The sequence below is a fragment of the Pseudonocardia adelaidensis genome (assembly GCF_039543345.1).
Classification (GTDB): domain Bacteria; phylum Actinomycetota; class Actinomycetes; order Mycobacteriales; family Pseudonocardiaceae; genus Pseudonocardia; species Pseudonocardia adelaidensis.
The window spans coordinates 56,465-113,396 of record NZ_BAABJO010000022.1; the positions used below are offsets into that span (position 1 = coordinate 56,465).

Here is a 56,932-nt window from a genome sequence, read left to right on the forward strand (position 1 = left end):
GGGCGCTGTTCGACGACGCCACCCAGAGCGCGCTGCTGGGTGAGATCAGCCGCGTGATCGGTGACCGCGGTGCGTTCACCACCTTCGCCTACCTGCACGGGATGACCCTCGGGGCGGCTCGCCGCTTCCGGCGCCGATTGCGCGGCACGTTCGACGAGGTGCTGGTGAGCGCCACGGTGTGGCGCAACCTGCCGCCTGCGTTCGTCTACGTGTGCCGCCGCCCCCGCCACGAGGGATGACCGGCGGGCCGGATCGCGTTCCCGCGCGGGAGGTGCTGCGGCTCGCCGCGCCCGCGCTCCCGGTGCTCGCCGCCGAACCGCTGTACCTGCTCGTCGACACGGCGGTGGTGGGGCGGCTCGGTGCGGTCGCGTTGGCCGGGCTTGCGGTGGCCGGGGTGGTGTTCGCCCAGGTCACGAGCCAGATGAACTTCCTGTCGTACGGCACCACGTCCCGGGCGGCCCGTCTGCACGGTGCCGGCCGCCGGGGTGCCGCCGTCGGGGAGGGCGTGCAGGCCACGTGGCTCGCGCTCGCCGTCGGGGTCCTGGTGATCGGGGTCGGCCAGCTGGTGGCCCGCCCGGTCGCCGAGGCCCTGGGCGACGGCGGCGCGATCGCGGATGCCGCCACCACGTGGCTGCGCGTGGCGCTGTGGGGGGCACCGATGGTCCTGGTGACGCTCGCCGGCAACGGCTGGATGCGCGGCGTGCAGGACACCGCCCGGCCGCTGCGCTACGTGCTCGCGGGCAACGGGCTCTCGGCCGTGCTCTGCCCGGTGCTCGTGCACTGGGTGGGGCTGGGGCTGGTCGGGTCCGCCGTCGCCAACGTCGCCGGGCAGGCGGTGGGCGCCACGCTGTTCCTGGTGGCCCTGGTGCGCGCGGCGCGGGCGAACGTGGTGGCCCTGCGGCCCGCGCCGGCCGTGCTGCGCGCGCAGCTGGCGCTCGGCCGTGACCTGCTGGCCCGCAGCCTCGCCTTCCAGGCGAGCTTCCTGTCCGCGGCCGCCGTCGCCACCCGGTTCGGTGCGGCCACCGCCGCCGCTCACCAGATCGTGCTGCAGCTGTGGTTCTTCCAGGCGCTCGTGCTCGACGCGGTGGCGATCGCCGCCCAGGCGCTGGTCGGCGCCGCGCTCGGCTCGCCCGATCGGGGGGCCCAGCGGGCCAAGGCGCTCGCCGGCCAGGTCACCCGCTACGGGCTGGTGCTGGGCATCGCCTTCGGGGTGCTGTTCGCGGCCCTCTCCGGCGTGCTGCCGCCGGTGTTCACACCCGACGCCGCCGTGCTCGCGGCGGTGCCGGTGGCCTGGTGGTTCTTCACCGCGATGCAGCCGATCGCGGGCGTGGTGTTCGCCCTCGACGGGGTGCTGCTCGGCGCGGGCGACGCGGCGTTCCTGCGGACGTCCACGATCGCGGCGGCCGTGTTCGGGTTCCTCCCGTTGACGTGGGCGTCGCTGGCGTTCGGCTGGGGCCTCGCCGGCATCTGGTCCGGGCTGGCGGCGATGATGCTCATCCGCTTCGCGACGGTCGCGCTGCGGGCACGCAGCGGTCACTGGGTCGTGACGGGTGCCGTTCGCTCCTGAGTGTCGCTAGGCCCGAAAGGGTCACGTGCGGTAGACAAGGCACCGCAAAAAGTCATCCCTGCGGGCCACGGATCGGGTGCACGTGAAGAGAATCGTCGGACTCCTCGTGATCGCGCTGCTCGTCTTCTGGGTGTTCATCGACCCGGACAGTGCGGCCGACACAGTGCAGGACATCGGCTCGCTCCTCCGAGAGGGCGCCGAATCGATGATCACATTCTTCACATCGCTCGTGTGACCGAGGCGGTCGTCGGACCGGGGCAGGAGCCTGCCGCAGCACCTCCTCGACGGGAGGCCCGCGGTCACGGCGCAGCCCCCAGCGCCGACCGGTCCTGCGGCTCCCACACCGGCTCCGGCGTCTCCCGGGCCTCACGTCGCCCGCGAACAGCACGAAGCGGTCGAAGCCACGGGTGAACCAGCGGTCGTGCGTGACCACCAGAACGGTGCCCTCGAACGCGGCGAGCGCCTGCTCGAGGGCCTCGGCCGAGGCGAGGTCGAGGTTGTCGGTCGGCTCGTCGAGCAGCAGCACGTCGTCCGGGCCGCGCAGCAGGAGCTCGAGGGCGAACTGCTGTCATCTCACTGACGGATCTCCGCCTGCTTCGCGACGGCGTTGATCCGTCAGACATGCATGGTGCTCGCCGCCCGACGGGTCGGTCGCGCACCTCGTGCCACGGCAGGCCCAGCGCGGCGACGGCGGCCGTGTCGAACTCCACCTCGGCGCCGTACCGGCCGGCCTCACCCCAGGCTGCGAGCTCCTCGGCGTAGCGCAGCTGCGATCGTTCGTGCTCGTCGAGGGCGCGTTCGGCGGCCCGCAGCCGCTCGCCCACGGCACGGACGGCGTGCGACAGCGCCAGGTCCGCGAGGGTGCGCTCGTCGTTGATCGAGCCGATGAACTGGTGCATCACCCCGAGCCCGCCGCTGTGCGCGATGCTCCCGGACGCCGCCCGACGCGGAAGGAGACGTCGGAGAAGAGCGTGCGCCCGTCGGGCAGCCGGTGCTCGGCGGCCATCGCCTCGAGGTGTCCCACCGGGACATGGTGCGGGCCCCGCCCCCGGGTCGATCGGATATCAGAACGGGAGCGGGCTGCGCAGGACGCCTTCCCCGATGAACGTCGCCATCGCGTCGAGCCGCCGCTCGGAGGCCTTGCACACCTCCGGGGCGGCGCCGGCCTTCCACACCCGCGTCGCCTCGTCCCACGCGAGGTCGCGGGTGAACGTGACGACGAGGTCCGCGAGCCAGTTGGCGCCGACGTCCCACGGCGCGCCGTCCGGACCGTGGGACAGGAGCGAGTCCAGCTCCTCGCGCAGCCCGTCCATCTCCGTCTCGAACACGTCGTTGACGAGGCGGTAGTCGTGGTACTGCGCGCTGCCGTGCCCGCCGCCGTCCGGCTCCACGTGGCGCCATGTCGCGATGAGCGCGTGCGCGAGGTCGTAGTTGATGTGGGCGTTGACGCCGAGCACGGCGAAGTTCACGGGTGGGACGTTCGGGTCGCTCCGGTTGTCGAACAGCACCCGCCACACCCCCGGGGCGGTGTGGATGTCGGCGGCGTAGCGCCGCAGCGCCTGGAAGAACCGCTCGGCGAACTCGAGGTCGAGGCGCACGAGGAACTCCGACGACGAGAACTCGCCGTTGTCGGCCATGTCGCCGACCCGTTGCGTGATGACGTGGTAGAGCTTGGTGAAGGACGCGATGCCGTCGTTCTCGCCGAGCAGCGACGTGCTCGCCGCGTAGTCGCGGATCTCCGCGAGCCGCTTGATCACCTCCGGGATCGACGCCGGCGGCGCGTCCCCGGCCAGCTCGGCCAGGCGTTGGGTGCTTCCCGTCGTTCCCGGCTGCCCCGCGATCGCTGGACCCTCGTCGGTCGTGCCCATCGGCAACTCCTCTCCGTTCCTCGCCACCCGACGAGGAGCATCCGCAGGCCGCCCTGATACGTCGTCTCGGATCATGCTCGCGACCGGTCCGCCGAGCGTGCCGGGGCGGTGGCCTGGTCACCCGGATACGGGGGGCAGTAGCGTGACAGGACGTGACCGAGCGATGGCCAGTGCGCCCCTTGGTCGGCCGGGACGAGGACCTCGGCGAGCTGCTGGCCGTGCTGGAGTCGGTGCGGCGGGGCCGGATGGCCACGATCTTCCTCAGCGGTGACGCCGGCGTCGGCAAGACGCGGCTCGTGCAGGAGCTCGTCGTACGGGCCGAGGCCGCGGGCGCCACCGTGCTGGTGGGTGCGGCCACCGACATCGCGGAGAGCCCGCCGTTCTGGCCGGTCGCCTCCGCCCTGCGCGGCCTGCTGCGCTCGCCGCGGGGCGACGAGGTGCGGCGGCTGCTCGCGCCGTGGTCGGACCAGCTGGACGAGCTGCTCGCGCTGCGGTCCGCGGTGCCGGTCCCGCTCGCCCGGGTGCAGACCCTCGAGCTCCTGCACCGCGTGGTGCTCCGGCTCGCGCTCGATTCGGTGCTGGTGCTCGTCGTCGAGGACGTGCAGTGGGCGGACCGCTCCACCCTCGACCTGATCGCCTACCTGATCGCGAACCTCGCCGACGAGCGGCTGCTGCTCGTCGGGACGCACCGGACCGAGCCCGGTGCGGAGCCCTCGACCGCCGCCCGCACCGTGATCCGTGAGCTCGCGCGGCACCGGCAGGTGCGCACCGTCGAGGTGCGGCCGCTGCGCCGCGAGGCGGTGGCCGAGCTGGTGGCCGCCGCGGAGCCCGGACGGCCCGATCTCGTCGAGCTGGTGTGGATGCGGTCCGCGGGCAACGCGTTCATCGCCGAGGAGACGCTGCGGGCCGCCGTCGACGGCGACCCCACCGGCCTGCCGACGACGCTGCGCGAGCTCGTGCTCTCCCGCGTCGAGCGGCTGTCCGCGCCCGCGCTGCGGACGGTGCGCGCCGTGGCGCTCGCCGACGGGCCCTTGCCGCACCGCCTCCTCGACGCCGTGCTGGACGGCGGGCCGTGGCTGCTCGACGCGCTCCGTGAGAGCGTCGACGCCGGGGTGGTGGTCGTCGACGACGCGGCCGACGGCTACCGGCTGCGCCACGGGCTGATGACCGACGTGGTGGTCGGCGAGCTCCTGCCCGGGGAGCGGATGGACCTGCACCGCCGCTACGCCACCGCCCTCGAGCCCCGCGAGCTGCCGGGGGTCGACGCCCGCCTGGCGCACCACTGGTACGGGGCGGGCGACCGGGACCGGGCAGCTTCCGCCGCGGTGGCGGCCGCGGAGGCGGCCGCCCGGGTGCGCGGCTACGCGGAGGCGCACCGGCACTGGCTGCGCGCCGCCCTGCTCGCCGGCGAGGTGGCCGCGCCGCCCGTCCCGCGCACCACCTGCCTGGAGCGCGCGGCCGAGGCCGCCCACCTGGCCGGGGACGCCGACCAGGCGGTCGCGCTGCTGGCGGAACGGCTCGACCTCCTCGAACCGCCGGACGACCCCCACGACCTCGAGGCCGCCCTGCTGCACGCGCGCACCGGCCAGTACCTCGTGGCCGCGGGGCGGGGCGCGGAGGCCGCCGAGGCCTTCGGCCGCGCGACCGACGCGCTCCCGGCGGAAGGGGCCGAGCGGGAGCGGGCCGACGTGCTCGGCGGCCACGCGTCGGCGCTGTGGACGGCGGGCGACTACGCCGCGGCGCACGAGACCGCGGGGCGGGCACTGGCGCTCGCCCGCCGGATCGGCCTCGCGGTGCAGGAGGCGCGGGCGCTCGCGACGCTCGGCTTCGGGCTCGCCTACCTGCAGGATCCGGTGGCCGGTGAGGCCGCGTTGCGGGAGTCGATCGCGGTGGCCGAGCGGGCCGGGGAGCCGCTGGAGATCGTGCGGGCCCACCGCAGCCTCGCCGAGCTGCTGTCCGGTCCGCTGAACGAGCTGGATCGGGGCATCGCGATCGCCCGGGCCGGCGCCGCCCGCGCGCGGGAGCTGGGGCTCGCCCGCAGCGCGGGGGCGGGGATGCTCGCCGTCGCCGCCAACGGGCTCTTCCGCATCGGGCGCTGGGACGAGGCGGACGAGACGATCGCCGAGGCCTGGGAGCTCGCCCCGGCCGGCGCGGAGGCGCTCGAGCTGCGGCTGGCCCGGGCCCGGCTGCACACCGGGCGCGGCCGGTTCGACCAGGCCGAGGACGACCTCGAGGCCGTGGCCGCGCTCTCGGCCGGCACGGTCGGCCCCCGCTACCGGCTGCCGCTGCTCACGCTGTGGGCCGGGCTCGCGATGTGGAAGGAGCGCCCCGACCGCGCGCTCGACCACGTCGCGGCCGGGCTCGACGTCGTCGAGCGGGGCTCGGACGACGTCTGGCTGGTGGCCCCGCTCGTCTGGCACGGCGCGCGCGCCCGCGCCGAGTGCACCCGGCTGGGGGTGCGCCGGCCCGACGACGGTACGGACGGGCGGCTGCGCCGGCACGCGGCCGAGCTGGCGCGCGTCGCGGCGTCGTCCGTGCCGGCGGTCCGCGACGTCGTGCTCGGGTTCGTGGAGATGTCCGCCGCCGAGGACGGGCGCGCCGCCGGGCGTTCCGACCCGCAGGCGTGGGAACGCGTCGCGGAGATCTGGCGGGAACAGGAGCAGCCATACCCGTCGGCCTACGCGCACCTGCGGCGCGCGGAGGCGCTGCTCGCCACCCGGGCGAACTCGGCAGCGGCCACCGACTCGCTGCGCCGCGCCGGGCAGATCGCCCGCGAGCTCGGCGCCGTCCCCTTCCTCGCCGAGATCGCCGACCTGGCCGACCGGGCGAGGGTGCGGATCGACGAGCCGGAGCCCGCTCCCGGGCCGGCCCGACCGGCCGTGCGCGACGACGAGCTCGCCGGCCTCACCGCCCGGGAGCTCGAGGTGCTCACCGAGCTGGCCCGCGGCCACACCAACCGCGGGATCGCGCAGCGGCTGTTCATCAGCGAGAAGACGGTCGGGGTCCACATCAGCCGGATCTACGCGAAGCTCGATGTGCACAGCCGGGTGCAGGCCAGCGCGGTGTTCCTGCGCGCGCGGCCGCACGCGGCCCGCCCGCAGCCCTCGTAGGCGACGGGGTCCGGCGGCGAGGTGCCGTCAGGCGCTCACCATCAGGCCCGTGTCGAACGAGCGGCGGACGCGGTCGATCAGGCGGGCCCGGCTCGGGCCGAGGCTCCCGATCGGGATCCCGGTGTCGCGCGCCACGTCCGCGTAGGGGCGCGGCTCCTCGGCGAAGAGCTCCATCATGATCGTGCGACCGCGCGGCGGGAGCGTCGCGACGATCGTCCAGAGCCGGGACACGGTGTCGGCGTCCACCACCTGGTCCTCCACCGTGCGGTCCGGGTCCGGCACCGCGTCCAGCTCGTCGGTGACCACGGCCCGGCTCTCCCGCAGGATCCGCAGGCACTCCCGGGAGGCGGTGGTGGCGAGCCAGCCGCCGAGGCGCTCCGGGTCGCGCACCGCGTGCCGGTGCTCCACCAGCCGCAGCCAGGTGCGCTGCTCCGCGTCGTGCGCGTCGGCGTCCTGCAGCCGGTAGGACCGGACGACGGCGCTCACGAGACCGCGGTAGCGCTGCACGATCTCGGTCCAGGCCCGCTCGTCGCCGCCGCCCGCCGAGTGCAGCAGCTGGTCGTTGCCGGCCTCGGTGGTCGTGGACGGTGGGGTGATCGGCGGGGCCATCGGAACTCCTCGCAGGGGCGTTGTGACGTGCCGCACCAGCTTCGGGGGAGCGCGGGGCCCTGTCGTCAGGTCAACGCCTTACCCCGGGAGAAGTCCACGCCCTATATCCCGCGCTCGCGTATCTACGCGAGCGCGGGATGGCTCTCCCCGTCGCCGGCTCCCACGCCGGGGGACCGGAGGCCGTCCGCGAAAGGGCCTCGACGAGGAGGAACGGTGTTGGTGGCGATCGAGTCGGGGGCGGTCGGGACGGGGGATCCGGATCGCCCGGGCGGCGTCGTCGATGCCGTGGTGCGGCTGCAGGAAGGCGCCGACGCCGGTGTGCACGGCCACGGGGCCGGTCCCGTGGGCAGGCTCCTGACGGCCGTCGCCGAGCCGGACGACGCGGCACCGCAGCCGGAGGCCGAGTTCCGGACGGCACTCGTGGCCGAGCTGGCGCGGCGCTACCTGCGTGCCGTCCGGGCACACGCGAAGGGGAGCGGGGCGCCGCGGGTGTGGCAGGTCCTGCTGAGCCGGTGGGAGGCGGGCCGCCCGGACGGCGGTGCGGGCGACCCGACGCGCACCGCGCTCGCGGGAGCCCACGCGCTCGTCTGCTTCGATCTGCCGCCGGCCGTGGTGAGCGCGTGCACGCTGCTCGGCCGCAGCCCCGGCCCGGTCGAGCAGGCGGTGGTGCAGGCGGTCACCGCCCGGATCGCGCGGCTCGCCAACGAGGCGGCCGCCATCGACACCCGCTCCGACGACGACGCCAGCGGCCTCGCGCTGCTGCTGTCGCGCAGCGAGTGCTGGCGCCAGGCCGAGCACCTGTGGACCCTGCGGGGCCGCCCGTCGGAGGCGGAGAAGGAACGTGCGGCGCTCGACTGGCGCGCCGCTCTGGTGGCCCGGGCACTGTTGGGGAGCGGCTGACCCGGGCGGGCGGGGGGTCGTGAGTGGATACGAGTGCGCCGGCACTCGTATCCACTCACGGGGAGTTGCGCGGGGCGGCCCATGCGGCCCAGAGCGCGGCGTAGCTGCCGCCGGCCGCGACCAGGTCGTCGTGCGGGCCGGACTCGACGATCCGGCCCTTGTCCAGCACCACCACCCGGTCGGCCGTGGCGGCCTGGGTGAGGCGGTGGGCGATGACCACGGCCGTGCGCCCGGCGAGGGCGGCCGCGGCGGCGCGTTCCAGGGTGCGGGCGCCCGCGCTCCCCGCCTCGGCGGTGGCCTCGTCGAGCACGGCGACGGCGGGGTCGGCGAGCACGAGCCGGGCCAGCGCGAGCTGCTGCGCGCGGGTTGCCGACAGCTCGTCGCCGCCGTCACCCACCACGTCGGTGAGCCGCATCGGCGCCTCCACGGTGCGCAGCGCAGCGGCGAGCTCGGCGTCGGTGGCGTCCGGGCGGGCCATGCGCAGGTTGTCGGCCACGGTGCCGGCGAACACGTGCACCTCCTGCGTGACGAGCGCGACGTGCCTGCGCACGTCGGCGATCTCGGCGAGCGGTACGTCGCCGATCTCGACCGTGCCGTCCGTGGGCGGGTGCACGCCGGCGAGGACGGCGCCGAGGGTGGTCTTGCCGGCACCGCTCGCGCCGACCACGGCCACCCGCTCCCCGGGCGCCACCTCGAGGTCGACGCCGTGCAGCACCTCGGGGCCGCCGTCGTAGGCGTGCCGGATCCCGGCGAGCCGCACGCCTGCGTGGCGCGGGGTGCGCGGCTCCTCCGGGGCCGGTGCGGCCGGCATGTCGGCCACCCCGACGAGCCGGGCCAGCGCCGCGCCGGCCGACTGCGCCTCGTCGAGCTGGTAGAGCATGATCCCGATCGGGTCGAACAGCCGCAGGAAGTACAGCGCCGCGGCGGTGGCGGCGCCGACCGTGATCGCGTCCGCCCGCACCAGCAGGAAACCGGTGCCGAGGATCGCGAGCACGCCGACCAGCTCGGCCCCGTTCATCGCGAGCCCGAACCGCCGCTCGGCGTCGGATGCGCGCATCGCCGCGTCGACGGCCGCCCGCGAGTGCCCCTCGATGCGGGCGAGCTGGGGCCCGCGGCGGCGGTATGCGCGCACGGTGGCCGCACCGCCGACGCCGGCCAGGAGCGACTGCGTGCGCTCGCCCTCGGCCCGCCGCTCCGCTGCGTAGAGCGGCCCCGACACGCGCACGTACCAGCGCGAGACCAGCACCCAGATCGGCAGCGGCGCGAGCCCGGCGAGCGCGAGGCGCCAGTCGAGCACGGTGAGCCCGACGAGCGTCAGGCCGACGTCGAGCAGCGAGATCACCACGGTGGGGACCGCCCGGCGGACGCCCTCGGAGATCACCGCGATGTCCCCGCCGACCCGCTGCAGCAGGTCGCCGGTGCCGGCGCGCTCGACGTCGGCCAGCGGCACGTCGAGCGCCCGGCGCACGACGCGTTCGCGCAACGTGGCGAGCACCTGCTCGCCGAGGCGGGCCACCAGCAGGGAACCGAGCGCCGAGAACGCCGCGCGCGCCACCAGGGCGGCGAGGATGCCCAGTGCGATGCCGTCGACCAGCGCCGCCGGGCCGCGGGCGATCACGGCGTCGACGATCCGGCCGAGCAGCGGCGGCACCACGAGCATCGCCGCCGAGGCGGCGACGAGCGTGACCACGGTGCCGGTCAGCAGCGCGCGGTGGGGGCGGACGAGCTCGCCGAGCGCGGCCCGGGTGCGGGCGAGCGTCGCGATGGGGAGCACGTTCACGCGAGCACCGCCTGCCGGTAGCGCGCGTCGGCCACGAGCTCGGCGTGCGTCCCGGACGCGACGACGGCACCGCCGTCGACCAGCAGCACGCGGTGGCAGCGCGCCAGCAGCGCCGGGCTGGAGGCCACCACCACGGTGGTGCGCCCGGCCCGCAGCGTGAACACGCCGTTGGCGATCCGGTGCTCGGTGGCGGCGTCGACCGCGGTGGTGGGATCGTGCAGCACGAGCACGGGCGGGTGCCCGGCGAGGGCCCTGGCCAGCCCGATGCGCTGGCGCTGCCCGCCCGAGAGCGTCCGCCCCCGCTCGCCCACCTCGCTGTCGAGCCCGTGCGGCAGCGTCTCCACCACCTCGTCGACGGCCGCGGCGGCCAGCGGTGCGGGGTCGCGTCCGGTGTTGTCGGCGACGGTGCCCTCGAACAGGGTGGCCTCGTGGCGGGCGACGAGCACGGCCCCGCGGGCCTCGTCGAGCCCGACCTCCCGCGGGTCGGCGCCGTCCAGCTGCACCGGCGCGTCGGCGTCGCGGGCGAGTGCGTCGAGCAGTGCCGCCGCGTCGGCCGCCTGCAGCGCGACCACGCCGACGTGCTCGCCCGCGGCGACGTCGACGGTGAGGCCGTCCGGCAGCCGCACACGGAGCGCGCCGACCGGCCGCGCGGGGAGCGTGCCCGTGCCCTCCGTGACGGCGGGCGGCGCGGCCAGCACGCCGGCCAGGCGGCGGGCCGAGCCGCGGGCGCCCGCGAGCACCGCGCCCAGCTCGGTGAGCCGTTCGAGGGGCCCGATCAGGAACTGCGCCAGCCCGACCCCGGCCACGAGCTCGCCGATGCTGATCGCGCCGTCCAGCGCGAGCCTGCCACCGATCCAGGCGACGACCACGAGGAACAGCCCGGTGATCACGTTGGTGGCCCCGACGTAGCCGCCGTTCAGGTCGGCAGCGGCCAGCCGGGCGCGCAGCGCGGCGCGGCTCGCCGTGCGGTAGGACTCGGCCGCGGCCGCCTCGGCGCCGATCCCCTTGATCACCCGCAGGCCCGTGATCACGTCGGTGGCGACGGCCGTGGCCGCGGCGAGCGACGACTGCTCGGCCTCCGCCCGCCCGACGAGGGGACGGGCCAGCAGGCGCGAGGCGAGCAGCACCAGCGGCACCCCGCCGAGCACCACGAGCCCGAGCACGACCGACGCGTCGAGCAGCACGACGGCGCCGCCCGCCAGCGCGGCCAGCGCGGCCGTGCCGCTGCCGATGACCTCGCACACCTGGCCCGCGCGGTCGGCGTCGGCCCCGGCCGTGCTCACGAGCTCGCCGGGTCGACCCGGGGTGCCACCCGCCGGGTGCAGCACCCGCGCTGCCACGTCCAGCCGCAGGCGGTGGGCCGCCATCCGCACGGTGCGCGCGCCGAGGTAGTAGCCGAAGAACGCGCTGGACGCCAGCACGGCGAAGACCGCGACGACCACGGCGAGCCAGCGCAGCAGGGCGGCGGAGTCACGACCCGCGACGGCGAGGTCGATCACCCAGCCGACGGCGACCGGCACCGCGGCCTCGGCGAGCTGGTGCAGTGCCACCAGGAACGCGGCGAGTCCCAGCTCACGCGGGCGGGCGCCGGCCCCGCGGCGCAGCACTCCGCCGGCCGTGACCGGCACCATGGGGAGGCCCCCTTACCTAGTGCCCCCCGCTGGAAGTCCGCCGAATAGTTCGGCGGCCCAGCCCCACGCTGCGCGCACCGGCCGACGTCCCGAGTACGCCCGGTACGAGGGCCGCCGCCCGGCACACGCAGCGAGAACCTGGATCCACCGACTCACCCGACGGACTTCCGGCGGGGGACACCTGGTGCCCCGGCAAGGAAGGTTCGGCACGCAACTCGGCGGCCACCGATTCACGCGCCAACCTCCCTCGCCGGGGCACCGGTCCGGGGCGACGGTATCCGGTGGTGCGGCCGGCGGGCGCGGGGATTGCGAGAATCACGCGGTGGACGCCCCCGCCCCCGGTCTCGTGATCGTCGACAAGCCAGCAGGGCTGACGTCGCACGACGTCGTCGCCCGCCTGCGCCGGATCCTGCACACCCGCAAGGTCGGCCACGCCGGCACGCTCGACCCGATGGCCACCGGGGTGCTCGTGTGCGGGGTCGGTCGCGGTACCAAGCTGCTCGGCCACCTCGCGCTCGACACGAAGGCCTACACCGCCACGATCCGGTTGGGCGTCACGACCCACACCGACGACGCCGAGGGCGACGTCCTCGCCACCGCCGACGCGGACGGCGTCACCGACGCCGGCATCGCGGCCGGCATGGCGGCGCTGACCGGCGCGATCGAGCAGGTGCCCAGCTCGGTCAGCGCGATCAAGGTCAACGGGCAGCGCGCCTATGCGCGGGTTCGGGCCGGGGAGGAGGTCGTGCTGGTCGCCCGGCCGGTCACGGTCTCGGAGTTCACGCTGCTCGCCCGCCGCGGCGCCGACCTCGACGTCGCCGTCGAGTGCTCCTCGGGCACCTACGTCCGTGCGCTCGCCCGCGACCTGGGTGCCGCGCTCGGCGTCGGCGGGCACCTGACGGCGTTGCGGCGCACCCGCGTCGGGCCGTTCACCCTCGAGCACGCGAGCACCCTCGAGGCACTGGAGGCCGACGCCTCCGCCGTCGTCGCGCTGGACGCGGCGGTCGCGCTGGCCTTTCCCCGCCGCGACCTGGACGCCGCCCAGGCCGCCGACATCTCCCACGGCCGCCCCCTCCCGGCGACGGGGGAGCCGGGCACGTACGGCGTCTTCGCCCCCGACGGCCGAGCGCTGGCGCTGGTGACGGACCGGGGCGCGCAGGCCCGGCCATTGGTGGTCCTGGCCCCGGCGTAGGCCCCCTGGGAGTGTCAGCAAAGCCACTTCCACGACACGTGGCGTCATGAAAGTGGCTTTGCTGACGCGGGCGGAGCCGGCCTCGAACGAGCCAGCCGCCGATACCCTGCACCGCGTGCCCGCCGTCCCGGGGAAGGCCGTGCTGCAGAAGGCGCGCGACATCCTCGACTGCTTCGACTCGCACACGAAGGAGCTGGGGGTCAACGAGCTGGCCCGGCGCAGCGGGCTGCCCCGCACCACCGCGCGGCGGCTCGCGCAGGAGCTGGTGGCGTGCGAGCTGCTGGACCGCTCCGGCGGCCGGTACCGGCTCGGGGCGTGGCTCGCCGAGCTCGGGGCGCGCGTGCCGGCGCACCGCTCGCTCCGCGTCGCGGCCGCCCCCTACCTCGAGGAGCTCACCCACCTCACCCACGAGACGGCGGTGCTCGCACTGCCCGGGCACGGCGAGATCCTCTTCGGCGAGATCTACGTCGGCAGCCGCGGCCGCGGGCAGGTGGTCACGCTCGTCGACGGGCGGGTGCCGCTGCACTGCGCCGCGTCCGGGAAGGTGGTGCTCGCGTTCGGCCCGCCGGAGCTGCTCGCGCACACGCTGGAGGGCGGGCTCGCCCCGCACACCCGCCGCACGATCACCGAACCGGAGCGGCTGGCCGCCGAGCTGGCGCGGGTGCGGGAGCAGGGGTACGCGGTCGACCGGCAGGAGCTCGTCGAGGGCTACGGCGCCGTGGCCGCCCCGGTGCGGGCGGCGGACGAGGTGATCGCCGCCCTGAGCGTGATCGCGCCGATCAGCCGGCTGGACGTCGTCGCGTTCGCGGCGGCCGTGCGGAGGACGGCGGGGGAGCTGTCGCGGCGGGTGGGGCCCGGTTGAGGGGTCCACTGAGCGGACCCCGGCCGTTCCGCCAGGCCCCGGCGGGAGTCAGGATGCCCGGCCAGGAGGCCGCCATGACGTCAACGTCGACATCGACCCAGCCCCGCACCCCGATCCGGCGCGCAGTGCTCGCGTCCCTCGTCGGGAACGCGCTGGAGTGGTACGACTTCTTCCTCTACGGCACCGCCGCCGCGCTGGTGTTCAACCACCTGTTCTTCCCGACGGTCGACCCCCTCGCCGGCACGATCGCGGCGTTCGGCACGTACGCGCTCGGGTTCGCGGCCCGGCCGATCGGCGGATTGATCTTCGGGCACTTCGGGGACCGGATCGGGCGGCGGGCGATGCTCGTCGCGACGCTCACGCTGATGGGTGCGGCGACGTTCCTCATCGGGCTGCTGCCCACGTACGAGCAGATCGGGGTCGCCGCACCGGCGCTGCTCACGGTGCTGCGGGTGGTGCAGGGCATCGCCGTGGGCGGCGAGTGGGGCGGCGGCGTGCTGCTGATCAGCGAGAACGCCGACCCGCGGCGCCGCGGGATGCTCTCGGCGCTGTCGCAGACCGGGGTCGGCGTGGGGTTCGTGCTCAGCGCGCTCGTGTTCGCGGTGATGGCGGCCGTGACCACCGACGAGCAGTTCCTCGCCTGGGGCTGGCGGGTGCCGTTCCTCGTCGGCGTGCTGCTCATGGCCGCGGGCCTGGTGATCCGGATGAAGGTCCTCGAGACCGCGGCGTTCTCCGAGACGCGCGAGCGCCACCGGGTGCCGGCGCTGGAGGCCCTGCGGCGGCACCCGCGCGCGGTGCTCGTGTCGTTCGGGGCGCGGATCGCCGAGAACGGCGGTTCGTACATCTTCCTGACGTTCGTGCTGGCGTACGCGAGCAAGATCGGGATCGCCGGCGAGGTGGCCCTCACCGCGGTGGTGCTCGGCATGGCCGTCGAGGCGCTCGCGATGCCGGCGTGGGGCGCGCTCTCGGACCGGATCGGGCGCAGGCCGGTGTACACGTTCGGCGCCGTCGCGATGGCGCTGTGGGCGTGGCCGTTCTTCCTGCTGCTCGACACCCGCGAGACGCCGCTCGTCCTGCTGGCCGTCGTCGTCGCCAACGCCGTCTGCCACGGCGCGATGATCGGCACGCAGCCCGCGTTCTTCAGCGAGCTGTTCGGCAGCGGGGTGCGCTACAGCGGCGTGGCGCTCGGGCACGAGATGGCGTCGGTGCTCGCGGGCGGGCTCTCCCCACTCATCGCCACCGCGCTGCTGGCGTGGGCAGGCGGGTGGATGCCGGTGGCGGTCTACCTCGCGGTCATGGGCGCGATCACGGTGGTCGCGGTGCTGGCCTCGCGCGAGACGGTGGCCCGCGACCTCACGGCGATCGGGGCGCGGTGACCGCGGCCTCGATCGTCGCGGCGTACGAGGAGCCCTACGCCCGCCGGACGTCCCGCACCGCCGAACAGCTGCTCGCGGCGGCCGTCCGGGGCGCGCTCGGCGCGGCCGGGCTCGGCCACGGGGACGTGGACGGCCTCGGCGTCAGCAGCTTCTCGCTCGCGCCGGACCACGCGATCGACCTGGCGTGGCGGCTCGGGCTGCGGCTGGACTGGATCATGCAGGACCCGCACGGCGGCGCGAGCGGGATCAACCTCCTGCAGCACGCGGTGCGGGCGATCGAGGCGGGCGACGCGCGGGTGGTCGTGCTCGTGGCCGGGGACCACCTGGACCGCGCGGCGTTCGCCCGCCTCACCGCCACCTACAACCGCGCCACCGCCGAGGCGCTCACCCCGCTGCCGCTGCGCGGGCCGAACGCGCTCTTCGCGCTGCTCACCCAGCGGCACGCGGCCGCCCACGGCCTCGCTGACGCCGACTACGCGCAAGTCCCCCTCTCCCAGCGGCGCTGGGCGGCGCGCAACCCGGGGGCGGTCTACCGCGCACCGCTGTCACTGGACGAGTACCTCGCCGCCCCGGTCGTCGCCGCGCCGCTGCGGCGCTTCGACTGCGTACCGGTGGTCGCGGGCGCCGACGCGCTCGTGCTCACCGCAGGCGGGCCCGGCGTGCGGGTGCGCGCGGTCGCGTCCCGGCACAACCCGGACGGACAGGAGGGCGACGGGATCGTCACCGGCCTGGCGCAGGTCGCCGACCGGCTGTGGGCCGGTGCCGGCGTCGGCCCCGGCGAGATCGACCTGGCCTGCGTCTACGACGACTACCCGGTGATGGCGCTCGCCCAGCTGGCCGACCTGGGCTGCGCACCCGACCTGCACGCCTTCCTGCACGGGCGGCTGGCCCGGGACGGGTGGCCGCTCAACCCGTCGGGCGGGCAGCTCTCGGCCGGTCAGGCCGGCGCCGCGGGCGGGATGCACGGGCTGGTGGAGGCCGTCCTGCAGCTGCTGGGGCGGGCGGGGGAGCGGCAGGTGGACCGCGCGCGGCTCGCGCTCGTCACCGGCTACGGGATGGTGCTCTACCGGTACGGGGCATGCGCCAACGCGGCGGTGCTGGAGGGAGTGGCGTGATCGAGCTGGCCGGGTGCGCGGACTGCGGGCACCCCCACTTCCCGCCGCGCGCGGTCTGCCCGCGGTGCCACGGCACGGACCTGCGCCCGGTGCCCTGCCGGGAGGCGGTGGTCGAGCAGGTCACGGTGGACGCCGCCGGCACCCGCCTGGCGAGCGTGCGCACCGCGACCGGCACCGTCGTCGTCGGGCGCCTGGACGCGGACGTGCCGGTGGGCTCGGTCGTGCCGCTGAGCGCGTGGCGGGAGCCCGGGGCCGCGTTCGTGCCGGGCGGCGCACCGCTGCTGCCCACCCACCGCAGCCCGCTGCGCGACCTGCCCGCGCCGGACCGGACCGTGCCGCGGCTGCTGCAGCTGCAGGCGCGGCGCTACGGGGACAAGCCGCTGGTCGTCCGCGGCGCGACGACCTGGTCCTACCGCGACGCCGTCGAGCGGGCCGCCCGGATGGCGGGGGCCATGGCGGAACGCGGCATCGAGCCGGGCGACCGCATCGCGCTGCTCGCAGGCAACCGGCTCGAGCTGCTGGAGACGGTGCTGGGCTGCGCCTGGCTCGGCGCCATCGCGGTCCCGCTGAACACCGCCCTGCGCGGGGCCGGGCTGCGGCACGCGCTCACCGACTCCGGTGCCCGGGTCGTGGTGGTCGAGCCCGATCTCACCGGCGTCCTGGACGAGGCAGGCGTGCCGGTGGAACGCTGGGTCGTGGGGGAGACGTTCCCCGCCCCCGGCCCGGAGCTCCCGGCCCGCCCGGCCGCGCCGGGCGACACCGTCGCGATCCTCTACACGTCCGGCACCACCGGCCTGCCCAAGGGCGTGTGCTGCCCGCAGGCGCAGTTCCACTGGTGGGGGGTGACCGTGGGCGAGTGCCTGGAGATCACCGACGACGACGTCCTGTACACCTGTCTGCCGCTGTTCCACACCAACGCGCTCAACGCGTTCTTCCAGGCCGTCTGCGCGGGGGCGACGTACGTGCTGGGCGAGCGGTTCTCCGCGTCGCGGTTCTGGGCCGACGTGCGCGAGGCCGGGGCCACCGTCACCTACCTGCTCGGCGCGATGGTGCAGATCCTGCTGACCCGGCCGGCAGCGGAGACCGACACCGCGCATCGCGTGCGGATCGCGCTCTCGCCCGCGACGCCCGCGGCCGCGCACGCGGCCTTCCGGGAGCGGTTCGGAGTTCTGCTCGTCGACGGCTACGGCTCCACCGAGACGAACATGGTGCTCGGTGCGCACCCGGCGGCGCAGCGGCCCGGGTACATGGGTGTGGTGCTGCCCGACCACGAGGTGCGGGTCGTGGACGCCGACGGGCTCGACGTGCCCGACGGGGAGCCGGGCGAGCTCGTGTGCCGGTCGCGGCAGCCCTACGCCTACGCCACCGGCTACTTCGAGAACCCGGCCGCCACCGCCGCCGCGTACCGCGACCTGTGGTTCCACACCGGCGACCGGGTGGTTCGCGAGCCCGACGGCTGGCTGCGCTTCCTCGACCGGCTCACCGACTCGATCCGCCGCCGCGGCGAGAACATCTCCTCCCTCGAGGTCGAGCAGGTCATCGCGACGCACCCGGCCGTCGCCGCCGTGGCTGTGTACGCGGTGCCGTCGGAGCTGTCCGAGGACGAGGTGATGGCCGCCGTGGTGCCCCGCGACGGCGGGCGGGTCGACCCGGCCGAGCTCACCGCGTGGTGCGCACCGAGGCTCGCGAGGTTCGCGATCCCGCGCTACGTCGACGTGGTGGCGCAGCTGCCGCTGACGGAGAACGGCAAGGTCCGCAAGGCGGTGCTGCGCGAGCGGGGTGTCACGGCGACGACGTGGGACCGCACGCCGCCCGCCGCCGGAGCGCAGCACGGTGGCTCTGCTCCGGTGGGACCGCAGTAGAGCCACCTTGCTGCGATCGGCCCGCCGCCGTTTCGTAGGCTCGTCCCGTGCAGCGCTGGCGGGGGCTGGAGGCCGTGCCGACCGGCTGGGGGCGCAGCGTCGTCACCGTCGGCGTGTTCGACGGGGTGCACCGCGGCCACCAGCGGCTCATCGGCCGTGCGGTGGAGCGGGCGCGGGAGCGGGAGCTCCCAGCGGTGCTGGTGACGTTCGACCCGCACCCGGCCGAGGTCGTGCGCCCCGGTAGCCACCCCGCGCGGCTCACCACCTTGCCGCGGCGCGCCGACCTGGTGGCGGGCCTCGGCGTCGACGCGTTCTGCGTGCTCCCGTTCACCCCGGAGCTGGCCCGCACCGAGCCCGCCGAGTTCGCCCACGAGGTGCTGGTGGAGCGGCTGCACGCCGCCGACGTCGTCGTCGGGCGCAACTTCACCTTCGGCCACCGGGCCGCGGGCGACGTCGCGCTGCTCACCCGGCTCGGACAGCGGTTCGGCTTCGGCGTCGAAGGCCTGGAGCTGATCACCGACGACGGCATCACGTTCTCGTCCACCTACATCCGCGCCTGCATCGACGCGGGCGACGTCGAGGCGGCCGCGGCCGCGCTCGGCAGGCCGCACCGGGTGGAGGGCGTGGTGGTGCACGGCGATCGGCGCGGCCGCGACCTGGGCTTCCCCACGGCGAACCTGGCCACGGCCCCGTACACCGCGCTGCCGGCCGACGGCGTCTACGCGGGCCTGTTCGAGATCAAGGACCGGGCGCTCCCCGCCGCGATCTCGGTGGGCACCAACCCCACGTTCTCCGGGAAGGTGCGCACGGTCGAGGCGTACGTGCTCGACGTCGACGAGGACTTCTACGGCTTCGAGGTGGCGCTCGACTTCATCCACCGGCTGCGCGGCCAGGAGCGGTTCGCGGACGTGACCGCGCTCGTCGAGCAGATGCACCGGGACGTCGCGCGCACCCGGGAGTTGCTGGCCCGCTGAGCGGAGCCCACCATCGGCCCAGTTTTCGCGTTCGGCCCCGGAACGGGTGGCGGACCTGCCAGCATCCTGGGCATGGCGGACGCGACGAGCCCCTGGCTCATCGAGAACCAGGAGCGGCAGCGGGAGCTCTACGGGGCCCCGCTCGGTGAGCGCGTCCGCCGCCTCACCGGGGCGCTCGGCATCTCCCAGGCCCGGCTGGCGCGCACGCTCGGCATGAGCCCGGCGATGCTCAGCCAGCTGGTGAGCGCGCGGCGCGTGAAGATCGGCGATCCCGCTGTGCTCGCGCGGATGTTGCTGCTCGACCAGCGTTGCCACGCGCTGCGCCCGCCCGCCGACCGCCGCACGGTCGACGCGCTGCTCGCGGAGATCGCCGAGGCCCGCTGGCACTGGAACGGGCAGCGCAGGCCCGCCCCGCGGACGGCAGGCCACCGCGTGCAGCGGCCAGGGCCCGACGGCACCGCGGCCGCGGTGCTGCGGGGGGTGGCCGACCCCGCCCGCCTGGCCGCGGCGGCGGCCGCGCTCGGCCCGGCGTTCCCGGAACTCGCCGAGGTACTGCGGCAGGCGGCGAGTCGCCCGGGGTCATGAGACGCTCGGCGCATCGTCCCTGGTAACGTGGCGTACCGGGTCCGGCTGCAGTCCGTGGCGGCCGTGCACCGTCTTCCGCCCCCTCGGCAGGGGTGCGGGCCTCACGGCACATCACGAAGGAAGAGGCACCACGTGGCACTCGACGCCGCACAGAAGAAGACCATCCTGGACACCTACGGTGTCCACGAGGGCGACACCGGGTCGCCCGAGGCCCAGGTCGCGCTGCTCACCAAGCGGATCAGCGACCTCACCGAGCACCTGAAGCAGCACAAGCACGACCACCACTCCCGCCGCGGCCTGCTGCTGCTGGTCGGCCGTCGCCGCAGGCTGCTGAAGTACCTCGCATCGGTCGACGTCGCGCGCTACCGGTCGCTGATCGAGCGTCTCGGCCTCCGCCGCTGACACCCGCCGGCCCGGACCAGCTCCTCGGTCCGGGCCGGTACACGTTCCACAACTCCACAGCTCACAACTCCACAGCCATGTTCAGACGCCACGCCTCGCCGCAGACGATCCGCCGGTCCTCGGTAGTGGCTCCCGGGACCACGGAGTCCCGGGGGCTTCGATCGAAGACCGGCCAGGCCGAGGATCACCCGGCGCGGCGTGGGGTCCCGAGAAGAAGGACCTCATGACAGACCCTCTTGAGGACGTGCACGAGACCAGTGCCGTCATCGACAACGGGAGCTTCGGCACCCGCACCGTCCGGTTCGAGACCGGGCGCCTCGCGCGCCAGGCCGCCGGATCCGTCGTCGCCTACCTCGACGACGAGACCATGCTGCTGTCCGCCACCACGGCGTCCAAGCAGCCCAAGGAGCACTTCGACTTCTTCCCGCTCACGGTGGACGTCGAGGAGCGGATGTACGCGATCGGCAAGATCCCCGGCTCGTTCTTCCGCCGGGAGGGCCGCCCGGGCACCGACGCGATCCTCACCTGCCGGCTGATCGACCGGCCGCTGCGCCCGTCGTTCGTCGACGGCCTGCGCAACGAGATCCAGATCGTCGTCACGGTCATGTCGCTCGACCCGCAGGACCCCTACGACGCGCTGGCCATCAACGCCGCGTCGGCGTCCACGCAGCTCGCGGGCCTGCCGTTCAGCGGCCCGATCGGCGGCGTGCGCGTCGCCCTGATCGACGGCCAGTGGGTGGCGTTCCCGCAGTACGAGGACCTGCAGCGGGCCGTGTTCGACATGGTCGTCGCCGGCCGGGTCGTCGGTGACGACGTCGCGATCATGATGGTGGAGGCCGAGGCCACCACCGAGACCGTCGAGCTGGTCGCCGGTGGCGCGCAGGCGCCCACGGAGCAGGTCGTGGCCTCCGGGCTGGAGGCGGCGAAGCCGTTCATCCGCAGCCTGTGCGTCGCCCAGCAGCAGCTGGCCGACGTCGCGGCGAAGCCCACCGGCAACTTCCCGACCTACCCCGCGTACCAGCCCGACGCGTACGAGGCCGTCGAGGCGGCCGCGAGCGACGAGCTGGCCGCCGCGCTCACGATCGCCGGCAAGCAGGAGCGCGAGACCAGGCTGGACGAGGTCAAGCTCTCGGTGCTCTCCTCGCTCGGCGAGAAGTTCGAGGGCCGGGAGAAGGAGCTGGGCGCCGCGTTCCGGTCGCTCAACAAGAAGCTCGTGCGCCAGCGGATCCTGCGCGACCAGGTGCGCATCGACGGGCGCGGCATCACCGACATCCGGCCGCTCTCGGCCGAGGTCGAGGTCATCCCGCGGGCCCACGGCTCGGCGCTGTTCGAGCGCGGCGAGACCCAGATCCTGGGCGTCACCACGCTCAACATGCTGCGCATGGAGCAGCAGATCGACTCGCTCGGGCCGGAGACGCACAAGCGGTACCTGCACCACTACAACTTCCCGCCGTACTCCACCGGTGAGACCGGCCGCGTGGGCTCGCCCAAGCGCCGCGAGATCGGCCACGGCGCGCTGGCCGAGCGGGCCCTGCTGCCCGTCCTGCCCACGCGCGAGGAGTTCCCCTACGCCATCCGGCAGGTGTCGGAGGCGCTCGGGTCCAACGGCTCCACGTCGATGGGCTCGGTCTGCGCGTCCACGATGTCGCTGCTCAACGCCGGCGTGCCGCTCAAGGCGCCGGTCGCGGGCATCGCGATGGGCCTGGTGAGTGACGAGGTGGAGGGCCAGACCCGCTACGTCGCGCTCACCGACATCCTCGGCGCCGAGGACGCCTTCGGCGACATGGACTTCAAGGTCGCCGGTACGGCCGAGTTCGTCACCGCGCTGCAGCTGGACACCAAGCTCGACGGCATCCCGTCCGAGGTGCTGGCGGCCGCGCTCTCGCAGGCCAAGGACGCCCGCCTGACGATCCTCGAGGTCATCGGCGAGGCGATCGACCGGCCCGACGAGATGAGCCGGTTCGCGCCGCGCGTCACGGCGATCAAGGTCCCGGTCGACAAGATCGGCGAGGTCATCGGCCCGAAGGGCAAGATGATCAACTCGATCACCGAGAAGACCGGCGCCGACATCTCGATCGAGGACGACGGCACGATCTACGTCGGTGCCGCCGACGGCCCCTCCGCGGAGGAGGCCATCGGCATGATCAACGCGATCGCCAACCCGCAGCTGCCCAAGATCGGCGAGCGGTTCCTCGGCACGGTCGTCAAGACCGCGGCGTTCGGGGCCTTCGTCTCGCTGGTGCCGGGCAAGGACGGACTCGTCCACATCTCCAAGCTCGGCCAGGGCAAGCGGGTCGGCAAGGTGGAGGACGTCGTCAAGGTCGGCGACAAGATCCGCGTCGAGGTCACCGACATCGACAACCGCGGCAAGATCAGCCTGGTCCCGGTCGGCGAGGAGTCGCCCAACGGCACCCCGGCTGCCCCGGCCGCCGAGGACAACGACGAGGCCGAGGCGGTCTCGCCGAGTTGACCGAGCTCGCGAGGTCAACCAGCGACTCGAGCGACGGAGCCACGCCGATGACGAGCGTCAGCGAGGATTCGGCGTGACAGATGTTCTCGTGACGCCGGGGGTGGGAGCTGCTGCTCCCGCCCCCGGCGGCGTCTCCCGCACCGAGTTGCCCGGCGGGCTGCGCGTCGTCACCGAGACGGTGCCGGGCGTACGTTCGGTGTCGCTCGGGATCTGGATCGGCATCGGCTCCCGCGACGAGTCGCCCCTGCAGGCGGGCGCCGCGCACTACCTGGAACACCTGCTGTTCAAGGGCACCCGCCGGCGCACGGCCGTGGGGATCGCCGAGGAGTTCGACGCCGTCGGCGGTGACCTCAACGCGTTCACCGCGAAGGAGCACACCTGCTACTACGCGCACGTGCTCGACACCGACCTGCCGCTCGCGGTGGACGTGCTCGCCGACGTCGTCACCGACGCCACGCTGGCGCCGCCGGATGTCGAGATCGAGCGCGGGGTGGTGCTCGAGGAGATCGCGATGCGCGACGACGACCCCGAGGACCTGCTCGGCGAGCTGTTCGACGAGGCGCTGTTCGGCGACCACCCGCTCGGGCGGCCCGTGATCGGCTCCGAGCACTCGATCCGGCAGATGAGCCGCGACACGCTGTTCGAGTTCTGGCGCGGCGAGTACACCACCCCGCGGATGGTGGTGGCCGCGGCCGGCAACCTCGTGCACGCCGAGGTCGTCGAGCTCGTCTCGGCCGCGCTGGCCGCGGCGGCCGCGCGGGCCGGGGCCGCCGCCCCGGTGCCACCACGCCGCCCGGCGCCCGCGCGCCTCGCCGCCGGGCCCCGGCTCGTCCTGCGCCCGGACGACACCGAGCAGGTGCACCTCATGCTCGGCGTGCCCGGCCTCCCGCGCCACGACCCCCGCCGCACCGTGCTCACGGTGCTCAACACCGCGCTGGGCGGCGGACCGAGCTCCCGGCTCTTCCAGCAGGTCCGCGAGCAGCGCGGGCTGGCGTACTCGGTCTACTCCGCGATCGCGGCCTACGCCGACGCGGGCAGCTTCTCGGTCTACGCCGGGTGCGCTCCGGAGCGCGTCGACGAGGTCGCCGCGGTGGTCCGCGCCGTCCTGGCCGAGGTGGCCTCCGGCGGCCTCAGCCCGGCCGAGCTCGTCCGCGCCCAGGGCAACCTGCGCGGCGGCCTCGTGCTCGGACTGGAGGACACGCCGTCGCGGATGAACCGGATCGGGCGCTCCGAGCTCGACCACGGCCGCCAACGCACGATCACCGAGAGCCTCGACCGCATCACCGCGGTCACCGCCGACCAGGTGGAGGCGCTTGCCGCCGAGCTCCTGGCGGTGCCGCTCACGGTCGGGGTGGTCGGTCCCTACGACGACGAGCGCGATCTCCCGGACTCCCTCCGGGCACTGGCCGAAGGCAGCTGAGGCCAGGGCGCGCCTCGGGCGCTACCTGGTTGCGGCCTCCGGTGGCGCCACGCTGTGTGCGGGGCTGCCCGGTGGGCGCGCGGCGCCACCGGAGGCGGTCTTGGTGGACAAGATCAGCGCTTCGGCGCGAAACGAGCCGCCGGGATGCGTGGGGCGGCCCGGCTGCTCGCACACCAACTTCTGCGTCGACACACCAACTGCAGTTGGTGTGCCAGCACCAAGGTTGGTGTGCGACGCGTCGTCGCCCCGCCCGCGCGGGCGGGGCACACGAACCTCGGCGCCCGCACACGAACTGCAGTTGGTGTGTGAACACCGATGTTGGTGTGCGAGCGCCGGATCGTCCGCAGCGCGCGAGCGGGGAGCGTGGTGACATCATCGGCGCCGTGGAGCTCCTCACCGTCCTCGCCGCCGTGCTGGTCGCGGTCGGCATCGTGGGGATCGCGCTGCCGATCCTGCCCGGGCTGGTGCTCGTGGTCGCGGGGGTGGCGGTGTGGGCCGTGCCCCGCGGGGATGCCGTGGCGTGGACCGTGCTGGCGATCGTGGTCGCGATCGTCGTGATCGGCTCGGTGGTGAAGTACCTGGTACCGGGGCGGCGACTGCGCGAGTCCGGGGTCCCGGGCCGCACGATCGCGCTGGGCGCCGTCCTGGGCGTGATCGGGTTCTTCGTGATCCCGGTGCTGGGCCTCCTCGTCGGGTTCGTGCTCGGGGTCTACCTCGCGGAGCTGGCCCGGCTCGGCGGGCACGACGCCGCGTGGCCGTCCACCCGCAAGGCGCTGGCGGCCGTCGGCTGGAGCATCGTGATCGAGATGGCCGCCGGGCTGCTCGCGGCGGCGGTCTGGGTCGGGGCGCTCGTCTTCGCCTGACTACGCTGCCCGCCGTGAGCGACGAGATTCGGGTCGGCGTGTTGGGCGCACGGGGGCGGATGGGCACGCAGGTCTGCGCGGCCGTGGAGGCGGCGGAGGGGATGGCGCTCGCCGCAGGCGTCGACGACGGCGACCCGCTCTCCGTGCTGATCGACGCGGGCGCGCAGGTGGCCGTCGACTTCACCCACCCCGGCGCCGTGCTGGACAACCTGCAGTTCTGCCTCGACCACGACATCGCGGTGGTGGTGGGCACCAGCGGGTTCGACGAGGCCCGGCTCGCCGACGTGCGCGCCCGGCTCGACGCCCGCCCCGGCCACGTGCTCATCGCCCCGAACTTCGGGGTCGGGGCGGTGCTCGCGATGCAGTTCGCGAAGACGGCGGCGCGGTTCTTCGACTCCGTCGAGGTGATCGAGCTGCACCACGCGGGCAAGGTCGACGCGCCGTCGGGCACGGCGGTGCACACCGCGGCCCTGATCGCGGCCGCGCGGGCGGAGGCCGGCGCGGGCGAGGTGCCCGACGCCACCACGTCGGAGGTCCCGGGCGCCCGGGGCGCGCGGGTCGAGGGCGTGCACGTCCACTCGGTGCGGCTGCCCGGGCTCGTGGCCCACCAGGAGGTGGTGCTCGGCACCACCGGTGAGACGCTGACGATCCGCCACGACTCGTTCGACCGCGCGTCGTTCATGCCGGGCGTGATCCTCGCCGTACGCGCGGTCCGCGACCGTCCGGGCCTGACGGTCGGCCTGGAGCCCCTCCTCGGCCTCTAGGAACCCACTTCGCACACCGCGCCCCGACTTCGCACAGCGCCGGCCCTGTGCGAAGTCCGGCCTGGGTGTGCGAAGTGGGGCGTCAGCGCACCTCGAGGTCCAGCGAACCGGTCACCCGGAGCTCGCGGAGCTCGCCCTCGCCCGTGTCCAGGACGCGGACGGTGCCGTCGGCCGCCCAGCCGGCGGCCTTGTAGAAGCTGCGCGAGGCGCCGTCGGCCTCGGGCACCCAGGCCAGGCCGTACCGGGCGCCCTCGGCCCGCAGCGCCGCTGCGGCCGCGGCCAGCAGCCGGCCCCCGTGGCCGCGCCGGCCCCAGCGCGGCTCGACGAGCAGGGCGCTGATCTCCGCCCACGCCTCCGGGCCGAGCGTCGGGGCGGACGGGGCCACCGCGCCCTCCGGCTCGACGGCGGGCGCTGCCGCACAGAACCCGACGGTCCACGCGCCCTCGGTGGCGACGAGGACGTGGTGACCGTCGCCTGCCACGACGGCCGCGCTCCACGCCGCGCGGGCCGCGGGCGAGCGCAGGCCCTCCAGCGCGGCGGCGGGTACGAGCCCTGCATAGGCGGTGGACCAGGTGTCGGCCTGGAGGCGGACGATCTCGTCGACGTCCTCGGGCGTCGCGGGGCGGACGGCGGCGGTGGCCATGGCCACATCCAAGCCCATGCCCCCGGGAACTCGGCAGCCACCCGTCGTTGGCTATGGCAACGTTGTGCGCGTGAACGTCGCTGGCCGCCGGCCGGCCCTCGCGTGGTCCGCGCTGGGCGTGGTCTACGTGCTGTGGGGCTCCACCTACCTCGCCAACCGATTCATCATCGCCGACGTGCCGCCGCTCTTCGCCAGCGGCACGCGCTTCCTCGCCGGCGGATCGCTGCTCGCGATCGTGGTGCTGGCCACCGCGGGGCGCCGGGCGTTCCGCATGTCCTGGCCGCAGTTCGGCACGGCGGCGCTGGCCGGACTGCTGCTGCCGGCGTGGGGGAACGGGCTCGTCACGATCGCCCAGCGCAACGTGGCGTCGGGGCTCGCGGCGCTGCTGATCGCATCGGTGCCGATGTGGATCGTCGTGCTGCGCGTGCTCACCGGCGACCGGCCCCGGCGCGCCACGATCGGTGGGGTCGGGCTGGGTGTCGCGGGCCTCGCCCTGCTGCTGCTCGCCGGCCCGGCGGCCGGGTCGGGCGGTGTGTTCGGCACCGCGTGGTGGGGACCGTGGCTGGTGCTGCTGGCCGCAGTCGGCTGGGCGTCCGGCACGTTCGCCACGACGCGGATGCCCGCGCCCGCCAACCCGTTCGCCCTGGCCGCGGGGCAGATGCTCGTGGGCGGGGTGATCCTGTTCACCGGGAGCGTCCTCACGGGCGAGCGGCCGGAGCTCGGCACCGTCGGGCCGGGCGCGTGGTGGGCGTGGGGCTACATGGCCGTGGTGGTGTCCCTGGTGGCGTTCAGCGCCTACGCGTACGCGCTGGCCGTGCTGCCGGTCTCCACCGTCGCCACCTACGCGTACGTGAACCCGGTGATCGCGGTGCTCCTGGGCGTCCTGGTGGCGGGGGAGCGGTTCTCCCCCGCGCAGCTCGCGGGCGGCGCCGTGGTGCTGCTGGCGGTCCTGGTGGTGATCGCGGCCGAGCGCCCCCGAAAGCGTCGGACCCGGCTGGCAACATCCCCTGCGTGACGCCCTCCGTCGAGACGATCGGTCCCGCCGCCGCGCGCCGGGCGGCGCTGGCCGCCCAGGGGTTCGCCGACCCGCGGCCGTCCGGCCCGCCCACCCGCCGCCACCTCGCACGGGTGCTGGACCGGGTCCGGCTGCTGCAGCTCGACTCGGTCAACGTCGCGGTCCGCGCCCACTACATGCCGCTGTTCAGCAGGCTCGGGCCGTACGACCACGCGCTCGTCGACGACGCCGCGTGGTCGCACACCGCGCGCAGGCCGCGGCTGCTGGTGGAGGCGTGGGCCCACGAGGCGAGCCTGCTGCCGGTGCAGGACTGGCCGCTCCTGTGGTCGGGCGCCTTCCGCGAGCGCTGGTGGCGCAGCTACCAGCCGCTGGCCGACCGCCACCCGGGCCTCGTCGACGACATCCTGGCCGCGGTCAAGGAGCTGGGTCCCATCGGCGCGGGCGCGCTGGAGAAGGAGCTGGAGGCGCCCACCCGCCCGCGGCCGGCCGGGGCGTCGTGGTGGGAGCGCTCGGACGTCAAGCGGATCTGCGAGTACCTCTTCGGCACCGGCGCGCTCACCACCGGCACGCGCCGCCACTTCCAGCGGCTCTACGACCTGCCGGAACGCGTGCTCCCGCCGGCCGTGCTCGCCGCGCCGCAGCCGAGCGCCGAGGAGGCCGCCCGGCGGCTCGTGCTGGGTGCCGCGGAGGCACTGGGCGTGGCCACCGAACCCGACCTGCGCGACTACTACCGGCTCGCCCCGGCGCGCAGCCAGGCGGCGGTGGCCGAGCTCGTGGAGGCCGGCGCGCTCGAGCAGGTCCGGGTGCGCGGCTGGGAGCGGCCCGCGTACCGGCTGCCGGGCACCCGCGTGCCGCGGCGGATCACCGGCCGTGCCCTGCTCTGCCCGTTCGACCCGGTGGTCTGGGAGCGGGCGCGCACCGAGCGGCTCTTCGGTTTCCACTACCGCATCGAGATCTACGTGCCGGAGCCGAAGCGGCAGTACGGCTACTACGTGTTCCCGTTCCTGCTCGACGGCGAGCTGGTGGCCCGGGTCGACCTCAAGGCGGACCGGGCGGCGGGCGTGCTGCGAGTGCCCGGCGCGTTCGCCGAGCAGGGGGCCGACGTCCCGCGCGTCGCCGCGGAACTCGCGGCGGAGCTGCGGGTCATGGCCGAGTGGCTCGGTCTCGACGGGTTCGAGGTGGGGGAGCGGGGCGACCTCGCGGCCCCGCTGCGGCGTCAGAGCCGCAGCGCCGCCAGCGCGCCCGCGGTGTCGGCGTCGGCCGGCGTGTAGGTGGCCATCCGGATCTCGGAGGAGGGGGTGAGCCAGAGGTAGGTCGTGTGGAACTGCAGGAGCCCCGCGTCGGGGTGCAGGAACCGCTTCGTCAGGTTGCGCGGCTCGGTGACGTCGTGCCGGCTCCACAGCGCGTCGAAGTCGGCCGACTCCCGGCGCAGTCGCTTGATCAGCGCCTTCCAGCGCGGATCCGCCATGTGGTCGGCCATCGAGGCCCGCAGCTGCGCCACCGACCGCGCCTTGTGCGTGTGCCAGTCCGGCATCCGCTTCTCCCACCTGCCGAGGAACGACTGCAGCGTCGTGTTGCGTTCCTCGAACGGGAGCTCGTCGACGTCGCCGAAGAGCCAGTTGTAGCCGCGGTTGTAGGCGAGGATGTCGGTGCGCGCGTTCGCCACCACCGCGGGCCACGGGTCGATCCGCTCGAGCATCGCGACGACACCCGGCGGCACCGCGTTGTCGTCCCGCTGCGACGGCCGCGCCGGCAGCCCGGCGAGCGTGAACAGGTGCGCCGCCTCGTACGGGTCGAGCTGCAGCGTGCGGGCCACCGCGGCGAGCACCTGCTCCGACGGGCGGATGTCGCGGCCCTGCTCCAGCCACGTGTACCAGGTGACGCCCACCCCGGCGAGCTGCGCCACCTCCTCGCGGCGCAGGCCCGGGGTGCGCCGGCGCCCGGTGATCGGCAGCCCCACCCCCTGCGGGGTGAGCCGTTCGCGGCGGTTGCGCAGGAACGCCGCCAGCTCGCGCCGGCGGGTCGCGTTCGGCAGGGTGGCGACGGCGTCGGCCGGCGCACCGACGGGTTCGAGCGCGGTGCTCATGGACTCCACGGTGCCACGCCGAGCCTGTTACCGGGTAGTGCCGATACCTGGATGACCACGCTCTGGTACCACCCTCCGCCCGCGCGGAGCGTGGCAACCGTGCACAACACTTCGCTTCGGTCTACCTCCGCAACGGCCGGTCCCGGGCTGACCTCCGCCGGACTGCTGACTCTGCTGTTGGGCGCCGCGCTCAACGTCATCGACTTCTTCATCGTCAACGTCGCCCTCCCCACGATCGACGCCGACCTGCAGGCCTCGAGCGCGACCCTCGAGATGGTCGTCGCCGGGTACGGCATCGCCTTCGCGGTGCTGCTGGTGCTCGGCGGCCGGCTCGGCGATGCGTTCGGCCGCAGGCGGATGTTCCGGATCGGCCTCTCCGCCTTCACCGTGACCTCGCTCGTGTGCGGCCTCGCGCCGAACGCCACGACGCTCGTGCTCGCGCGCATCGCACAGGGTGCCGCGGCCGCGCTCGCGATGCCACAGGTGCTCGCGTCGATCCAGGCGCGCACGTCGGGCGCGGAGCGGGTGCGGGCCGTGGGGTACTACGCCGCGAACTCCGGCATCTCGATGGTGATCGGTCAGGTGCTGGGCGGCGCGCTCGTCGCGGGGCTCGGCTGGCGCACGATCTTCCTGGTCAACGTGCCGATCGGGATCGTCACGCTGGTGCTGGCCCGGCACACGGTGCCGGAGAGCCGCTCGGCCGACCCGCTCGGCGTCGACGGCAGGGGCACGGTGTTGCTGGGCGCCACGCTGCTCGCGCTGCTCGTCCCGTTGACGGTGGGGCGGGCGATGGGCTGGCCCGCGTGGTCGGTCGGGATGCTCGCCGCGGCGCCCGTGCTGGCGTGCGTGCTCGCGGTGGTCGAACGGCGGGTGGAGCGGGCTGGCCGGGTGCCGTTGCTGCCGCCGAGCGTGCTGCGGCTGCCCAGCATGCGCCGCGGTCTGGGGGTGGCCGTCCCGTTCTTCACCGGGTTCGGCGGGTTCATGTTCGTCTGCGCGCTGCTGCTGCAGGACGGGATGGGAATGGGGCCCTTCGACGCCGGGCTGGCGCTGGCGCCGTTGGCGGTCGGCTTCTTCGCGGCGTCGCTGGCGAACGCGCGCATGGTGGCGCGCTACGGCCGGTCGGTGGTGGTGGCCGGGTTCGCGCTGCAGATCGTGGGCCTGCTCGTCGTGCTCGCCACCGTCTCGGGCGGATGGCCGGACCTGACCGCGCTCGACATCGCGCCCGGCACGCTCATCGTGGGGTTCGGGCAGGGCATGGCGATGACCACGGTGGTGGGGCTGACCCTCTCGCAGGTGCCCGCCGCCCGGGCCGGTGCGGGCAGCGGCGTCTTCACCACGGCGCAGCAGACGTTCCTCGCGCTGGGGGTGGCCCTCCTGGGCGGCCTCTACGGGGAGCTCGCCGGCACCGCCGGGCCCCGGGCCGGGTTCGTCGTGGTGGCCGGCGTGTACGCCCTGGCGCTGGTGGGCATCGTGCTGCTCAGCCGCCGCCTGCCCGACCCGCGCGCCTGATCCGGACCCGGCACGGCCGGACGGCACCCCCGTCGCTCCCCATCGACGAGGGTGCCGCCGGCCCATCCGGCCCCCGGGCCCCCACACCCGGGCTCCCCCCACGCCCGCCGGCCGTGCGGTCACGTGTGCCGGGTCAGGCGGGTACCGCCGCGCGGGCCACGAGGACGTCGCCGCTGCCGGTGCGCCCGCGCACCTGCAGTGCGGGCGGCGTCTGCGGTGCCTGGCCGGCCACGTCCAGCTCGCTGCGCGCCTTGCCGGAGCCGGACACGAGGTCCAGCTCGGCGCCCACCCCGGGGTGCACGCCGATGCGGACCGCACCGGAGCCGGTGGTGATCTGCAGGTCGCCGCGGCGCCCATCGGAGACGGTGACGTCCCCGGAGCCCGTGCGCACCCGGACGTCGCCGTTCACCTCGCCGAGGACGACGTCGCCGCTGCCGGTCTTGATCTCGGTGGGGCCGCCGGTGGCGGCCACCCGGATCGCGCCCGACCCGGTGCGCAGCCGGGCCCGCCCGGTGACGGGCCCGAGGTCGATGGCGCCCGAGCCGGTGGTGACGTCGGCGTCGCCGTCGACGCCGTCGAGCGTGGCGCTGCCGGAGCCCGCGCGCACGCCTGCCCAGCCCGCCCGGCCGCTGGCCCGCACGTCGCCCGCGCCGACCCGCGCCGCCAGCCGCGAGCGCGTCGGCGCCCACACGGTGATCGCGAGCGGCACCGCCCGCAGCGGGAGCTCCTGCGACGAGCGCACCACGAGCCGCCGCCCGCTCTCCGACCAGCTGATCTCGGCCGCCGAGACGGCGTCGACCGCGAGCTGCTCGGCGTCGCCGAACCCGCCGCCGGTGGCGTTGCCCAGCCAGTTGATCAGGCTGGAGATCCCCTGGGTCAACGTGTTGTTGGCCGCCGGGTCGTGGCGTACCTCCACGCGCAGCTCGCCACCGCCCTCGGGGAGGTCCTCGAGGTGCACGCGGACCCGGCCGACGTCGGTGGCCAGCTCCAGCTCGGCCGGGCCGTCGACGCGCCAGCTCTGCTGGCGGACCAGGCCGGGCCCGGGGCCGGCACCGGCGAAGTCGTCCTGCTCGAAGCCGCCCTGCTCGAGGCCGTTCTCGGACTCGCTCACGCCACTCACCCCTCCACCCAGCCGCGCAGGCGCTTGCCCCCGCGATCGTGCTTCCAGTCGCCCTGGTGGCCCGGCTTGCGGTGGTGGCCCGCCAGGGCGCCCTGCACGGCCTGCGCGACCCAGGAGTTGAGCGACACGCCCTGCGCCGCCGCCGCCTGCTCGGCCTGGTTCTTGATCTGCTCGACGAGCCGCAGCGTGATGCGGCTGATGTCCCCGGTGTCGGCGCCCCTGAAGTCGCCGAACCCCGTGAAGGGCGGCCCGGGCTCTGGTTCGGGTTCGGCGCCCTCGTCGCGGCTCACCGCGATGCGGACGTCGCGGCCGTCGAGGCGCACCTCGACCACGCGGTCCCCGAGTGCGGCGGTGACCTCCGCCGCGAGGTCGGAGAGCGCATTCATGATCGCGAGCCGGGCCGCCGGCTCGATCGCGGCGCCGAGCAGCGCGCCGGTGCGCTGCGTCTGCTCGTCGCCGGCAGCAGACGCGGACGCGAGGTCCTCGCGAAGCTGCTGCACGTACTGGCTCAGGTCCATGACGCCACTATGGCGTCAAGTATGACGTCAGTCAAGAAAAAGATGACGCCATGTGGCGTCACGGGGGTGTGGCGGGTCCCGTGGTTACGCTCGCGGCATGCCGCAGTCCGTGCCGGTGACGGTCCAGCTGGTCGCCAAGACCGAGTTCGTCGCGCCCGAGGGCGTGCCGTGGACCACCGACGCCGATGGCGGCCAGGCCCTTGCCGAGTTCGCCGGGCGAGCCTGTTACCAGTCGTGGTCGAAGCCCAACCCGGCCACCGCCACCAACGCCGGCTACCTGCGCCACATCCTGGAGGTCGGCCACCTGTCGGTGCTCGAGCACGGCACGGTGAGCTTCTACCTCACGGGCGTGTCGCGGTCGCTCACGCACGAGCTCATCCGCCACCGCCACTTCTCCTACAGCCAGCTCTCCCAGCGCTACGTTCCCGAGCGGGACGCCGCGATGGTGGAGCCCGACGTCATCGCCGACGACCCCGAGCTGCACCAGCTCTTCAGCGAGGCCGCGGCCGCGTCGGTCCGGGCGTACGAGGCGTTGCTGGAGGGCCTGCAGAAGCGGTTCGCCGACGTCCCCGACGCCACGCTGCGGCGCAAGCAGGCGCGGCAGGCGGCACGGGCGATCCTGCCCAACGCCACCGAGACCCGTATCGTCGTCACGGGCAACTACCGGGCGTGGCGCCACTTCATCGGCATGCGGGCCACCGAGCACGCCGACGTCGAGATCCGCGCCCTCGCCGTCGAGTGCCTGCGGCAGCTGCAGCGCGAGGTGCCCAACGTGTTCAACGACTTCGAGATCGGCACGCTCGAGGACGGCACGGAGATCGCGTCGAGCCCGTACGTCACCGAGGGGTAGGCCGGAGCCCTCGTCGTGATCGACCTGCCTGGACCAAGATCACGCTCGACGGCGGTGGCGCCAGGTGGGCGTGGGGGGGCCGGCGTTCATACGGAGCGGGTGAGGACGTCGGTGGGCGCCCGGCGGAGCATCGGGCCATGCCCAGTACCGCAGGTGCCGAACGCGCGGCCCGGGCGGCGGTGGTGCCGCTTGCGCTGGCGCAGTTCGTCGCCAGCTACGCGGCCTCCAACATGAACGTGGCGATCAGTTCGATCGCCACGGACCTCGACACCTCGGTCACCGGGATCCAGACCACGATCACACTGTTCACGCTGACGATGGCGGCGTTGATGATCCCGGGCAGCAAGCTGACCGACATCTGGGGCCGCAAGTTCTGCTTCCAGGTGGGGCTCGTCGTCTACGGAGCGGGCGCTCTGCTCGCCTCGCTCGCTCAGGGGTTGCCGCTCCTCATACTCGGCTACTCCCTGCTCGAGGGCGTGGGTTCGGCGCTGCTGATCCCGCCGATCTACATCCTCATCACCACCCTGTTCCACGACACCACCGCCCGCGCCCGGTACTTCGGCGTGGTGAGCGGCGCCGCCGGGATCGGCGCCGCAGCGGGGCCCCTGATCGGCGGGCTCGTCACCAGCCTCCTCAGCTGGCGGGCGTCGTTCCTCCTGCAGGTCCTGATCGTGGTCGCGATCATCTGGCTGGGTCGTGGCATCGCCGATCCACCGCTACCGGCGCAGCGGCCCGCGTTCGACTGGCCGGGCGCGGTGCTCTCGGCGCTCGGCCTGTTCTTCGTGGTCTTCGGGGTACTGCAGAGCGGGGAGTACGGGTGGGGCACGGCCACGAAGGACTACGCGATCGGCGGCACCGTGGTCATCCCTCAGGGCGGTCTCTCGCCCGTGTGGCTGTACCTGGGTCTCGGGGTGGTCGTCCTGGCCGTGTTCGTCGGCTACGCGTGGACGAGGGAGCGAAGCGGCCGCACACCGCTGGTGTCGGTCACGCTGTTCGCCAACCTCACCTCCAACCTGGGCCTGCTGACCCAGACCCTCCAGTGGCTGGTCCTGCAGGGGGCCTTCTTCGTGATCTCGGTGTTCCTCCAGCAGGTCCGGGGCTTCTCGGCGATCGAGACCGGGCTGGTGCTGGTGCCCGCCACGATCGGCCTGCTGCTGTCGTCAGCGGCCGCCCCGCGCATGGCCCGCCGGCACAGGGAGCGCAGGCTGATCCGGTTCGGCTTCTTCGTCACCACGCTCGGCCTCGGGCTGCTGCTCCTGCTCGGCGGGACGAGGCCGAGCGTCTGGAGCTACATCCCGGGCCTGTTCCTCACGGGCATCGGGGTCGGGATCATGCTCACGGCGTCGGTCAACCTCGTGCAGTCGGTGTGGCCGGAGCGCGTCCAGGGCGACATCTCCGGCGTGTCGCGGAGCGTCTCCAACCTGGGCTCGTCGCTCGGCGTGGCGATCGCCGGCTCCCTGGTCGCAGGGGCCGTCCCCGGCGGCGGGCAGTACTTCGCCGCCATCGTGATCGTCGGCGGCTTCGCGATCATCGGCTGGTTCGCGGCGCTGCTCCTCCCCTGGAAGGAGCAGCGGACGGCTCCCCAGCAAGTCTGAGCGCGGGTCCACGTCGCAGGGCGCGAGCGAGCGTGAGGCGGAGGAGCGCGATCCCATGCTCGTGCGTAGCAGATCGAGTCCAGAGTGATACCCCTGGAGCATCGTCGATTCCCGAGTACAGTTCGGATCATGAGCCTTGCGAGCCGGGAACGCGCCGCGCTCGGCGACGAGCTGCTGCGGGTGGGTCCGGACCGCCCGACGCTCTGCGAAGGGTGGACCACCCGGGACCTGCTCGCCCACCTGCTCGTCCGCGAGCGGCAGCCCCACGCGGCCGCGGGGATCCTGGTCCCCGCGCTGGCGGCGGTCACCGAGCGGGCGATGGACGGCTACCGCGAGATGCCGTGGGACGAGGCCGTCGCGCTCTTCCGCGGCGGCCCGCAGTCCTGGTCACCGATGCGGTTGGAGCGCGTGAACGCGGCGGCAAACGGCACCGAGTTCTTCGTCCACCACGAGGACGTCCGGCGCGGCGAGCCGGGCTGGGAGCCCCGCGAGCCCGACGAGGAGCGCGACGGTCAGCTCTGGGCGGGTGCTCGCCGGATGGGCATGTTGCTGCGCCGCAGCCCGGTGGGCGTGGTGCTCGCCCGCCCGTCGGGGGAGCGGCACGTGGTGAGGACCGGGCCCGGCGTCGTCACCGTGCTCGGCGAGCCGGGAGAGCTCGTGCTGTTCGCGTTCGGCCGCGACGCCGCGCGGGTGGAGCTGCAGGGCGAGCCGGGTGACATCGAGGCGCTCAGGGCCGCTCCCCGCGGTGTGTAGCGAATCGCCCGGGGCACGCCGGGGTACCGTCTTCGCATGAGCCCCACCGCCCTGCCCGGCCGTCCGTTCGGCCGCGTGCTGACCGCCATGGTCACGCCCTTCGACGCCGAGGGGCGACTGGACCTCGCCAAGGCCGAGGAGCTGGCCAGCCACCTCGTCGAGCTGGGCAACGACGGGCTGGTGGTCAACGGCACCACCGGCGAGGGGCCCACCACCAGCGACGAGGAGAAGGCGGAGCTGGTGCGGGCGGTGGTGAACGCCGTCGGCGACCGGGCCACCGTGGTGGCCGGGGCCGGCACGTACGACACCGCCCACAGCATCCACCTCGCCCGGGGCGCGGAGAAGGCCGGTGCGCACGGGTTGCTGCTGGTCACGCCGTACTACTCGCGGCCGCCGCAGTCCGGCCTCGTGCTGCACTTCACGGCCGTCGCGGACGCCACGAACCTGCCGGTGATGCTCTACGACATCCCGCCGCGCAGCGTGATCCCGATCGACGTGGACACGCTGCAGCGCCTCTCCGAGCACCCGCGGATCGTGGCGGTCAAGGACGCGCGCAACGACCTGCGCGTCGGCACCGAGGTGCTCGCCACCACCACTCTCGCCTACTACTCGGGCGACGACCCGGTCAACCTGCCGTGGCTCTCGGTCGGGGCCGTCGGGTTCGTCAGCGTGATCGGGCACGTGGTGGCCAACCGGCTGCGCGAGCTGCTCGAGGCGTTCGAGGCCGGCGACGTCGACCGCGCCCGCAACCTGCACTACGCCACGATCCCGGTGATCCGCGCGATGGGGCGGGTCGGCGGCGTGCTCTTCGCGAAGACGGCGATGCGCCTGCGCGGTATCGACGTCGGCAACCCGCGGCTGCCGCTGCCGCCGGTCACGGAGGAGCAGGAGATGGCGGTCGCGGGCGACCTGCAGGCCGCCGGCATCGCGCTCGCCGACAGCCACGGCGTCCCCGACCACGGCCAGGGTGCGCTCGGCGCCCGGGCCGCCGCCGACCTCGGTGCCGAGGTGGCCTACCACTGAGCATCCACCGCGTCTACGACACGCACCGCGTCTACGAAACCTGCGAGGAACGAGTTTGAGCCATCCCCCCGCGCGGTCCGACCGCTCCCGGTCCGACCGTCGTTCCCGCCCGCCCCGGCGCGACCGCGGCCGCCCGCCCGCGGCCGCCCCCGAGGAGGTCAACCGGGCGGAGCTGCCGTCGAACCCGCCGCCGCCGCTCCCGGAGGGCGGGCTGCGCGTGGTGGCGCTGGGCGGCATCGGTGAGATCGGCCGCAACATGACCGTGTTCGAGCACGACGGGCGGCTGCTCGTCGTGGACTGCGGCGTGTTGTTCCCCTCCGAGGACTCGCCCGGCGTCGACCTGATCCTGCCGGACTTCCGCGCCATCGAGGACCGGCTCGACGACATCGACGCGCTGGTGCTCACCCACGGCCACGAGGACCACATCGGGGCCGTGCCGTTCCTGCTGCGGCAGCGCCCGGACCTGACGATCGTCGGCTCCCGGTTCACGCTCGCCCTCGTGGCGGCCAAGTGCAAGGAGCACCGGCTCACCCCGCACCTGCTCGAGGTGAAGGAGGGGGAGCGGCTGCACCACGGCACGTTCGACTGCGAGTACTTCGCCGTCAACCACTCGATCCCGGACGCGCTCGCCGTCGCGATCCGCACGCCGGCCGGGCTGGTGCTGCACACCGGCGACATCAAGCTCGACCAGCTCCCGCTCGACGGCCGCCTCACCGACCTGGCCGGCTTCTCCCGCCTCGGTGACGAGGGCGTGGACCTGTTCCTCGTCGACTCCACCAACGCCGACGTCCCGGGGTTCGTGATCTCCGAGCGGGAGATCGGCCCGGTGCTGGACGGGGTCTTCCACCGCGCCGACGCCCGGATCATCGTGGCCTGCTTCGCGAGCCACGTGCACCGCGTGCAGCAGGTGCTCGACGCCGCCGTGGCGCACGGGCGCCGGGTGTGCTTCGTGGGCCGCTCGATGGAGCGCAACATGGGCCTGGCCACCGAGCTGGGCCTGCTGCACGTGCCGGACGGGCTGCTCGTGGAGATCGACGAGGCGATGCAGCTGCCCGACGAGCAGCTCGTGATCGTCTCCACCGGGTCGCAGGGCGAGCCGCTGTCGGCGCTCGCCCGGATGGCCCGCGGGGACCACCGCTCGGTGCGGATCCGCTCGGAGGACACGATCATCCTGGCCAGCTCGCTGATCCCGGGCAACGAGACGGCGGTGTTCGCCGTGATCAACGGCCTCACCCGCCTCGGGGCCACGGTGGTGCACCAGGGCACCGCGAAGGTGCACGTGTCGGGGCACTCCCCGGCCGGTGAGCTGCTGTTCCTCTACAACGCGGTGCGGCCGAGCAACGTCATGCCGGTGCACGGCGAGTGGCGGCACCTGCGCGCGTGCGGCCGGCTGGCCGTGCAGACCGGGGTCCAGGAGGACGCGGTGGTGCTCGCCGAGGACGGCGTCGTCGTCGACCTGGTGGACGGGCGGGCGTCGATCACGGGGCGGGTCGAGGTGGGCCGGGTGTACGTCGACGGGCTCGAGGTCGGCGACATCGGCGAGAGCACGCTCGCCGACCGGCTGGTGCTGGGCGAGGGCGGCTTCATCTCGATCTCGGTGGTGATCGACTCGAACACCGGCCGGGCGGTGTCGGTGCCCAAGCTGTCGGGGCGCGGGTTCTCCGACGACCCGAAGGCCCTCGACGCCGTGCTGCCGCTGGTGGAGGACGAGCTCTCGCGCACCGAGTCCGAGGGCATCACCGACACCCACCGCATCGCGCAGTCCGTGCGCCGGGTGGTGGGCAAGTGGGTGGGGGAGACCTACCGCCGCCGTCCCATGATCGTGCCGACGGTGATCGCGGTGTGACCGCGGCCGCGGTCCGCGTGCGGCATCCGGTCGGGCCGAGCCCGGCGACCGAGCGGTTCCTCGCGTCCGCCGACCTGCCGACGCCCTACCTCGTGCTCGACCCGCAGGTGGTCGCCGACCGGTACGGACAGCTGCGCGCGGCCCTGCCTGCCGCCGAGGTCCACTACGCCGTCAAGGCCTGCCCGCACCCCGAGGTGCTGCGCACGCTCGTGGCGCTCGGCTGCGGGTTCGACGTGGCGAGCCCCGGGGAGGTGGAGCTCGTGATCGCGGCGGGGGCCGACCCCGACCGGATCTGCTACGGAAACCCGGTCCGCGGGCCGGGTGACGTCGCCGCGGCCCACGCCGCGGGGGTGCGCCGGTTCGTCACCGACAGCGCCGAGGACGTCCGGCTCCTCGCGGCGCGGGCGCCCGGGGCGCGGGTCCTGGTGCGGCTGCTCGTGTCCGACGCCGGGTCCGCCACCCCGTTCGCCGCCAAGTTCGGGGTGCTGCGGGACGAGGCCGTCCGGCTGGTCGGCGCCGTCGCGGACGCCGGGCTGGTCCCGGAGGGCATCGCCTTCCACAGCGGTTCGCAGCAGGTGCGGCCGGAGGCCTTCGCCGATGGCCTCGCCGCGGCCCGGGACGTCGCGGAGGACGCGGGGCTGCCCCGCCCGGTGCTCGACGTCGGCGGCGGCTTCCCGGTCGCCTACCGCGATCCCGTCCCGGACCTCGCCGCCTACGCCGCCGCGATCCGCGCCGCCGCCGCGGGTGCCGACCTGATGCTGGAGCCGGGACGGGCGCTCGTCGCCGAGGCCGGCCTGATCCGGTCGACCGTGCTGCGGGCGTCGCGCCGGCCGGGCGTCGACCACCGGCGCTGGGTCTTCCTCGACGTCGGCCGGTACTCGGGGCTGGCGGAGACGGAGAACGAGGCGATCGCGTACCGGTTGCGCGTACCCGGCCGGACGGGTCCGGACGAGCCGGTGGTGCTGGCCGGACCGACCTGCGACGGCGACGACGTGCTGTACCGCCGCACCCCGTGCCCGCTGCCGCTGTCCCTCGAGGCGGGGGACGCGGTGGACCTGCTCGCCGCCGGCGCGTACACCGCCTCCTACGCGTCGGTCGGGTTCAACGGGATCGCGCCGCTCCCGGTGCACGTCGTCTGATGTCCGGTCGTGAAGTGGTCGAGGTGCTCGGCGCCGGGCTCACCCGGCACTGGCGGCTGCACGGCGTGCGGCACGAGGCGCGCACCCCGTTCCAGCACGTGCTCATCGCCGAGACGGCCCACGGCACCACCCTCTTCTGCGACGACGAGCGGCAGAGCGCCGAGTCGACGCAGCTCGTGTACCACGAGGCGTTGTTCCTGCCGGCCGCGCTGCTCGCCGCGCACCGCGAGCGCGTGCTGGTGATCGGGTCCAGCGAGGGTGTCGTCTCGCAGCTGGCGGTGGCGGCGGGGGCGCAGGTCGTCGACCACGTCGATATCGACCCGGACTGCGTCCGCGCGTGCGCGGAGCACCTGCCCTACGGATACTCACCGGACGAGCTGGCCGCCGCCGAGCGGCACGACGGTCCGGTGCGGGTGCACTACGGCGACGGGCTGGCGTTCGTCGCGGAGACGGCGGGCCGCTACGACGTCGTGGTGGTCGACCTGCCCGACGAGCGCCCCGACGACCCCGAGGCCCAGCTCAACCGGCTCTACAGCGCGGCGTTCCTGAGCCGCTGCGCGCAGCTGCTCACCGAGGGCGGGGTGGTCGTGTCCCAGGCGGGCAGCCCGGCCCTATGGCGCAACGCGACGCTCCGTGCGGCGCTCGACCGGTTCCGCGAGGTGTTCGCCCAGGTCGTGCCGTACGTCAGCGACGAGCACGAGTGGGCGTTCCTGACCGGGCGCCGGGCCGCCGGGCCGGACCCGGCGGGCGAGATGGTGCGGCGGCTGGACGCGCTCGGCCTCCGGCCCGCCACGCTCGACGCCGAGGCCCTGCGCGCCCGCTCGGTGCTCCCCTTCGACCTGCGCCACGACTGAGTGCTGCCGGCGTCCGACACCGGCTCGCGCCTCGGATCGGCGGTAGCGTCACGGTGGCCCCCGCGGGTGCCCGACCGCCGCGGGGTCCTGGGTAGCAGGGGGCGTGGGGGAGCCCATCGGTCCGCCGGACACGGAAACGCGTTGGGACGCGAACGCGGTCTACACGCTGGGCAGCAGCGAGGCGGAGCGGGTCCGGCTGCTGCGGCAGGCCGACGAGCTGGCGCCCGCCAGCCAGATGCTGCTCGACCGGGCCGGCCTGCGGCCGGGGCACGTTGCGGTCGACCTGGGCTGCGGGCCGCGGGGCGTGCTGGAGCTGCTGGCCGCCCGGGTGTCGCCGGGCGGCCGGGTGGTCGGCATCGATGCCGACCCGGCACATGTCGCGATGGCGGCGGGGTTCGCCGCCGAACGCGGGCTGGACGGCGTCGAGGTGATGGCTGCGGACGCCCGGTGCACGGGGCTGCCGTCCGGCTCGTTCGACCTGGTGCACACCCGTACCCTGCTGGTCAACGTGCCCGAGCCGGTGCGGGTGGTCGCCGAGATGGTGCGGCTGGCCCGGCCCGGCGGCCTGGTCGCGTCCCTGGAGCCCGACTGCGAGTACGAGCTCTGCCACCCGCCCCATCCGGCGATCAGCCGGATGCGGGAGATCTTCCCGGTGGTCTTCGCCCGCAACGGCGCCGATCCGCAGATCGGCCGCCGGGCGCCGGAGTTGTTCCGCCGGGCCGGACTCGCCGACGTGGAGGTGGAGGCCACGGTACGGGTGTTCCCGAAGGGCCATTCCCGGCGCACGATCCTGCTGGACCTGGTGCGGAGCATGCGCCCGCAGGTGCTGGAGCTCGGGCTGGCCGGCGGGGCGGAGTTCGATGAGCTGGACGCCGCGGCCCGGGCGCACCTGGACGACCCGCACACGGTGGTGATGTCCCACCCGTTCTTCCTGACCTGGGGCCGCAAGCCGGCCTGAGTGGTGATGGTCAGCGATCCCCCGCGGGGGCCCCGCGGTCGACCCTGGTCACCTCCACCCGGCACGGCCCGAGCTTCGCCGCGAACCGCTCGACCACGGGCTCGGGCGACACCGGTCCGCAGGTGAAGGCGTCGATCAGCATGGTCCGCCGCTCCGGCCACGTGTGCAGGGAGGCGTGCGACTCCGCGAGCACCACCATGACGCTCGTGCCGTGCGGGGTGAACTCCTCGACCAGCGTGCGCCGGACCGTCGTGCCCGCCTCGCGGAGTGCGCCGAGGAACGCGTCGACGAGGAAGGCCGGGTCGAAGCACGCGGGGTCCGCCACGTCGGTGACGTCGGCGAGGACGTGCACGCCGAGCCGCGAGGCGGCGCTCGCCTGTGGGATCACCCCGACAGTGTCCCCCGCGGGATCAGACCGGCGTGCCCGTGGAGGGTGGTGCCGAGCCCGCCAGCGGGCTGCTGTCCTCGTACCTGACCTCGTAGACGCGCTCGGCGAACCTCCACCCGTCGGCGGTGCGCCGGTAGCGGTCGTGGTAAACGGCGAAGTTCAGCCCCTGGCGGCCATCCCGGGTGCGCCCGATCTCCTGGATGTAGGCGCGACCGGTCGCCGTGTCGCCGTCGAGCCGGACGGTGCCGGGGTGGGTCGTCTGCACGAAGAACTCGTGCTGGGCCTGCAGTCGCTCGCCCCCGGCGCGGATCTCCTCCCGGCCGATCTGCTCTACGGGGATGTTGGGCATCCGCAGCACGCCGTCCTCGGTGAACAGTGACGCGAGGCGGGCGCGATCGCGCATCATGACGGCGTCGGTGAACTCGGCGCGCAGCGCCTCGATCTCGACGCGGTCGGCGATGGAACGGAAGTCGGTCATGTGCGGTACGACGATCGGGCCCGCCGGAACGTGAGGTGGCACGTGACCTCACACAGCGGGTCCCCGCGTCGTCGGACCGGTGTGGGGACACGAGAGGGGAGCCGGACATCGTGACCGACCCGGGCCTGAGCGCCGTCATGAGCGAGCGCCGCCAGCTGATCAACCTCGCGTACCGGCTGCTGGGGTCGCTGTCGGACGCCGAGGACGTCGTGCAGGAGACCTACGCCCGCTGGTACGCGATGTCCGGGCAGCAACGGGACGCGATCGGGTCCCCGGGCGCATGGCTGACGACGGTGGCCGGTCGGATCTGCCTCGACCTGCTGCGTTCGGCGCGGGTGCGGCGGGAGCGCTACGTGGGTGAGTGGGTCCCCGAGCCCCTGCCCGACGGCGGGGACGACCCGGCGGACCGGGTCACGCTGGACGAGTCGGTGAGCATGGCGTTCCTCGTGGTGCTGGAGTCGATGACGCCTGCCGAGCGCGTGGCGTTCGTCCTGCACGACGTGTTCCGCTACCCGTTCGGTGACGTGGCGGAGATCGTGGGCCGCACGCCCGCGGCGTGCCGGCAGCTGGCGTCCTCGGCCCGCCGCCGCATCAGGGCGGCACCGGCGCCGGCCGGCCCGGCGGCTCAGCAGGCCGCGCTCGTGAGGGAGTTCAAGCAGGCGTGGGAGGCGAGGGACGTCCAGGCCCTCATCGGCCTGCTCGACCCGGACGCCGTCGCGGTCGCCGACGGCGGCGGCCTCGCCAGCGCCGCCCTCCACCCGACCGAGGGCGGCGAGCGCGTCGCGCGCGCCTGCATCGACATCGCCGGCCGGCTGCCCGGCGTGACGCTCCTGGAGCGCACCGTCAACGGCCAGCCCGGCCTGGTCGCCCAGCGGGACGGCATCACGATCACGGTGTACGCGTTCGCCGTCGCGGCCGGGAGGATCACCCGCATCTGGGCGGTCCGCAATCCCGAGAAGCTGCGTCCCTGGACGTGACGCTAGGTGCGGTCCGGCGTGCCGGGGCGCAACGTCTCGCCGCGGAAGAACGCGGGAGCGATCCGGCTGTACACCAGCATCAGCACCGCGCCCAGCACGATGGCCCCGATGCCGATCACGAAGACCCCGCCGATCCCGAAGACGGTGGTGGCGCCGGCGTCCGGGGACGCGTAGTCGATGCTCGACAGGGCGAACGCCACCAGCAGCATCACCCCGCCGAGGCCCGGGAGCACCCCCTTGGTCCACAGCCCGCGCCCCGAGAGCTCCCTGCGGTGGAACCACACGCAGGCGAAGCCGGTGAGGCCGTAGTAGAAGGCGATCAGCAGGCCGGTGGCGGAGATCGAGTCGGCCAGCACGTTCCCGCTGACCAGCGTGAGCCCGACGTAGAACACGATCGACGCGATGCCCATGCCCCAGGTGGCCCAGGTCGGCGTGAGGTACCGCGCGTGGATCTCGGCGAACCGCTTCGGGAGCGCCCGGTACGCGCCCATGGACAGCGCCGCCCGCGCCGTGGGCAGGATCGTGGTCTGGGTGGACGCCGCCGACGACGTCAGCACCGAGATGATCAGCAGGATCGCGAGGAAGTGCCCGAAGCCCGACTCGCCGAACACCGCGGAACCCATCGCGGCGAACACGTCGTCGGAGTTCTCCTCGTTGCCCAGGCCGATGCCCTCGGTGCCGGTGCCCGCGAAGGCCACCGCCGCCGCCGCGACGAGGACGTAGGTGACGAGCAGCAGCAGGGTCGACAGCACCGCGGCGCGTCCCGGCGTGCGGCCGGGCTCGTCGCTCTCCTCGTTGACGGCCACGGCGGTGTCCCAGCCCCAGTACAGGAACACCGCGATGAGCACGGCGTCGACGAGGTCGGAGGCCTCGAGCCCACCGGGCCACAGCCAGCCGGGGCTCGGCACCATCGAGCCCTCCGGAGCGTCGCCCGCGTAGACGCGCACGAGCGCGGTGACCGCGAACATGGCCAGCACCACGAGCTCGATGCCCAGCAGGGCGTACTGCAGCCGGGCCGAGATCTCGATGCCCCGGTGGCAGATGTAGGTCATGACCAGGATCCAGAGGACGCCGGCCACTGTGGTCCACAGCGTGCTCTCCGCGAGCGCGTCCGCCCCGACCAGCAGGAACGAGTACTGCCCCGCGACCTGCGCCAGGTTGGCCATGACGATCACGTCGGCCACGATGATGCCCCAGCCGCCCAACCAGCCCGCCCACGGGCCGAACGCGCGCGCGGCCCAGGTGAACGTCGTGCCGCAGTCCGGCTCGGCCCGGTTGAGCTCCCGGTAGGCGAGCGCGATCAGGTACATCGGCACGAACGCCAGCAGCAGGACGGCGGGCGCCTTCTCCCCGACCAGCAGTACGAGCGCGCCCAGGCTGGCGGCGAGGCTGTAGGCGGGCGCCGTGGACGCCAGGCCGATCACGACGCCGGACAGCAGCCCCAGCGCGCCGCCCTTGAGGCCCTTGTCGCCGGGGGCGGTGCCGCCCGGTCGGTTGATCACCTCGGTCATCCTGGCCTCCGGTTCAGCTGTCCAGGTTGGCCATGACGTGCTTCACACGCGTGTAGTCCTCGAATCCGTAGACCGACAGGTCCTTGCCGTAGCCCGAGTGCTTGAAGCCGCCGTGCGGCATCTCCGCGACCAGCGGGATGTGGGTGTTGATCCAGACGCAGCCGAAGTCGAGCCGCCTGCTCGTGCGCATGGCCCCGCCGAAGTCGCGCGTCCACACGCTGGAGGCGAGGCCGTAGCGCACACCGTTGGCGAGCCGGATCGCCTCCTCCTCGTCGGCGTAGCGCTGCACGGTGATCACCGGGCCGAAGATCTCGTTCTGGATCACCTCGTCGTCCTGCCACAGGCCGGACACCACGGCGGGTTCCAGGAAGAAGCCGCCGGAGAGGCCGCCGCCGGGGCGGGTGCCTCCGGTGGTGACGGTGGCGTGGTCGGGCAGCCGCCCCAGCAGGCCGGTGACGCGGTCGAGCTGGGTGCGGTTGTTCAGGCCGAAGAGCACGTCCTCGTCGTCGGGGCGGCCGGTGCGGGTGGCGCGCGGTGAGCGCGGCCACCAGCTCGTCGTGCACGGGCGCGGCGGCGAGCACGCGGGTGGCCGCCGTGCAGTCCTGGCCCGCGTTGAAGTAGCCGGACTCGGCGATGGTCTGCGCGGCGGCCCCGACGTCGGCGTCGTCGAACACGATCACCGGCGCCTTGCCGCCCAGCTCCAGGTGCACCACGCACCGGGCGACCTGAACCGGGTCTTCTTCACCACGGGCGGCGGCGAGGCGGTCGAGAGCGCGTGGAAGCTCGCCAAGCAGTACTTCAAGCTCACCGGCAAGCCCACCAAGCACAAGGTGATCAGCCGCCAGGTCGCCTACCACGGCACCCCGCACGGCGCGCTGTCGATCACCGGCGTGCCGGACTACCGGGTGCCGTTCGAGCCGCTGGTACCCGGCACGGCCAAGGTGCCCAACACGAACGCCTACCGGGCCCCCGAGCACGTGGCGGGCGACCTCGAGGCGTTCGGGCGCTGGGCGGCCGACCAGGTGGAGCAGGCGATCCTCGCCGAGGGCGCCGACAGCGTCGCCGCCGTGTTCGTCGAACCGGTGCAGAACGCGGGCGGCTGCCTCCCGCCGCCGCCCGGCTACTTCGAGCGGTTGCGCCAGATCTGCGACCGCCACGACGTGCTGCTCGTGTCCGACGAGGTGATCTGCGCCTTCGGCCGCATCGGGGCCACGTTCGCCTGCGACAGCTACGGCTACGTCCCGGACATCATCACCTGCGCCAAGGGCATGACCTCGGGCTACTCGCCGATCGGGGCGATGATCACCAGTGACCGGCTGTTCGAGCCGTTCCGCTCCGGCACGGCGACCTTCCTGCACGGCTACACGTTCGGCGGGCACCCGGTCTCGGCGGCCGTCGCGCTGGCCAACCTCGACATCTTCGAGCGGGAGGGCCTGAACGAGCACGTGCGCGTGCAGTCGCCGGTGTTCCGGGCCACCCTCGAGAAGCTGCTCGACCTGCCGATCGTCGGCGACGTCCGCGGCGAGGGCTTCTTCTTCGGCGTCGAGCTGGTCAAGGACAAGGTCACCAAGGAGACGTTCGACGCGCAGGAGTGCGAGCGGCTGCTGCGCGGCTTCCTCTCCAAGGCCCTGTTCGACGCCGGCCTCTACTGCCGCGCCGACGACCGCGGCGACCCCGTCGTCCAGCTCGCGCCGCCGCTCGTCGCCGGCCCGGCGGAGTTCGACGAGATCGAGCGGATCCTGCGGGAGGTGCTGACGGAGGCGTGGGCCAAGCTCTGAACCTCTGGCTCGAGCAGGTCGTCGCCGACGGCGACCCGCTCACGCCGCGCCCGCCGCTCGACGGCGACGCCGAGGCCGACGTCTGCATCGTCGGCGCCGCACCGGGCTCTGGACGGCGTACTCGCTGCTCCGCGGTGACCCGGCGCTGCGGGTGCTCGTGGTGGAGCGGGAGGTCGCCGGGTTCGGGGCGAGCGGGCGCAACGGCGGCTGGTGCTCGGCGCTGTTCCCGGCCGGGCGGGCCGCGCTGGCTCGCCGCCACGGGGCCGTCGCCGCGGACGCAATGCGCGCGGCGATGCGCGCCGCGGTGGACGAGGTCGGCACGGCCGTCGCGGACGAGGGCATCGACTGCGGCTGGGTGAAGGGCGGCACGCTGGTGCTCGCCCGCACGCGCGCACAGCTCACGCGGGCCCGCACCGAGGCGTCCGGCGGGCCCGACCGGGTGGAGCTGCTCGGGCCGGACGAGGCGTCCGTGCTGGTCGGGGCCGCCGGCGTGCTCGGGGCGACGTACACGCCCGACTGGGGCGGGCCGCTCGGCATCCCGCGCGACTGGCACGCAGGCGTCGGCCTCGGTCCCGACGGGCTCGGCTGGGCGGGCGGGTACGTGGGCGACGGCGTCGCCACGTCGAACCTCGCCGGCCGCACCCTCGCCGCCCTGGTCCTCGGCCGCGACGACCCCCTGGTCGGGCTGCCCTGGGTGGGCCACCGCTCCCGCCGGTGGGAACCGGAGCCGCTGCGCTGGCTGCTGGTGAACGCCGGCCTGCGCCCGATGACCGTCGCGGACGAGGAGGAGCGGCTGACCGGCCGGCCCAGCGTGCTCGCCACGTCGCTCGCCCGCGCCCTCGGCGGCTGATCAACGCCTCCCGTAGCCGCCGACGCCGTGTTCGAGCAGGTCGAAGGCCCGGTCCAGCACGCCGACCTGGTCGCGGCGCACCTCCTCGACGTCGTCGCCGTCCAGGATGCGCGAGACGGCGATCCCGAAGACCGAACCGATCACAGCGGTGAGCAGGCCTGCCACCACCCGCGTGCGCGTGGCGTCCGGGTCCTCCTCGGCGAGCACCGCGGCGAGCGCGTCCTCGATCTCGCGGCCCTGCTCGTGCATCCGTTGCACGAGCGCCGGGCTGGAGCGCAGCACCTGCCAGAACCCGACGACGCCCTCGATCGCCCCGGACAGGGGGTGGCGCGCGGCCAGCAGCTCGTGGTGGTGGCGGCGCATCGCCTCGACGACCGAGGTGCCCTCCGGCCGCTCGCGGACGACCTCCTCCAGTGCCGCGATCCGATCGGCGTGCCGGTCGAGGAAGAGGTCCTCCTTGCGCGGGAAGTAGTTGAAGACCGTCATCTTCGAGACGTTCGCCGCCTCCGCCACCTCGGCGACCGTGACGTTGTCGAAGCCGCGTGCCGCGAAGAGGGCGGTGGCCACATCCGCGATGCGGCGGCGGGTCGCCTGCTTCTTCCGTTCGCGCAGTCCCTGCTCCGGCATGCGTGTACTGTACCGGTCATAAACTTTTACTGGGTCCAAGATTGGGGGGAACGATGGACCACGAGGTGGTGATCGCCGGCGGGGGCCGGTCGGGCTGATGCTGGCGTGCGAGCTCGGGCTGGCCGGGGTGGAGGTGCTCGTGCTCGAACGGCGCACCGAGATCGACCCCACGCTGAAGGCCGGGTCGATCACCGTGCCCACCGCGGAGGCGCTCTACCGGCGGGGCCTGCTGCCGCCGCTCGTCGAGGAGCAGCGGCGGGCCTTCGAGCAGGTGGCCGCGTTCGTCGGGGCGGGGGAGCGGCCGAAGGCGCCACCCGTTGTCGGTCACTTCGCCGGGATCATGGTGGGGATCGGCGGTGTCGACTTCACCGATGCGGCCTTCCGCGACGCGGGCCCCGCCCAGGAGGTGCTGCTGGTACGCCAGCAGGCGATCGAGGCGGTGCTGGCCGAGCGGGCGCTCGCCTCGGGCGTCGGGTTCCGCCGCGGCGTGGACGTCACCGGGTTCGACGCCGGCGACGACGGCGTCGTCGTGCGGACGAGCGCCGGGACCGTGCGCGCCGGGTGGCTGGTCGGGTGCGACGGCGGCCGCAGCATCGTGCGCAGGCACGGCGGGTTCGACTTCCCGGGCACCGATCCGGAGATCACGGGACGGCAGGCCGTCGTCGAGATGACCGGGGCCGAGGGCCTGCGGCCGGGCTGGAACCGCACCGACACGGGCGTCTACGCGCACGGTCCCGTCCCGGGCCGGATCCTCACCGTGGAGTTCGACGGCCCGCCCGCCGAGCGCGACGAGCCCGTGACCGCCGCCGAGCTCGAGGGCAGCCTCCGGCGGGTGTCCGGCGCGGACGTGACGATCACGAACGTGCTCTCCGCGACCCGCTACACCGACAACGCCCGGCAGGCGAGCACCTACCACCGCGGCCGCCTGCTGCTGGCGGGCGACGCCGCGCACGTCCACTCCCCGTTCGGCGGCCAGGGGCTCAACCTGGGGATCGGCGACGCGGTGAACCTCGGGTGGAAGCTCGCCGCCACGATCCGGGGCCACGCGCCCGACGGGCTGCTCGACAGCTACACCCGCGAGCGGCACCCCGTCGGGGAGTGGGTGCTGGACTGGACGCGCGCGCAGGTCGCGCTGATGCGCCCCGAGCCGCGCACCCGCGCGCTGCAGAAGGTCGTCGGCGACCTGCTCGCCACCCCCGACGGTGCCACCTACCTGGCGAAGCAGCTGTCCGGTGTGCTGCACCGCTACGACCTCGGCGGCGACCATCCCCTGGTCGGCACCGGCGCGCCCGACCTGGAGCTCGCCGACGGCAGCAGGCTGGGGGAGCACTGCCACGACGGCCGCCCCCTGCTGCTCGACCTCGCCGACTCGCCCGCGGTGCGCGAGACCGCCGAGCGGTGGGGCGAGCGCGTGCACGTCGTCACGGCCAAGGCGGCGGCAGCGATGCCGATCACCGGCCTGCTCGTCCGCCCGGACGGCTACATCGCGTGGGTGTCGGAAGGCGCCGGCGTCGAGGGCCTGGCCGATGCGCTCGGGTCGGTGGCCCGGCCGGTCGCCGGTCGATCCGATCGCGACCGATACCGTGATCGGCGGTCGGATGGCTGATGTCGGGGCGGGGGCGCGGTTGATCGGCCGGGTAGGGACATCGGTGCAGTTCGTGTTCCCTTCCGCTGATCACGCGCATGCGTTCGGCCGGGATCTCGTGGGCGCGTTCGGAAGCCGAACACCCGGCGGAACGCTGCACTCGGCCGGACTTCGGAGCAGGCATCCACCTCGCCGGAGCGGGTATCCGCTCGAGGTGGAGCGGGAAGTGCGCGTGCGCGAGGTCGAGGAGCTGTCCGGCCGGTCGGGCACGACGCGGTTCGTCCTGCGCGACGACGCCGACAACGAGTACACGACGTTCCGCGACCGCATCGGTCGGGAGGCGATCCGGTTCCGGGGCAAGCGGGCCCGCATCGAGTTCCACGAGGAGGACCGCAGGGGCTTCCACAACGTCTACCTCGACGCCATCGGCCCAGCCGCGCAACCCTCGGGCTCCTCGGACCGGCCCGAGGGCCACCGCGACACACAGCCGGCCGACGAGTCGGCCTGGGACACGGCGGTCGAGGCGGCCCCGTGGATCATCGGCACCCGCGAGCCGCAGGAGGCGGTGCCGCCCGAGGAGCTCTACGAGCGGCTGCACCCGTTCAAGGAGCTCGTCGCCGACGACATCCGCCGGGCGGGCGCGGAGGATGACGAGTCCACGTGACAGGCCGCTGGTACGACAGCGGTACCACCGCCCGTGGCCGACGGGCGTCACACACCGACTGCGAGCGGCGTGGCGTCACGCTTCGGGCAGGCGGAACCCCGCGTCTGCCGGGAGCTGGGCCGTGTCCATCTGCGCCTTCTGCAGCTTCCCCGCGTAGTCCCAGTTCATCGACTGCCACCGCGTGAACTGGTCCAGCACCCAGATACCCGACTGCCGGCTCCCGTTCCCGGAGCGGCCGTTCCCGCCGAACGGCAGGTGCGCCTCGGCCCCTGACGTCGAGTTGTTCACGCTCACCATGCCGGCGCTCACCCGCTCCCGGAACCGGAAGGCGTGCACCGGGGTGCAGGTGTAGATCGACGCGGAGAGGCCGTAGCCGTGCCCGTTCGCCAGGGCGATGGCCTCGTCGAAGGTCTCGAACCCCGCGACGCCGACGATCGGGCCGAACGTCTCGGTGCGGTAGAGCGCGTCGCCGGCCACCACGCCGTCGACGATCGTGGGGTGCGAGTAGATCCCGGGCTCGCCGGTGAAGTCGCCACGGGGGTTGGCGGGCGTGATCCGGCCGGTGCCGGTGGAGCCGTGCAGGGTGTGGTGGGGCCGCACGAGGTCGAGGTGCCGTTCGAACCCCGCCTGGAACCGCGCGGAGATCATCGGCCCGTAGAGGACGTCGGTGCGGGTCGGGTCGCCGATCGCGGCGGCCCGGACGGCCGCGTCGAAGCGGCGCAGGAACTCGTCGTGCACCGACTCGTGGACGATCGCCGTGCCCAGCGACGTGCAGCGCTGGCCTGCCGTGCCGAACCCGGAGAACAGCGCGCCCTCGACGGCGAGGTCGAGGTCGGCGTCGGGCATCACGACGAGCGGGTTCTTGCCGCCCAGCTCGAGGCACGGGGTCTGCAGGTGGCGCCCCGCGAGCTCGCCGACCCGCACGCCCACCGCGGACGAGCCGGTGAAGCCGATCTTGTCGACGAGCCCGGCGTCGAGGGCGGCGGACAGCCCGTCGAAGGTGGTGGCGCCGTCGGCCAGCACCGTGTTCAGCACACCGTCGGGGAGCCCGCCGCGCACGAACAGCTCGGTGAACGCCCCGGCGATCGCGGGCGTGTACTCGGCGGGCTTCCACACCACGGTGTTGCCGCAGAGCAGCGCCGGCACCAGGTACCAGGACGGCACGGCGACCGGGAAGTTCCCCGCCGTCAGGATCGCGGCCACCCCGACCGGCACGCGGAAGGTGAACAGCTGCTTGTCCGGCATCTCGCTGGGCACGGTCTGCCCGTAGAGCCGCCTGCCCTCGCCCGCGAAGAACGCGCAGGTGTCGATGACCTCCTGCACCTCGCCGCGCGCCTCGGCGATCGGCTTGCCGATCTCGCGGGTGACGAGGGCTGCGAGCGACTCCTTGTTCGCCTCGACGAGGCGGCCGATCTGCTCGACCACCCGGCCGCGGACCGGGGCCGGCACGGCGCTCCACGCGCGCTGCGCGTCCCGGGCCGTACGGCAGGCCTCGACGAACAGGCCGGCGTCGGCGAGCAGTGCCGCGGCGACCGGCTCCTCACGGGCGGGGTCGAGCGAGGTGAGTCGCCCACCCGGGGCGTCGTCCCACCACCTGCCGCCGACGAAGGCGCCGACGAGACGCGGCGCCTCGGCCGCAGCAAGGTGGCTCTGCTCCGGTTCAGCTGGAGCAAAGCCACCTTGCTGCAGCTCCGGGGCCGGGTGCCGCACGCTCATGCCTGCACCACCCGCGCCAGCGCGGCGACGGCGAGGTCGAGCTCGTCCTCGGCGATCGTCAGGGCGGGGCGGAACCGGATCGAGCGCTCGCCACCGCCGAGGATCAGGACCTTCTCGTCGCGGTGCAGCCGGCGCAGGGCCGCATCCCGTGCCTCGGGCGTGGGCAGGTCGACCGCGACGAACAGGCCGCGGCCCCGCACGTTGTCGATCGCCGGTACCGTGGCGAGCCCGTCCAGCAGCCGCTTCCCGAGCGCCGCGGCCCGGTCGATCAGGCCCTCCGACTCGATCACCTCGAGGTACCGGCGGGAACGCACCATGTCGGTCAGCCCCCCACCCCACGTGGAGTTGATGCGGGAGGGCACGCGGAACACGTTGTCGGGCACCTCGTCCACCCGGCCGCCTGCCATGATCCCGCAAACCTGCAGCTTCTTGCCGAACGCGACGACGTCGGGCCGCAGGCCCAGCTGCTGGTACGCCCACGCGGTGCCGGTCATGCCGCCGCCGGTCTGCACCTCGTCGAGCACGAAGAGGGCGTCGTGCTCGTGGCACAACTCCTGCATCGCCTGCAGGAACTCGGCCCGCATGTGGTTGTCGCCGCCCTCGCCCTGGATGGGCTCGGCGATGAAGCAGGCGATGTCGTGCGGGTGCGCGGCGAACGCGTCCCGGGCCTGCGCGAGGGCACGGGCCTCCACCTCCTCGACCGCCGCCCGATGATCTGCGACGTCGATCGGGAACCGCATGGCCGGGACGTCGATGCGCGGCCAGTCGAACGTCGGGAAGAGCGCGGTCTTGCGCGGGTCGGTGTTGGTGAGCGACAGCGTGTAGCCGCTGCGGCCGTGGAACGCCTTGCGCAGGTGCAGCACCTTCGTGCCGAGCTGTTCGGGCCTGCCGCGCAGCGCGTTGTGCCGGCGCTTCCAGTCGAACGCGGTCTTGAGCGCGTTCTCGACGGCGAGCGCCCCGCCCTCGACGAGGAACAGGTGCGGCAGCGCGGGGTCGCCGAGCACGCGCTCGAACGTCTCGACGAACTCGGCCATGTGCGTGGTGTAGATGTCGGAGTTCGACGGCTTGTTGACCGCCACCTCGGTGAGCTCGGCGCGGAACGCCGCGTCGTCGGCGAGTGCCGGGTGGTTCATGCCCAGCGGGGCCGAGGCGAAGAAGCTGAACATGTCGAGCCAGCGGGACCCGTCGCGGGCGTCGACCAGCCACGATCCGCGGGTCGCCCGGGTGTCGAGCACGAGGTCGAAGCCGTCGACGAGCAGGTGCCGGCGCAGCGTGTCGTGGACGCGATCCGGGGTGACGGTCATGGCCGCCAGTGTCGGTTCGGTGATCGTCGGTGCGCAGCGCGTCGAGCGTCGGTATCGGTGACGAAGTGCCACGATGTGTGCCGTGCCACCGACGGATCGTCAGCTCGACGACCTCGACCGCCGCGTGCTCGCCCACCTGGCCGGCGACGGCCGCGCGTCGATGGCCGAGGTCGGCCGCGCGGTCGGGCTGTCGCGCACCGCCGTGCTGGCCCGGGTGCAGCGCCTCGAGCGGGCCGGCGTGATCCGCGGATACCGGGCCGACGTGGTGCTGCCGGGCACTCCGGCCGCGCACCGCGCCCGGGTCGGCGTTGTCGTGCGTACGGCGGACGTGGCCGGCTACGTCCGCAGGCTCTCCGCGATGCCGGGGGTGACCGAGATCGAGTCGGTGACCGGCGAGTACGACCTGATGGTGCTGGTCACCGCCCCGAGCGCCGGTGAGCTCGACGCCGTGCTCGACGGCATCCAGGGCTGGCGCGAGACCGTGCGGACGACGACGTGGGTGGTGCTGACGCGCTACCGCTGAACGAGCTGGTCGAGGTCGAGCCGGACCCGGAACGGCTCCTCGGTCGTGAACACGCCGGTGACGGCGGGGGCGTCGGCGTAGCCGAACTCGCCTGCCCGGTGGCAGGCGGTCAGGGAGGGCCGGGGGTCGATCTCGACGATCCAGTGGTGCGGGATCCCGGAGTCGGCGTACTCCCCGTGCTCGATCGCGTGGTCGGTGCGCTCCGATCCGACCGACACGATCTCGACCGCGAGCACGACCTCGCCGGCGCGAAGGATGCCGCCTTCCAGCTCCCGGCGGTCATGGCACGAAGTGTGGCACGCGACACCGACGGATCCCGGACGCCGGGCTCGGAGAGTGTCGGTCACCGGACCGGGGGTCAGTCCCCGATAACCTCGGACGCATGGCAGGACGGACGACCGCAGGCGGCGGCCGGAGCACGGCGGCGATGTCCGGGGCGTCGTCGGGCCGGTCCTCCCGGCGCAAGCCGGCGTCCCGGTCCACCGCGCGCGGCCGGTCGGGATCGAGCCGCCGCGCACCCGCGCGGAGGCAGCCCGACCTGATCGACCGCGGAATCGACGGCGTCGGCCGGGGCATCGCCCGGTTCGGCCGGTCGGTCGGCCGCGCCGTGGGCCGCACCCGCGAGCTCGACCCCGCCCACCGCCGTGACGGGCTGGGCGTGGCGCTGCTCGTGCTCGGGGTGGTGGCCGCGGCCGGCATCTGGTGGGGAGCGGGCGGGCCGGTCGGGGGCTGGGTCTCCAGCGCGGTGGCCGCGGTCGTCGGGCTCGGCGCGGTGGCGCTCCCCGTGGTCGTGGTCGCGGCCGGTGTGCTGCTGATGGCCTCGCGGCCGCATCCGGAGTCCCGCCCGCGGATCGCCGTGGGCTCGCTGCTGCTCGCGCTCGGCGTGCTCGGACTCGTGCACATCGCGGCAGGCCGGCCGGACGAGCCCGCCGAGTGGTCGCAGGGCGGCGGGGCGATCGGTTACGTCGCGGCCACCCCGCTCGCCACCGGGCTGACGTCGTGGGTGGCGGTCCCCGTGCTCGCGCTGCTGTCCGGGTACGCGTTCCTCGTCCTCACCGCCACCCCCGTGCGCGAGGTGCCGAACCGGTTCCGCCGGCTCACCGGGCAGGCCGTCGAGGAGCCCGCTCCGGCCGCCGGCGAGCCCGGCGAGAAGAAGGACGCAGAGGCGCCCTCGATCGCGCTGCGGCGCCCGTCGCGCAGGCGGCAGGCCTCCCGGGTGGCCGACGTCTACCGGGACGACGCCGCCGACACCCCGGATGCGCTCGACCCGCCCGCCGCCGACGCGCCGGCTCAGCCCAAGCGCAAGCCCGCCGCCGTGCCGGCCACGCCACCGGCCGAACCCGAGCCCGACGCCGCTGTGGGGGAGCAGCTGCGCCTCACCGTGCAGCCGGCCGCCGAGGACGCCGTCCCCTACAAGCTGCCGCCGAGCGACCTGCTGCCGTCCGGTCCGGCGCCGAAGACCCGCAGCCGCGCCAACGACGCGATGATCGAGGCGATCAGCGGCGTGCTGGAGCAGTTCAACGTCGACGCGCAGGTCACGGGCTTCACCCGGGGCCCGACCGTCACCCGGTACGAGATCGAGCTGGGCCCGGCCGTGAAGGTCGAGAAGATCACCCAGCTGCAGCGCAACATCTCCTACGCCGTCGCCACCGACAACGTGCGGCTGCTCGCGCCGATACCCGGCAAGTCGGCCGTCGGCATCGAGGTGCCCAACACCGACCGCGAGATGGTGCGCCTGGGCGACGTGCTGCGCTCGTCGGCCGCCCGCTCCGAGCAGCACCCGCTCGGCATCGGCCTGGGCAAGGACATCGAGGGCCACTTCCTCGTGGCGAACCTCGCGAAGATGCCGCACCTGCTGGTGGCGGGCTCCACGGGCTCCGGCAAGTCGAGCTTCGTGAACTCGATGCTGGTGTCGCTGCTGTCGCGGGCCACGCCGGACGAGGTCCGGATGATCCTCATCGACCCCAAGATGGTCGAGCTCACGCCGTACGAGGGCATCCCGCACCTGATCACGCCCATCATCACCCAGCCGAAGAAGGCCGCCGCGGCGCTCGCCTGGCTCGTGGAGGAGATGGAGCAGCGCTACCAGGACATGCAGGCAAACCGGGTGCGCCACATCGACGACTTCAACCGCAAGGTGCGCTCCGGCGAGATCACCGCGCCGCTGGGCAGCGAGCGGGAGTACCGGCCCTACCCGTACATCCTGTGCATCGTCGACGAGCTGGCCGACCTGATGATGACGGCGCCCCGCGACGTCGAGGACGCGGTGGTGCGGATCACCCAGAAGGCCCGTGCCGCCGGCATCCACCTCGTGCTCGCCACGCAGCGCCCGTCCGTCGACGTGGTGACCGGTCTGATCAAGACGAACGTCCCGTCCCGGCTGGCGTTCGCCACGTCGTCGCTCACCGACTCCCGCGTCATCCTCGACCAGCCCGGCGCCGAGAAGCTCATCGGCATGGGCGACGGGCTGTACCTGCCGATGGGTGCGGGCAAGCCGGTCCGCATGCAGGGCGCGTTCGTCGGCGACGACGAGATCTCGTCGGTCGTCGCGTTCACCAAGGAACAGGCCGAGCCGACCTACACCGAGGGCGTCACCGCGCAGAAGGCGGGCGAGGCCAAGGAGATCGACCCGGACATCGGCGACGACCTCGACGTGCTGGTGCAGGCCGCCGAACTGATCGTCACCTCGCAGTTCGGGTCGACCTCGATGCTGCAGCGCAAGCTGCGCGTCGGGTTCGCGAAGGCCGGCCGGCTCATGGACCTGCTGGAGACCCGCGGGATCGTCGGGCCGTCGGAGGGCTCAAAGGCCCGTGAGGTGCTGATCAAGCCGGACGAGCTGGAGAGCGCGCTGTTCCTCATCCGGGGCGGCGGCCCGGCGCCGGACGACGAGGACGAGGAGTAGCCCAGGGGCAGCTGGGCGTCGGCTGATCGCACACATCGACCGGAGGCCGCACAGACGGCCGGGGATGTGTGCGATCCCGCGAAGGTGTGTGCGGTCCGGGCACCGAGGCAGGGGCCGCGGGATGGGCTCAGCGGCCGGTCCGCTCCGCGAGCCACGCGGTAGCGGGGATGCCGGCGAGGTCGCGGAAGTCACGGGACAGGTGGGCCTGGTCGACGTAGCCGGCGTCGGCCGCGACGTCCGCCAACGCCGGCCGGTCCGGCGTGAGCAGCCGGTCGCAGGCGCCCTCGAAGCGGATCACGCGGGCCGCGGCCTTGGGGGCGAGCCCGATCTCCGTGCGGAACCTCTCCGCCAAGTGGCGCCTGCTCCACCC

The 56,932-nt window shown here is 74.2% G+C and carries 53 protein-coding genes and 1 pseudogene (2 of these 54 cut by a window edge); 36 read left to right on the forward strand and 18 right to left on the reverse strand.

Going from position 1 to position 56,932, the window contains the following annotated elements:
* From ABEA81_RS26240 to ABEA81_RS26255, 4 genes are all read left to right on the forward strand, one after another.
* A protein-coding gene (locus ABEA81_RS26240) for a class I SAM-dependent methyltransferase (RefSeq protein ID WP_345608091.1) crosses the window boundary here: on the forward strand, positions 1-239 show its 3' portion. It extends 388 nt beyond the left edge of the window; 239 of the gene's 627 nt are visible here — the last part of the coding sequence; its start codon lies off the left edge, out of view; its stop codon occupies positions 237-239.
* Positions 236-1,567 (forward strand): MATE family efflux transporter, encoded by a 1,332-nt coding sequence (locus ABEA81_RS26245; RefSeq protein ID WP_345608093.1) that lies wholly within the window; start codon positions 236-238, stop codon positions 1,565-1,567. The genes ABEA81_RS26240 and ABEA81_RS26245 overlap by 4 nt, the downstream gene beginning before the upstream one ends.
* 82 nt (positions 1,568-1,649) lie before the next feature.
* Positions 1,650-1,802, forward strand: a complete 153-nt coding sequence (locus ABEA81_RS26250; RefSeq protein ID WP_345608095.1) for a hypothetical protein — start codon at positions 1,650-1,652, stop codon at positions 1,800-1,802.
* 186 nt (positions 1,803-1,988) lie between these two features.
* Positions 1,989-2,147, forward strand: a complete 159-nt coding sequence (locus tag ABEA81_RS26255) for a hypothetical protein (RefSeq protein ID WP_345608097.1) — start codon at positions 1,989-1,991, stop codon at positions 2,145-2,147.
* Between the two features lie 318 nt (positions 2,148-2,465).
* Here the strand turns inward: ABEA81_RS26255 and ABEA81_RS26260 are convergent, their stop codons facing one another.
* Both ABEA81_RS26260 and ABEA81_RS26265 read right to left on the reverse strand, forming a co-directional pair.
* Complete coding sequence (locus ABEA81_RS26260) at positions 2,466-2,591, reverse strand: hypothetical protein (protein ID WP_345608100.1); 126 nt, start codon at positions 2,589-2,591, stop codon at positions 2,466-2,468.
* 40 nt (positions 2,592-2,631) lie between these two features.
* Complete coding sequence (locus ABEA81_RS26265) at positions 2,632-3,435, reverse strand: DUF5995 family protein (protein ID WP_345608103.1); 804 nt, start codon at positions 3,433-3,435, stop codon at positions 2,632-2,634.
* A gap of 152 nt (positions 3,436-3,587) precedes the next feature.
* On the opposite strand from ABEA81_RS26265, the gene ABEA81_RS26270 reads away from it, so the two are divergent.
* A complete protein-coding gene (locus tag ABEA81_RS26270) occupies positions 3,588-6,545 on the forward strand; it encodes a helix-turn-helix transcriptional regulator (protein WP_345608105.1) in 2,958 nt (985 codons plus the stop codon).
* Between the two features lie 27 nt (positions 6,546-6,572).
* On the opposite strand, the gene ABEA81_RS26275 is transcribed toward ABEA81_RS26270, so the two are convergent.
* Positions 6,573-7,154 carry a sigma-70 family RNA polymerase sigma factor gene (locus ABEA81_RS26275; RefSeq protein ID WP_345608107.1) on the reverse strand — a complete coding sequence of 194 codons (582 nt, stop codon included), beginning with the start codon at positions 7,152-7,154 and terminating at the stop codon, positions 6,573-6,575.
* A gap of 213 nt (positions 7,155-7,367) precedes the next feature.
* Here ABEA81_RS26275 and ABEA81_RS26280 point away from each other — a divergent pair, with 213 nt between their 5' ends.
* A complete protein-coding gene (locus ABEA81_RS26280; RefSeq protein WP_345608109.1) occupies positions 7,368-8,054 on the forward strand; it encodes a DUF5995 family protein in 687 nt (228 codons plus the stop codon).
* A 55-nt stretch (positions 8,055-8,109) separates the two neighbouring features.
* Here ABEA81_RS26280 and ABEA81_RS26285 read toward each other — a convergent pair whose 3' ends face one another.
* Entirely contained in the window at positions 8,110-9,834 is a 1,725-nt protein-coding gene (locus ABEA81_RS26285; protein ID WP_345608111.1) for an ABC transporter ATP-binding protein, read from the reverse strand.
* Positions 9,831-11,465 carry an ABC transporter ATP-binding protein gene (locus ABEA81_RS26290; RefSeq protein ID WP_345608113.1) on the reverse strand — a complete coding sequence of 545 codons (1,635 nt, stop codon included), beginning with the start codon at positions 11,463-11,465 and terminating at the stop codon, positions 9,831-9,833. Before ABEA81_RS26290 ends, ABEA81_RS26285 begins: the two co-directional genes overlap by 4 nt.
* Positions 11,466-11,787: 322 nt before the next feature.
* Here ABEA81_RS26290 and truB point away from each other — a divergent pair, with 322 nt between their 5' ends.
* The 12 genes from truB (at position 11,788) to dapB (ending at position 25,350) form a co-directional block, all read left to right on the forward strand.
* Positions 11,788-12,657 (forward strand): tRNA pseudouridine(55) synthase TruB, encoded by an 870-nt coding sequence (truB, locus tag ABEA81_RS26295; protein ID WP_345608115.1) that lies wholly within the window; start codon positions 11,788-11,790, stop codon positions 12,655-12,657.
* 115 nt (positions 12,658-12,772) lie between these two features.
* A complete protein-coding gene (locus ABEA81_RS26300) occupies positions 12,773-13,519 on the forward strand; it encodes an IclR family transcriptional regulator (protein ID WP_345608117.1) in 747 nt (248 codons plus the stop codon).
* 74 nt (positions 13,520-13,593) lie between these two features.
* Positions 13,594-14,895: an MFS transporter gene (locus tag ABEA81_RS26305; RefSeq protein WP_345608119.1), complete on the forward strand. Its 1,302-nt coding sequence runs from the start codon at positions 13,594-13,596 to the stop codon at positions 14,893-14,895.
* Positions 14,892-16,010 (forward strand): thiolase family protein, encoded by a 1,119-nt coding sequence (locus tag ABEA81_RS26310; RefSeq protein ID WP_345608121.1) that lies wholly within the window; start codon positions 14,892-14,894, stop codon positions 16,008-16,010. The genes ABEA81_RS26305 and ABEA81_RS26310 overlap by 4 nt, the downstream gene beginning before the upstream one ends.
* Positions 16,007-17,872: an ATP-dependent acyl-CoA ligase gene (locus tag ABEA81_RS26315; RefSeq protein WP_345608123.1), complete on the forward strand. Its 1,866-nt coding sequence runs from the start codon at positions 16,007-16,009 to the stop codon at positions 17,870-17,872. Before ABEA81_RS26310 ends, ABEA81_RS26315 begins: the two co-directional genes overlap by 4 nt.
* A 47-nt stretch (positions 17,873-17,919) precedes the next feature.
* The gene (locus tag ABEA81_RS26320) at positions 17,920-18,846 is read left to right on the forward strand and encodes a bifunctional riboflavin kinase/FAD synthetase (RefSeq protein ID WP_345608125.1); all 927 of its coding nucleotides are present in this window, start codon (positions 17,920-17,922) and stop codon (positions 18,844-18,846) included.
* Positions 18,847-18,918: 72 nt separating this feature from the next.
* The gene (locus ABEA81_RS26325; protein WP_345608127.1) at positions 18,919-19,431 is read left to right on the forward strand and encodes an XRE family transcriptional regulator; all 513 of its coding nucleotides are present in this window, start codon (positions 18,919-18,921) and stop codon (positions 19,429-19,431) included.
* 132 nt (positions 19,432-19,563) lie between these two features.
* The gene (gene rpsO, locus ABEA81_RS26330) at positions 19,564-19,833 is read left to right on the forward strand and encodes a 30S ribosomal protein S15 (protein WP_345608130.1); all 270 of its coding nucleotides are present in this window, start codon (positions 19,564-19,566) and stop codon (positions 19,831-19,833) included.
* A 223-nt stretch (positions 19,834-20,056) separates the two neighbouring features.
* Positions 20,057-22,303, forward strand: coding sequence for a polyribonucleotide nucleotidyltransferase (locus ABEA81_RS26335; protein ID WP_345608132.1), 2,247 nt, complete (start codon positions 20,057-20,059; stop codon positions 22,301-22,303).
* 73 nt (positions 22,304-22,376) lie between these two features.
* On the forward strand, positions 22,377-23,723 hold the full coding sequence (locus ABEA81_RS26340; protein WP_345608134.1) for a M16 family metallopeptidase: 1,347 nt from the start codon (positions 22,377-22,379) through the stop codon (positions 23,721-23,723).
* Between the two features lie 383 nt (positions 23,724-24,106).
* Positions 24,107-24,586: a DUF456 domain-containing protein gene (locus ABEA81_RS26345; protein ID WP_345608136.1), complete on the forward strand. Its 480-nt coding sequence runs from the start codon at positions 24,107-24,109 to the stop codon at positions 24,584-24,586.
* Positions 24,587-24,600: 14 nt separating this feature from the next.
* Positions 24,601-25,350 (forward strand): 4-hydroxy-tetrahydrodipicolinate reductase, encoded by a 750-nt coding sequence (gene dapB / locus ABEA81_RS26350; RefSeq protein WP_345608138.1) that lies wholly within the window; start codon positions 24,601-24,603, stop codon positions 25,348-25,350.
* An 82-nt stretch (positions 25,351-25,432) separates the two neighbouring features.
* Here the strand turns inward: dapB and ABEA81_RS26355 are convergent, their stop codons facing one another.
* Positions 25,433-25,993 carry a GNAT family N-acetyltransferase gene (locus ABEA81_RS26355; RefSeq protein ID WP_345608140.1) on the reverse strand — a complete coding sequence of 187 codons (561 nt, stop codon included), beginning with the start codon at positions 25,991-25,993 and terminating at the stop codon, positions 25,433-25,435.
* Positions 25,994-26,063: 70 nt separating this feature from the next.
* On the opposite strand from ABEA81_RS26355, the gene ABEA81_RS26360 reads away from it, so the two are divergent.
* A complete protein-coding gene (locus ABEA81_RS26360) occupies positions 26,064-27,008 on the forward strand; it encodes an EamA family transporter (protein ID WP_345608142.1) in 945 nt (314 codons plus the stop codon).
* Positions 27,005-28,279 carry a winged helix-turn-helix domain-containing protein gene (locus tag ABEA81_RS26365; protein WP_345608144.1) on the forward strand — a complete coding sequence of 425 codons (1,275 nt, stop codon included), beginning with the start codon at positions 27,005-27,007 and terminating at the stop codon, positions 28,277-28,279. The genes ABEA81_RS26360 and ABEA81_RS26365 overlap by 4 nt, the downstream gene beginning before the upstream one ends.
* Here the strand turns inward: ABEA81_RS26365 and ABEA81_RS26370 are convergent.
* Entirely contained in the window at positions 28,225-29,094 is an 870-nt protein-coding gene (locus tag ABEA81_RS26370; RefSeq protein WP_345608146.1) for a helix-turn-helix transcriptional regulator, read from the reverse strand. The two genes, ABEA81_RS26365 and ABEA81_RS26370, sit on opposite strands and share 55 nt — an antisense overlap.
* A 51-nt stretch (positions 29,095-29,145) precedes the next feature.
* Between ABEA81_RS26370 and ABEA81_RS26375 the strand changes: the two genes are divergently transcribed.
* A complete protein-coding gene (locus tag ABEA81_RS26375) occupies positions 29,146-30,603 on the forward strand; it encodes an MFS transporter (protein ID WP_425570661.1) in 1,458 nt (485 codons plus the stop codon).
* A gap of 133 nt (positions 30,604-30,736) precedes the next feature.
* On the opposite strand, the gene ABEA81_RS26380 is transcribed toward ABEA81_RS26375, so the two are convergent.
* Together ABEA81_RS26380 and ABEA81_RS26385 are read right to left on the reverse strand one after the other, a co-directional pair.
* Positions 30,737-31,714: a DUF4097 family beta strand repeat-containing protein gene (locus tag ABEA81_RS26380; protein ID WP_345608150.1), complete on the reverse strand. Its 978-nt coding sequence runs from the start codon at positions 31,712-31,714 to the stop codon at positions 30,737-30,739.
* A gap of 5 nt (positions 31,715-31,719) precedes the next feature.
* A complete protein-coding gene (locus tag ABEA81_RS26385) occupies positions 31,720-32,241 on the reverse strand; it encodes a toxin-antitoxin system HicB family antitoxin (protein ID WP_345608152.1) in 522 nt (173 codons plus the stop codon).
* A 97-nt stretch (positions 32,242-32,338) separates the two neighbouring features.
* Here ABEA81_RS26385 and thyX point away from each other — a divergent pair, with 97 nt between their 5' ends.
* From thyX to ABEA81_RS26425, 8 genes are all read left to right on the forward strand, one after another.
* Entirely contained in the window at positions 32,339-33,091 is a 753-nt protein-coding gene (thyX, locus tag ABEA81_RS26390; RefSeq protein ID WP_345608154.1) for an FAD-dependent thymidylate synthase, read from the forward strand.
* A 137-nt stretch (positions 33,092-33,228) separates the two neighbouring features.
* A complete protein-coding gene (locus ABEA81_RS26395; RefSeq protein WP_345608156.1) occupies positions 33,229-34,686 on the forward strand; it encodes an MFS transporter in 1,458 nt (485 codons plus the stop codon).
* Between the two features lie 129 nt (positions 34,687-34,815).
* Positions 34,816-35,439 carry a TIGR03085 family metal-binding protein gene (locus ABEA81_RS26400; protein ID WP_345608158.1) on the forward strand — a complete coding sequence of 208 codons (624 nt, stop codon included), beginning with the start codon at positions 34,816-34,818 and terminating at the stop codon, positions 35,437-35,439.
* A 36-nt stretch (positions 35,440-35,475) separates the two neighbouring features.
* Positions 35,476-36,462, forward strand: coding sequence for a 4-hydroxy-tetrahydrodipicolinate synthase (gene dapA, locus ABEA81_RS26405; RefSeq protein ID WP_345608160.1), 987 nt, complete (start codon positions 35,476-35,478; stop codon positions 36,460-36,462).
* Between the two features lie 172 nt (positions 36,463-36,634).
* Entirely contained in the window at positions 36,635-38,308 is a 1,674-nt protein-coding gene (locus ABEA81_RS26410) for a ribonuclease J (RefSeq protein WP_345608253.1), read from the forward strand.
* Positions 38,305-39,447 (forward strand): type III PLP-dependent enzyme, encoded by a 1,143-nt coding sequence (locus ABEA81_RS26415; RefSeq protein WP_345608162.1) that lies wholly within the window; start codon positions 38,305-38,307, stop codon positions 39,445-39,447. The genes ABEA81_RS26410 and ABEA81_RS26415 overlap by 4 nt, the downstream gene beginning before the upstream one ends.
* Complete coding sequence (locus ABEA81_RS26420; protein ID WP_345608164.1) at positions 39,447-40,301, forward strand: spermidine synthase; 855 nt, start codon at positions 39,447-39,449, stop codon at positions 40,299-40,301. Before ABEA81_RS26415 ends, ABEA81_RS26420 begins: the two co-directional genes overlap by 1 nt.
* A gap of 103 nt (positions 40,302-40,404) precedes the next feature.
* Positions 40,405-41,259, forward strand: a complete 855-nt coding sequence (locus ABEA81_RS26425; protein ID WP_345608166.1) for a methyltransferase domain-containing protein — start codon at positions 40,405-40,407, stop codon at positions 41,257-41,259.
* Between the two features lie 10 nt (positions 41,260-41,269).
* Here ABEA81_RS26425 and speD read toward each other — a convergent pair whose 3' ends face one another.
* Positions 41,270-41,647, reverse strand: coding sequence for an adenosylmethionine decarboxylase (gene speD / locus ABEA81_RS26430; protein ID WP_345608168.1), 378 nt, complete (start codon positions 41,645-41,647; stop codon positions 41,270-41,272).
* Between the two features lie 22 nt (positions 41,648-41,669).
* A complete protein-coding gene (locus tag ABEA81_RS26435; RefSeq protein ID WP_345608170.1) occupies positions 41,670-42,125 on the reverse strand; it encodes a nuclear transport factor 2 family protein in 456 nt (151 codons plus the stop codon).
* A 137-nt stretch (positions 42,126-42,262) separates the two neighbouring features.
* Between ABEA81_RS26435 and sigJ the strand changes: the two genes are divergently transcribed.
* Complete coding sequence (gene sigJ, locus ABEA81_RS26440; RefSeq protein ID WP_345608255.1) at positions 42,263-43,102, forward strand: RNA polymerase sigma factor SigJ; 840 nt, start codon at positions 42,263-42,265, stop codon at positions 43,100-43,102.
* Positions 43,103-43,104: 2 nt separating this feature from the next.
* On the opposite strand, the gene ABEA81_RS26445 is transcribed toward sigJ, so the two are convergent.
* A complete protein-coding gene (locus ABEA81_RS26445; RefSeq protein WP_345608172.1) occupies positions 43,105-44,613 on the reverse strand; it encodes an APC family permease in 1,509 nt (502 codons plus the stop codon).
* A 13-nt stretch (positions 44,614-44,626) separates the two neighbouring features.
* Positions 44,627-45,326: pseudogene (locus tag ABEA81_RS26450) on the reverse strand (aldehyde dehydrogenase family protein).
* Between ABEA81_RS26450 and ABEA81_RS26455 the strand changes: the two are divergent.
* On the forward strand, positions 45,318-46,391 hold the full coding sequence (locus ABEA81_RS26455; RefSeq protein ID WP_425570662.1) for an aspartate aminotransferase family protein: 1,074 nt from the start codon (positions 45,318-45,320) through the stop codon (positions 46,389-46,391). The pseudogene ABEA81_RS26450 and the gene ABEA81_RS26455 overlap by 9 nt on opposite strands.
* A gap of 160 nt (positions 46,392-46,551) precedes the next feature.
* A complete protein-coding gene (locus ABEA81_RS26460; RefSeq protein ID WP_425570663.1) occupies positions 46,552-47,241 on the forward strand; it encodes an FAD-dependent oxidoreductase in 690 nt (229 codons plus the stop codon).
* On the opposite strand, the gene ABEA81_RS26465 is transcribed toward ABEA81_RS26460, so the two are convergent.
* Positions 47,242-47,868, reverse strand: a complete 627-nt coding sequence (locus ABEA81_RS26465; protein ID WP_345608174.1) for a TetR/AcrR family transcriptional regulator — start codon at positions 47,866-47,868, stop codon at positions 47,242-47,244.
* 97 nt (positions 47,869-47,965) lie between these two features.
* On the opposite strand from ABEA81_RS26465, the gene ABEA81_RS26470 reads away from it, so the two are divergent.
* On the forward strand, positions 47,966-49,474 hold the full coding sequence (locus ABEA81_RS26470; protein ID WP_345608176.1) for an FAD-dependent monooxygenase: 1,509 nt from the start codon (positions 47,966-47,968) through the stop codon (positions 49,472-49,474).
* Between the two features lie 193 nt (positions 49,475-49,667).
* The gene (locus tag ABEA81_RS26475) at positions 49,668-50,117 is read left to right on the forward strand and encodes a hypothetical protein (protein WP_345608178.1); all 450 of its coding nucleotides are present in this window, start codon (positions 49,668-49,670) and stop codon (positions 50,115-50,117) included.
* Positions 50,118-50,192: 75 nt separating this feature from the next.
* Here the strand turns inward: ABEA81_RS26475 and ABEA81_RS26480 are convergent, their stop codons facing one another.
* Together ABEA81_RS26480 and lat are read right to left on the reverse strand one after the other, a co-directional pair.
* Positions 50,193-51,833: an aldehyde dehydrogenase family protein gene (locus ABEA81_RS26480; protein WP_345608180.1), complete on the reverse strand. Its 1,641-nt coding sequence runs from the start codon at positions 51,831-51,833 to the stop codon at positions 50,193-50,195.
* Entirely contained in the window at positions 51,830-53,137 is a 1,308-nt protein-coding gene (lat, locus tag ABEA81_RS26485) for an L-lysine 6-transaminase (RefSeq protein ID WP_345608182.1), read from the reverse strand. The genes ABEA81_RS26480 and lat overlap by 4 nt, the downstream gene beginning before the upstream one ends.
* A gap of 82 nt (positions 53,138-53,219) precedes the next feature.
* On the opposite strand from lat, the gene ABEA81_RS26490 reads away from it, so the two are divergent.
* Entirely contained in the window at positions 53,220-53,660 is a 441-nt protein-coding gene (locus tag ABEA81_RS26490) for an Lrp/AsnC family transcriptional regulator (RefSeq protein WP_345608184.1), read from the forward strand.
* On the opposite strand, the gene ABEA81_RS26495 is transcribed toward ABEA81_RS26490, so the two are convergent.
* Positions 53,651-53,896, reverse strand: coding sequence for a hypothetical protein (locus ABEA81_RS26495; RefSeq protein WP_345608186.1), 246 nt, complete (start codon positions 53,894-53,896; stop codon positions 53,651-53,653). The two genes, ABEA81_RS26490 and ABEA81_RS26495, sit on opposite strands and share 10 nt — an antisense overlap.
* Positions 53,897-54,042: 146 nt before the next feature.
* Here ABEA81_RS26495 and ABEA81_RS26500 point away from each other — a divergent pair, with 146 nt between their 5' ends.
* The gene (locus tag ABEA81_RS26500) at positions 54,043-56,562 is read left to right on the forward strand and encodes a DNA translocase FtsK (protein WP_425570664.1); all 2,520 of its coding nucleotides are present in this window, start codon (positions 54,043-54,045) and stop codon (positions 56,560-56,562) included.
* Between the two features lie 127 nt (positions 56,563-56,689).
* Here ABEA81_RS26500 and ABEA81_RS26505 read toward each other — a convergent pair whose 3' ends face one another.
* Positions 56,690-56,932, reverse strand: the 3' end of a protein-coding gene (locus tag ABEA81_RS26505; protein WP_345608188.1) for a helix-turn-helix domain-containing protein. 588 nt of this gene lie beyond the right edge of the window; only the last 243 of its 831 coding nucleotides appear in the window; its start codon lies beyond the right edge, outside the window — the gene reads right to left on this strand; its stop codon occupies positions 56,690-56,692.

What these genes read in the sequence shown, in the direction of transcription:
- ABEA81_RS26465 (WP_345608174.1), bottom strand. Translation starts at nt 47,868, where the DNA reads ATGCCGGAGCAGGGACTGCGCGAACGGAAGAAGCAGGCGACCCGCCGC.
- ABEA81_RS26245 (WP_345608093.1), top strand. Translation starts at nt 236, where the DNA reads ATGACCGGCGGGCCGGATCGCGTTCCCGCGCGGGAGGTGCTGCGGCTC.
- ABEA81_RS26385 (WP_345608152.1), bottom strand. Translation starts at nt 32,241, where the DNA reads ATGGACCTGAGCCAGTACGTGCAGCAGCTTCGCGAGGACCTCGCGTCC.
- dapA (WP_345608160.1), top strand. Translation starts at nt 35,476, where the DNA reads ATGAGCCCCACCGCCCTGCCCGGCCGTCCGTTCGGCCGCGTGCTGACC.
- ABEA81_RS26265 (WP_345608103.1), bottom strand. Translation starts at nt 3,435, where the DNA reads ATGGGCACGACCGACGAGGGTCCAGCGATCGCGGGGCAGCCGGGAACG.
- ABEA81_RS26275 (WP_345608107.1), bottom strand. Translation starts at nt 7,154, where the DNA reads ATGGCCCCGCCGATCACCCCACCGTCCACGACCACCGAGGCCGGCAAC.
- ABEA81_RS26290 (WP_345608113.1), bottom strand. Translation starts at nt 11,465, where the DNA reads ATGGTGCCGGTCACGGCCGGCGGAGTGCTGCGCCGCGGGGCCGGCGCC.
- ABEA81_RS26305 (WP_345608119.1), top strand. Translation starts at nt 13,594, where the DNA reads ATGACGTCAACGTCGACATCGACCCAGCCCCGCACCCCGATCCGGCGC.
- ABEA81_RS26480 (WP_345608180.1), bottom strand. Translation starts at nt 51,833, where the DNA reads ATGAGCGTGCGGCACCCGGCCCCGGAGCTGCAGCAAGGTGGCTTTGCT.
- thyX (WP_345608154.1), top strand. Translation starts at nt 32,339, where the DNA reads ATGCCGCAGTCCGTGCCGGTGACGGTCCAGCTGGTCGCCAAGACCGAG.
- sigJ (WP_345608255.1), top strand. Translation starts at nt 42,263, where the DNA reads ATGAGCGAGCGCCGCCAGCTGATCAACCTCGCGTACCGGCTGCTGGGG.
- lat (WP_345608182.1), bottom strand. Translation starts at nt 53,137, where the DNA reads ATGACCGTCACCCCGGATCGCGTCCACGACACGCTGCGCCGGCACCTG.
- ABEA81_RS26445 (WP_345608172.1), bottom strand. Translation starts at nt 44,613, where the DNA reads ATGACCGAGGTGATCAACCGACCGGGCGGCACCGCCCCCGGCGACAAG.
- ABEA81_RS26325 (WP_345608127.1), top strand. Translation starts at nt 18,919, where the DNA reads ATGGCGGACGCGACGAGCCCCTGGCTCATCGAGAACCAGGAGCGGCAG.
- ABEA81_RS26435 (WP_345608170.1), bottom strand. Translation starts at nt 42,125, where the DNA reads ATGACCGACTTCCGTTCCATCGCCGACCGCGTCGAGATCGAGGCGCTG.
- ABEA81_RS26375 (WP_425570661.1), top strand. Translation starts at nt 29,146, where the DNA reads ATGACCACGCTCTGGTACCACCCTCCGCCCGCGCGGAGCGTGGCAACC.
- ABEA81_RS26470 (WP_345608176.1), top strand. Translation starts at nt 47,966, where the DNA reads ATGCTGGCGTGCGAGCTCGGGCTGGCCGGGGTGGAGGTGCTCGTGCTC.
- ABEA81_RS26370 (WP_345608146.1), bottom strand. Translation starts at nt 29,094, where the DNA reads ATGAGCACCGCGCTCGAACCCGTCGGTGCGCCGGCCGACGCCGTCGCC.
- ABEA81_RS26335 (WP_345608132.1), top strand. Translation starts at nt 20,057, where the DNA reads ATGACAGACCCTCTTGAGGACGTGCACGAGACCAGTGCCGTCATCGAC.
- ABEA81_RS26395 (WP_345608156.1), top strand. Translation starts at nt 33,229, where the DNA reads ATGCCCAGTACCGCAGGTGCCGAACGCGCGGCCCGGGCGGCGGTGGTG.
- ABEA81_RS26420 (WP_345608164.1), top strand. Translation starts at nt 39,447, where the DNA reads ATGTCCGGTCGTGAAGTGGTCGAGGTGCTCGGCGCCGGGCTCACCCGG.
- ABEA81_RS26400 (WP_345608158.1), top strand. Translation starts at nt 34,816, where the DNA reads ATGAGCCTTGCGAGCCGGGAACGCGCCGCGCTCGGCGACGAGCTGCTG.
- ABEA81_RS26500 (WP_425570664.1), top strand. Translation starts at nt 54,043, where the DNA reads ATGGCAGGACGGACGACCGCAGGCGGCGGCCGGAGCACGGCGGCGATG.
- ABEA81_RS26355 (WP_345608140.1), bottom strand. Translation starts at nt 25,993, where the DNA reads ATGGCCACCGCCGCCGTCCGCCCCGCGACGCCCGAGGACGTCGACGAG.